Annotated in this window: 48 protein-coding genes and 10 pseudogenes (2 of these 58 running past the window's edge); 22 read left to right on the top strand and 36 right to left on the bottom strand. The window is 55.4% G+C overall.

The genetic code is table 11. The features are described 5' to 3' along the window. The 19 genes and pseudogenes from N7E02_RS00825 to N7E02_RS00740 all read right to left on the bottom strand — a co-directional run. Positions 1-74, bottom strand: the 5' portion of a protein-coding gene (locus tag N7E02_RS00825; protein WP_286578228.1) for an NAD-dependent epimerase/dehydratase family protein. It extends 727 nt beyond the left edge of the window; only the first 74 of its 801 coding nucleotides appear in the window; it begins with the start codon at positions 72-74; the stop codon falls past the left edge of the window. A gap of 170 nt (positions 75-244) precedes the next feature. Next, positions 245-937, bottom strand: coding sequence for a helix-turn-helix domain-containing protein (locus tag N7E02_RS00820; protein ID WP_286578227.1), 693 nt, complete (start codon positions 935-937; stop codon positions 245-247). A 151-nt stretch (positions 938-1088) separates the two neighbouring features. After that, a complete protein-coding gene (locus N7E02_RS00815) occupies positions 1089-1460 on the bottom strand; it encodes a hypothetical protein (protein WP_286578226.1) in 372 nt (123 codons plus the stop codon). 349 nt (positions 1461-1809) lie between these two features. Beyond that, the gene (locus N7E02_RS00810) at positions 1810-2217 is read right to left on the bottom strand and encodes an MreC domain-containing protein (protein WP_286578225.1); all 408 of its coding nucleotides are present in this window, start codon (positions 2215-2217) and stop codon (positions 1810-1812) included. Positions 2218-2443: 226 nt separating this feature from the next. Next, a complete protein-coding gene (locus N7E02_RS00805) occupies positions 2444-3139 on the bottom strand; it encodes a class I SAM-dependent methyltransferase (RefSeq protein WP_286578224.1) in 696 nt (231 codons plus the stop codon). A 136-nt stretch (positions 3140-3275) separates the two neighbouring features. Next, entirely contained in the window at positions 3276-3560 is a 285-nt protein-coding gene (locus N7E02_RS29320; protein WP_353622766.1) for a winged helix-turn-helix domain-containing protein, read from the bottom strand. Between the two features lie 100 nt (positions 3561-3660). Beyond that, positions 3661-4026 (bottom strand): response regulator, encoded by a 366-nt coding sequence (locus N7E02_RS29315; protein WP_353622765.1) that lies wholly within the window; start codon positions 4024-4026, stop codon positions 3661-3663. Positions 4027-4399: 373 nt separating this feature from the next. Beyond that, on the bottom strand, positions 4400-4627 hold the full coding sequence (locus tag N7E02_RS00795) for a hypothetical protein (RefSeq protein ID WP_286578223.1): 228 nt from the start codon (positions 4625-4627) through the stop codon (positions 4400-4402). A gap of 382 nt (positions 4628-5009) precedes the next feature. Continuing rightward, positions 5010-5402 (bottom strand): GlcG/HbpS family heme-binding protein, encoded by a 393-nt coding sequence (locus N7E02_RS00790; protein WP_286578222.1) that lies wholly within the window; start codon positions 5400-5402, stop codon positions 5010-5012. 189 nt (positions 5403-5591) lie between these two features. Next, complete coding sequence (locus tag N7E02_RS00785; RefSeq protein WP_286578221.1) at positions 5592-6173, bottom strand: response regulator transcription factor; 582 nt, start codon at positions 6171-6173, stop codon at positions 5592-5594. After that, positions 6170-7681: a sensor histidine kinase gene (locus N7E02_RS00780; RefSeq protein WP_286578220.1), complete on the bottom strand. Its 1512-nt coding sequence runs from the start codon at positions 7679-7681 to the stop codon at positions 6170-6172. The genes N7E02_RS00785 and N7E02_RS00780 overlap by 4 nt, the downstream gene beginning before the upstream one ends. Before the next feature lie 202 nt (positions 7682-7883). Beyond that, positions 7884-8675, bottom strand: a complete 792-nt coding sequence (locus N7E02_RS00775) for a c-type cytochrome (protein ID WP_286578219.1) — start codon at positions 8673-8675, stop codon at positions 7884-7886. After that, positions 8672-10296, bottom strand: a pseudogene (locus N7E02_RS00770) (b(o/a)3-type cytochrome-c oxidase subunit 1). The gene N7E02_RS00775 and the pseudogene N7E02_RS00770 overlap by 4 nt, the downstream one beginning before the upstream one ends. Continuing rightward, positions 10286-10849: a cupredoxin domain-containing protein gene (locus N7E02_RS00765; protein ID WP_286578218.1), complete on the bottom strand. Its 564-nt coding sequence runs from the start codon at positions 10847-10849 to the stop codon at positions 10286-10288. Before N7E02_RS00765 ends, N7E02_RS00770 begins: the two are co-directional and overlap by 11 nt. Positions 10850-11034: 185 nt before the next feature. Then, a complete protein-coding gene (locus N7E02_RS00760; protein ID WP_286578217.1) occupies positions 11035-12303 on the bottom strand; it encodes a cytochrome c in 1269 nt (422 codons plus the stop codon). Beyond that, positions 12300-13015, bottom strand: a pseudogene (locus N7E02_RS00755) (c-type cytochrome). The gene N7E02_RS00760 and the pseudogene N7E02_RS00755 overlap by 4 nt, the downstream one beginning before the upstream one ends. A gap of 309 nt (positions 13016-13324) precedes the next feature. Beyond that, positions 13325-15282: pseudogene (fhuB, locus tag N7E02_RS00750) on the bottom strand (Fe(3+)-hydroxamate ABC transporter permease FhuB). Continuing rightward, a pseudogene (locus tag N7E02_RS00745) lies at positions 15279-16051 on the bottom strand (iron-siderophore ABC transporter substrate-binding protein). Before N7E02_RS00745 ends, fhuB begins: the two co-directional pseudogenes overlap by 4 nt. A 127-nt stretch (positions 16052-16178) precedes the next feature. Next, entirely contained in the window at positions 16179-18299 is a 2121-nt protein-coding gene (locus tag N7E02_RS00740; RefSeq protein WP_286578216.1) for a TonB-dependent siderophore receptor, read from the bottom strand. Positions 18300-18442: 143 nt separating this feature from the next. Here N7E02_RS00740 and N7E02_RS00735 point away from each other — a divergent pair, with 143 nt between their 5' ends. The 3 genes from N7E02_RS00735 to N7E02_RS29310 all read left to right on the top strand — a co-directional run bounded on the left by N7E02_RS00735 (position 18443) and on the right by N7E02_RS29310 (position 22075). Further along, the gene (locus tag N7E02_RS00735) at positions 18443-19399 is read left to right on the top strand and encodes a LysR family transcriptional regulator (protein WP_286578215.1); all 957 of its coding nucleotides are present in this window, start codon (positions 18443-18445) and stop codon (positions 19397-19399) included. Between the two features lie 413 nt (positions 19400-19812). Further along, positions 19813-21405 (top strand): MFS transporter, encoded by a 1593-nt coding sequence (locus N7E02_RS00730; RefSeq protein WP_286578214.1) that lies wholly within the window; start codon positions 19813-19815, stop codon positions 21403-21405. A gap of 139 nt (positions 21406-21544) precedes the next feature. Then, positions 21545-22075 carry a response regulator transcription factor gene (locus N7E02_RS29310; protein WP_353622764.1) on the top strand — a complete coding sequence of 177 codons (531 nt, stop codon included), beginning with the start codon at positions 21545-21547 and terminating at the stop codon, positions 22073-22075. A gap of 354 nt (positions 22076-22429) precedes the next feature. On the opposite strand, the pseudogene N7E02_RS00725 reads toward N7E02_RS29310, so the two are convergent. The 3 genes and pseudogenes from N7E02_RS00725 to N7E02_RS00715 all read right to left on the bottom strand — a co-directional run bounded on the left by N7E02_RS00725 (position 22430) and on the right by N7E02_RS00715 (position 25510). Next, positions 22430-23460: pseudogene (locus N7E02_RS00725) on the bottom strand (alpha/beta fold hydrolase). A 58-nt stretch (positions 23461-23518) separates the two neighbouring features. Then, entirely contained in the window at positions 23519-24298 is a 780-nt protein-coding gene (locus N7E02_RS00720) for an alpha/beta fold hydrolase (RefSeq protein WP_286578213.1), read from the bottom strand. A gap of 312 nt (positions 24299-24610) precedes the next feature. Further along, positions 24611-25510, bottom strand: coding sequence for a LysR family transcriptional regulator (locus N7E02_RS00715; protein ID WP_286578212.1), 900 nt, complete (start codon positions 25508-25510; stop codon positions 24611-24613). Positions 25511-25849: 339 nt separating this feature from the next. Here N7E02_RS00715 and N7E02_RS00710 point away from each other — a divergent pair, with 339 nt between their 5' ends. Beyond that, positions 25850-26836 carry an HlyD family secretion protein gene (locus N7E02_RS00710; protein WP_374730612.1) on the top strand — a complete coding sequence of 329 codons (987 nt, stop codon included), beginning with the start codon at positions 25850-25852 and terminating at the stop codon, positions 26834-26836. A 351-nt stretch (positions 26837-27187) separates the two neighbouring features. Then, a complete protein-coding gene (locus tag N7E02_RS00705; RefSeq protein ID WP_286578211.1) occupies positions 27188-27631 on the top strand; it encodes a CBS domain-containing protein in 444 nt (147 codons plus the stop codon). On the opposite strand, the gene N7E02_RS00700 is transcribed toward N7E02_RS00705, so the two are convergent. The 6 genes from N7E02_RS00700 to N7E02_RS00675 all read right to left on the bottom strand — a co-directional run bounded on the left by N7E02_RS00700 (position 27597) and on the right by N7E02_RS00675 (position 35955). Continuing rightward, complete coding sequence (locus tag N7E02_RS00700) at positions 27597-28298, bottom strand: response regulator transcription factor (RefSeq protein WP_286578210.1); 702 nt, start codon at positions 28296-28298, stop codon at positions 27597-27599. The genes N7E02_RS00705 and N7E02_RS00700 overlap by 35 nt on opposite strands. A 28-nt stretch (positions 28299-28326) precedes the next feature. After that, positions 28327-29679 (bottom strand): sensor histidine kinase, encoded by a 1353-nt coding sequence (locus tag N7E02_RS00695; RefSeq protein WP_286578209.1) that lies wholly within the window; start codon positions 29677-29679, stop codon positions 28327-28329. 575 nt (positions 29680-30254) lie between these two features. Then, positions 30255-31409, bottom strand: coding sequence for an HlyD family secretion protein (locus N7E02_RS00690; protein WP_374730611.1), 1155 nt, complete (start codon positions 31407-31409; stop codon positions 30255-30257). A 122-nt stretch (positions 31410-31531) separates the two neighbouring features. Next, positions 31532-31915, bottom strand: coding sequence for a response regulator transcription factor (locus N7E02_RS00685; RefSeq protein ID WP_286578208.1), 384 nt, complete (start codon positions 31913-31915; stop codon positions 31532-31534). A gap of 594 nt (positions 31916-32509) precedes the next feature. Next, a complete protein-coding gene (locus tag N7E02_RS00680) occupies positions 32510-35170 on the bottom strand; it encodes a PAS domain-containing sensor histidine kinase (protein WP_286578207.1) in 2661 nt (886 codons plus the stop codon). A 134-nt stretch (positions 35171-35304) separates the two neighbouring features. Continuing rightward, positions 35305-35955 carry a response regulator transcription factor gene (locus N7E02_RS00675; protein ID WP_286578206.1) on the bottom strand — a complete coding sequence of 217 codons (651 nt, stop codon included), beginning with the start codon at positions 35953-35955 and terminating at the stop codon, positions 35305-35307. Between the two features lie 294 nt (positions 35956-36249). Between N7E02_RS00675 and N7E02_RS00670 the strand changes: the two genes are divergently transcribed. The 7 genes from N7E02_RS00670 to N7E02_RS29300 all read left to right on the top strand — a co-directional run bounded on the left by N7E02_RS00670 (position 36250) and on the right by N7E02_RS29300 (position 41841). Next, positions 36250-37368, top strand: coding sequence for an ABC transporter substrate-binding protein (locus N7E02_RS00670; protein WP_286578205.1), 1119 nt, complete (start codon positions 36250-36252; stop codon positions 37366-37368). Further along, entirely contained in the window at positions 37362-37787 is a 426-nt protein-coding gene (locus N7E02_RS00665; RefSeq protein WP_286578204.1) for a periplasmic substrate-binding domain-containing protein, read from the top strand. The genes N7E02_RS00670 and N7E02_RS00665 overlap by 7 nt, the downstream gene beginning before the upstream one ends. Next, on the top strand, positions 37784-39226 hold the full coding sequence (locus N7E02_RS00660) for an ABC transporter ATP-binding protein (protein ID WP_286578203.1): 1443 nt from the start codon (positions 37784-37786) through the stop codon (positions 39224-39226). The genes N7E02_RS00665 and N7E02_RS00660 overlap by 4 nt, the downstream gene beginning before the upstream one ends. Beyond that, a complete protein-coding gene (locus N7E02_RS29305) occupies positions 39127-39405 on the top strand; it encodes a P-loop NTPase family protein (protein WP_353622774.1) in 279 nt (92 codons plus the stop codon). The genes N7E02_RS00660 and N7E02_RS29305 overlap by 100 nt, the downstream gene beginning before the upstream one ends. After that, positions 39399-40262 (top strand): ABC transporter permease, encoded by an 864-nt coding sequence (locus N7E02_RS00655; protein WP_286578202.1) that lies wholly within the window; start codon positions 39399-39401, stop codon positions 40260-40262. The genes N7E02_RS29305 and N7E02_RS00655 overlap by 7 nt, the downstream gene beginning before the upstream one ends. A gap of 4 nt (positions 40263-40266) precedes the next feature. Further along, entirely contained in the window at positions 40267-41256 is a 990-nt protein-coding gene (locus N7E02_RS00650) for an ABC transporter permease (RefSeq protein WP_286578201.1), read from the top strand. Positions 41257-41391: 135 nt separating this feature from the next. After that, a complete protein-coding gene (locus N7E02_RS29300) occupies positions 41392-41841 on the top strand; it encodes a helix-turn-helix domain-containing protein (RefSeq protein ID WP_353622763.1) in 450 nt (149 codons plus the stop codon). On the opposite strand, the gene N7E02_RS00645 is transcribed toward N7E02_RS29300, so the two are convergent. Beyond that, the gene (locus tag N7E02_RS00645; RefSeq protein WP_286578200.1) at positions 41838-42497 is read right to left on the bottom strand and encodes a response regulator transcription factor; all 660 of its coding nucleotides are present in this window, start codon (positions 42495-42497) and stop codon (positions 41838-41840) included. The genes N7E02_RS29300 and N7E02_RS00645 overlap by 4 nt on opposite strands. Positions 42498-43125: 628 nt before the next feature. On the opposite strand from N7E02_RS00645, the gene N7E02_RS00640 reads away from it, so the two are divergent. Then, complete coding sequence (locus N7E02_RS00640; protein ID WP_286578199.1) at positions 43126-43593, top strand: carboxymuconolactone decarboxylase family protein; 468 nt, start codon at positions 43126-43128, stop codon at positions 43591-43593. A 267-nt stretch (positions 43594-43860) separates the two neighbouring features. Here the strand turns inward: N7E02_RS00640 and N7E02_RS00635 are convergent. After that, positions 43861-44612 (bottom strand): annotated as a pseudogene (locus N7E02_RS00635) (SDR family oxidoreductase). A 317-nt stretch (positions 44613-44929) separates the two neighbouring features. After that, positions 44930-45738, bottom strand: a pseudogene (locus tag N7E02_RS00630) (cysteine hydrolase family protein). Between the two features lie 328 nt (positions 45739-46066). Between N7E02_RS00630 and N7E02_RS00625 the strand changes: the two are divergent. The 5 genes from N7E02_RS00625 (at position 46067) to N7E02_RS00605 (ending at position 48070) form a co-directional block, all read left to right on the top strand. Then, positions 46067-46471, top strand: a complete 405-nt coding sequence (locus N7E02_RS00625) for a YybH family protein (RefSeq protein ID WP_286578198.1) — start codon at positions 46067-46069, stop codon at positions 46469-46471. After that, a complete protein-coding gene (locus tag N7E02_RS00620; RefSeq protein WP_286578196.1) occupies positions 46471-46665 on the top strand; it encodes an Ada metal-binding domain-containing protein in 195 nt (64 codons plus the stop codon). Before N7E02_RS00625 ends, N7E02_RS00620 begins: the two co-directional genes overlap by 1 nt. Beyond that, positions 46571-46945, top strand: coding sequence for a helix-turn-helix domain-containing protein (locus N7E02_RS00615; protein WP_286578195.1), 375 nt, complete (start codon positions 46571-46573; stop codon positions 46943-46945). The genes N7E02_RS00620 and N7E02_RS00615 overlap by 95 nt, the downstream gene beginning before the upstream one ends. Further along, complete coding sequence (locus N7E02_RS00610; protein ID WP_286578194.1) at positions 46942-47520, top strand: methylated-DNA--[protein]-cysteine S-methyltransferase; 579 nt, start codon at positions 46942-46944, stop codon at positions 47518-47520. Before N7E02_RS00615 ends, N7E02_RS00610 begins: the two co-directional genes overlap by 4 nt. Before the next feature lie 100 nt (positions 47521-47620). Beyond that, positions 47621-48070 carry a carboxymuconolactone decarboxylase family protein gene (locus N7E02_RS00605; protein WP_286578193.1) on the top strand — a complete coding sequence of 150 codons (450 nt, stop codon included), beginning with the start codon at positions 47621-47623 and terminating at the stop codon, positions 48068-48070. Between the two features lie 130 nt (positions 48071-48200). Here the strand turns inward: N7E02_RS00605 and N7E02_RS00600 are convergent, their stop codons facing one another. The 3 genes and pseudogenes from N7E02_RS00600 to N7E02_RS00590 all read right to left on the bottom strand — a co-directional run bounded on the left by N7E02_RS00600 (position 48201) and on the right by N7E02_RS00590 (position 51916). Further along, entirely contained in the window at positions 48201-50141 is a 1941-nt protein-coding gene (locus N7E02_RS00600) for a PAS domain-containing protein (protein ID WP_286578192.1), read from the bottom strand. Between the two features lie 298 nt (positions 50142-50439). Beyond that, positions 50440-50824: pseudogene (locus N7E02_RS00595) on the bottom strand (cupin domain-containing protein). Between the two features lie 162 nt (positions 50825-50986). Then, the gene (locus tag N7E02_RS00590; RefSeq protein WP_286578191.1) at positions 50987-51916 is read right to left on the bottom strand and encodes a LysR family transcriptional regulator; all 930 of its coding nucleotides are present in this window, start codon (positions 51914-51916) and stop codon (positions 50987-50989) included. Between the two features lie 61 nt (positions 51917-51977). On the opposite strand from N7E02_RS00590, the gene N7E02_RS00585 reads away from it, so the two are divergent. Next, a complete protein-coding gene (locus N7E02_RS00585) occupies positions 51978-52901 on the top strand; it encodes an SDR family NAD(P)-dependent oxidoreductase (RefSeq protein ID WP_286578190.1) in 924 nt (307 codons plus the stop codon). Between the two features lie 218 nt (positions 52902-53119). On the opposite strand, the pseudogene N7E02_RS00580 reads toward N7E02_RS00585, so the two are convergent. Further along, a pseudogene (locus N7E02_RS00580) lies at positions 53120-53868 on the bottom strand (SDR family NAD(P)-dependent oxidoreductase). 95 nt (positions 53869-53963) lie between these two features. Between N7E02_RS00580 and N7E02_RS00575 the strand changes: the two are divergent. Beyond that, complete coding sequence (locus N7E02_RS00575) at positions 53964-54851, top strand: LysR family transcriptional regulator (RefSeq protein WP_286578189.1); 888 nt, start codon at positions 53964-53966, stop codon at positions 54849-54851. Positions 54852-55078: 227 nt separating this feature from the next. On the opposite strand, the pseudogene N7E02_RS00570 reads toward N7E02_RS00575, so the two are convergent. After that, positions 55079-56043: pseudogene (locus tag N7E02_RS00570) on the bottom strand (oxidoreductase). Between N7E02_RS00570 and N7E02_RS00565 the strand changes: the two are divergent. Beyond that, positions 56038-57102 carry an AraC family transcriptional regulator gene (locus tag N7E02_RS00565; protein WP_353622773.1) on the top strand — a complete coding sequence of 355 codons (1065 nt, stop codon included), beginning with the start codon at positions 56038-56040 and terminating at the stop codon, positions 57100-57102. The pseudogene N7E02_RS00570 and the gene N7E02_RS00565 overlap by 6 nt on opposite strands. A 298-nt stretch (positions 57103-57400) precedes the next feature. Next, a protein-coding gene (locus tag N7E02_RS00560) for an Rrf2 family transcriptional regulator (RefSeq protein WP_286578187.1) crosses the window boundary here: on the top strand, positions 57401-57671 show its 5' portion. It continues 188 nt past the right edge of the window; the window shows 271 of its 459 coding nt (coding positions 1-271); the start codon lies at positions 57401-57403; its stop codon lies beyond the right edge, outside the window.

The following is a 57671-nucleotide window of genomic DNA, read 5'->3' as shown; positions in this document are numbered from 1 at the left end:
AGCTGAGACAGCAACGGACGTATGCTTCGACCAACACCGCCCGCAGCGCCTGTCAGCAGCAGTTTCTTCAGCATGAACCCTCCCAGGATCGGCAATCGTAAGCGTCGCCAAAATGTTGTCATACATGATGACCAAGGAGATACTACAAGTGACGCCGAATAGGTCAACAAGTTTGTTCGGGTGTCGAATTGATGCGCGGATGATCTCTGTGCAATCAAGCGCGCGCAGGCATAGGTAATTCGATTCAGCGGCACCTATCGGAGCGGGAGACCTTAAGGCCACCTTCCCGCCTCAACGCGCAAGGGGTAACGCTCCACTCTCGCTTCAATACTTTGTTCAAATGGGATTGATCTGCCATGCCACATTCCAGCGCAATAAACTTTATAGGCAAATCCGTCTTTACCAACATCTGACGTGCCAATTCCAAGCGGAGTTTTGTGACATAGCGATGTGGGGAACAATTAAAGCTGCTTTGGAATGCCCGCTGAAAGTGGCTTACGCTCAGCCCGCAGACCGTCGCCATGTCTTCCCCGGAAATACTGGAGGAAAGGTTCTCCAGTATGAAAGCCTGCACCCTTTTGATCTTCCACTCGGGTAAGCCCCCTTTCAAGCAATCGCTTGAGCTCGGAATTCGAGATAACGGCAAGGCCTTTGCCATCGACGCAGCTATCGATGGCATTTCCTTCGACCGTTTAACGGAGAATGCGGTTTGTGCGTCAGGGGTTACGTAGCCGAACTGCTTAACGCCGCTTTCTGCAGACGATCGAATTCGTTCAGAGATACCGTGCATGATAAAAACCCCGTTATTTTCAACGGGATTCAGATTAGCTGGAAAGCTGGATTCGCTAAGATATACGGTGGTCTGCCTTAGGCACTTGAAAGCGAGGTGAACACTATAAGTCGAAGAAAAAGTTCCTAGCCATCTGTCGACGATCACCCATTTGCTTTTCCAGCGGACTTCCTCTGCTAGGCGCCTTCCGGACCTGATCGGCTCAAGCCGCCTCGGATAAGGACGCTATCTACCTTCCCGCGTCGCCGCGGCTCCATTGGCTGAATAGCACAAAGTTTGCTGGCGGCTCGTCGGCGAGCTAAATCCTATCGAACCGCTGCACCATTTTCCGCAGCTGTTCATTCTGCGCGATCAGCTTCTCGCTGAGCTGCTTTCTCAAGCTAGAAATTTCGGCGTCCAACTCGGCCATTTCATCGAAGAGTGTTTTCGCTCCTGAGGCGGCTTCCAGCGCCTCGTTCTCGGCAGTCTCGGCAGCCTGCTCTACAGCAATATGTGGAGATCTTGCCTTCCTGGGCGTCACCGGCAGCTTTCGTTCCGAAACTTTGCCAGGGCTGCTCAGTTCGGCCGGGTTCCCTGTCAGCTCATCGGAGTTCGATGCCTCCGCAACACTTACCCGTTCTGCGCGGCTACCGATTGGCCCTTCCACCGCGGCCCCTTGATCATCACTCATAGCGATGTCCTGTTCAGCGGTCCGTCCACTCTTACCGTCATCTGCATTTACCGGGAGGATCTCGGCAGTGCCGTGGTCGGTTCCCGCCTCGATCGCTCCGGGTTCAAGATCTACAGATCGATCGGAGGACGGCAGCTTTTGGGCTCCTCGACCTTCTCTTCATTCGAATGTTCATCGACATGACCTGCCGTCGGCTTTCTCGTGACCAGGTCAGACAGAAATCTCCACGGCGTTCTCATATTTCATACCTTTCGCATGGGACGGCGGTTAAGCCGGATTCCAAGTGCCGGACCAAGCTGCAGGTCCGGCACTTCCAACAGACGACTACGTCAGCTGATGATTGTCGCAATCACTTCTGTCCCAGGCGCTTGCGCAGGTCGGCGTTTTCGGCGCGCAGCTTGTCAGAGAGCTGCTTGCGAAGGTTTTTGTTCTCTTCTTCGAGCTTTAGAAGTGCGGCGATGTCGTCGATCGGTTCAGCAGCACGAGCCGCAGGCGTCGCACCCTTACGGGCGACCGTTGTCTTCGTCGTGGTCTTGCGAGCAACAGCCTTCGGCGTCTTTACCTCGGCGACTTTGCTTCCACGCTTGGCGCGTGTCTTCTTGACCGGTGCTTCAGAGGCCACGACATCGGTGGTCGCGGCAACTTCAGCAGGAGCTTTCGGCGCGCGTGGCTTGCGGGTTTTCTTGACTGCGGGTGCGGCAACGGGTGCATTTGTGGCAGCGGTCGTCGCGGCCTCTACGTTGGTATCATCAGCCATCAGTTAACTCCTATTTGGCGGGACATGTTCGTAATTGAATCAGAACATCTAGGAGTCAATGTCCACAGGGCTTCCGCAGCCTCCTTTGCTTACCAAATCATGGATTTCTCTATTAGATCAGTTGCCATCACGTCTTGTTTGCTGCGCTCGGCAACAAATCTAGCCTACAGATTGTAAGCACAACGGAAATGAAGAGGCGTCCGATACGATATCCAAAGTCACGACATCATCCTTGTTTCTCGGCGATGAAATAAGCTGCTGAGATATCGTTGCGATATCTCTTAAGCGTGCTGCGGATCGCGACCAATCGACTTCTCGCCTTGGGATCTCTCGCGACATTGCGCGCAAAACGAAACGCGCCGAAAATTCCTTCGTCGGCAACGATCCTGAGCGGATTCAAAAGCGCCATTCTGCCGAAGCCGGACCGCTTGACCTTAAATCCATAGAGGCCGAGCAAGTCCGACCATTCCGATATAGTATAGGGTCGTGCGGCGACGTGCAGAACTTCCGAGAGGTGGCGGGCAATCTCTCGCCTTTCTGCCTGCGGCATCTCGTCGGGCACCAGACAAAGCTCGTGGATCCCATAGCGTCCACCGGGTCGAAGAAGCCTCGATGCCTCGGCGACGATCTCGTGCTTGCGTGCATCCGGGTTCAGGGTCAGCATAGCTTCGCCGACGACGACGCTCGCCGAGCCGCTGTCCAATCCGGTTGCGTGGGCCTGCCCTACCCTGACCGAAGCTTGAGTGAACCACGTCATGCTTTCGGCGGCGATGCGTGCACAATCGCGATCGCGTTCCACCCCCACATAGCTCTTCGGATGTTCTGCAAGAAGCCGTAACGCTGTTCCTCCAAGCCCCGGAGCGAACTCAACAACGTCATCCAGCTCGGTTACAGAAAGTCCAGAAACGAGGTCATGCGTCATATGACGCCCACCAGGCCTGAGAACCCTCTTACCGAGACGTGCGAAAAGCAGATATGCTGGCATACGATCCACATTGAGTTCAGTACCAGGCACCGCGTTCTGATTGTCAGCAACTCTATTGCTCACAGCCGGCTCCTTATCGATAAGATGTCTTCCTGGCATCACGCTGTAGTTTCGGGGTCTCATGAAGCTCAACATGGGCCTCGAGAAGATAACCCAAACCACGCTTCGTCTTGATGAGTTTGGGAGCTGCCGGCTCAACCTCCAGCTTTCGCCGGAGACGCAAAACCGTGACGTCTATGCTCCGATCGAAGATCGCGTCGTTGTTCAGACGACACGCAGCAATCAACTGTTCGCGTGACAGGATTTGCCGAGGTGCGCGCAAAAACGCTACGAGCAGGTTGAATTCGGCCGCCGTCAATCTCTTGTCTCGACCGGCTGTTGGTTGAAGAACTCGTTGCTTTGCGTGGAGCGTCCATCCCTCGAAGGAGTAGGCTTTCGTTTCTCGTTGAACGGTAGCGTCACTTCTCCTTCGCGCGAGCGAGCGGATTCTGGGCGAGCAGCTCTCTATTCCCAAACGGCTTCGTAAGATAATCGCTTGCCCCTAGCTCGAGGCCGACGACCTTGTCAGCTTCCTCGACGCGGTTCCCACTGATGATGATCATCGGCGCATCTGAAAGTGATGCCAAAATACGAACGATGTCCAAGCCATTCTCTTGACGCATGTCGAGGTCGACAACGACGACGTCGACGACTTCTGCCAGGATAACTTTCTTGATCTGCTGACTGTCACGGGCAGAGGTGACGCGGAAGCCAAAACGAGAGAGGTAAGCCGCCGTCAGCTCGATCGCATTAGACCCATCATCTACCAGTAGAATATGTTTCATGGCGGCCGTTGCTTCCTGCTTTAATATCCCATGGGCTAACGTGGCCCACGTTATGCCGCTCCTATCCCGGCTCACAGGTATCTAGGCGTATAAACATTCATTTTAAATGCATCTTTTTATAGATACGGCGTTATGTCGCAGGGCTTGGAGCCTTCTATCTTCCTAAAGGCGAGACGCTTGGGAGATATGCAAACACGCCAAACTTAGAATGGACGCAGGTTGACAACGTCCGCATGTTTCCAGAGACGCCGACAGCTTTCCCTGGCGTGGCGGAGCGACATGAACCGCGCCGACGAACCGCTAATCGGGAATCAAGATTACGAAGCGGCGGGCGAAGCGAGGCCTTGGAGCGGGTAGATTAGTCGCGATGCGATCATGGTAAGCTCAGATCCAAACCGAGCATTCCGCTAAGCTCGAACGCAACGAAACCGACGCCGAGCAAAGCCAGTAGGAAGACAAGGGCCATCGTACTGCCGGTACGCAACAGCGCTCGTGTGTCCCCCTTCCCTCCCTGATCATAGTGCCATTTGATGGCGAAGAACATGGCAATGCCCAGCGCGAGAGCCTTGAACGTGACGAAGACGATAGGGACCCAATCCATTTAAAGACTTTCATGTGCAACAGCGACGCGCCTTATGATCTCATCTTACGGAGACGCATGCTTCATATGTGCAGCGCTGATATGTGATAGCAGCTGGTGGCCTACTGAACCGTTGTGTTGAGTACGGGAATAGCGATTTAGACCAAAGAGCTTTTTCGGTCTTGTATTATTCCACCTCCTCGGCCCGCTGATGTTTTTCTACCGGAAACCGACTGAAAGACCGCGCACAACCAAGGGCGCCTTTGAAATCCGAGTTGCTCGCTGAAAACTGATAATCAAGGTGACACCGCATACGAGATGCGGTGTCACCATAGCCTTCAATGCCCGCGTCTCGATCAAGACGACGCCCAAGAAGGTGGCCTTGGGCGATCGATGATCGCCGCTACTTCAGGCGATCGGCATACTTCTCGATAGCCTTGTTTGCGCAAGCCTCGTCCAGATTGCCGCCAGGAGCACCTGCTACGCCGATTGCGCCGATCGTTTCCTTGCCCGACTTGACCGGGACGCCACCCGCCAAAACCAGAAAGCCCGGAATATCGACCAAGCCGGCGGCTACGGGATTGTTTTTAACCGCATCAGCCATAGCGCTGGTTGGATTGCGTGACGAGGACGAGGTGAACGCTTTAGCCGTCGCGGCACCGGCGGTATGGGTGCCGGCAGCCTCAGCACGGACCAGAGCCAGCGGGACGCCGGCGCGATCCACTACCGAAGCGGTTACGTTGTAACCCTCCGCGGAGCAGGCAGCAACGGCCGACTGGGCGATTTCGACTGCCAACCCGGTGCCTATGCTTTTCTGGCTTACGGTATCCTGAGCAAATGTAGGGACAGCTAGGACGGCAACGAACGCGGTTGAAAGAAGGACGTGTTTCATTTTTTCTCCAGGGTGTCGAGTTTCCTCTTGGAGAACTTAAACCGTCATAGGTCTTGTAAAAATTGGGGCTTTCACGGAGCCGCATCCGTATAATTACGGATACCCGGCCAGCCAGAGACGCGTTTGCTCTGCCACAGCGTGTGTGCCCAATTTGACGGCCACGCTTGCGCGATGGCTATCAACGGTTCTTGCTGAGATCTCCAAAGCAGTTGCGATTTCCTTGGTGCCGAGGCCTTTCGATACGAGTTCCACAACCTCACGCTCGCGAGCTGTAAGCTGATCTAAAAGTGAGCGAACTTCGCCACGTCCAATGATCTCAGCCAGCTGATTTTCGCACTGCGTTATGGCATCCATAAGCACGTGTTCATCGACAGGCTTCGCGAAGAAATCCGTCACGCCAGCTTTGAAAGCGCGACGACAGGCTTCGACATCTCCGTGACCGGTTATCATTATCACGGGCCAATCGATCTTTAGCTCTTCAAGCTTGCTCAAAAGCTGCAAACCGCTCGTTGTCGGCATCCGGAGATCTGAAATTACGATGCCGGGCTTGGTTTTGTCGACATGCGCAAGGAAATGAATGGCATCAGGAAATCCGGCGACCTCCTTACCATATGTCGTAAGCAGGAGCGTGAGCGCCTCCCGTACCGATCCATCGTCATCGATGAGATAGATCATGCGGCACCTTCCAACGGCAGGCGGATCGTGAAGCATGCGCCGCCATTGTTACGGGCATCGATCGAACCATTCATCATTTCTATCAGGCGGGCGGATAGAGGTAAGCCTAGCCCCATCCCGTCGGCTTTCGTCGTGAAGAACGGCTCGAATATATGCTGCAGCGAAAGCGGCTCGATTCCGGGCCCATTATCGGACACCGTTATCGTGACGAGATTTCCCTCGCCCTCCACTGCGAGGGCTATCTCAGGGTCGGGGAGATGCGCTACTGCATCGGCAGCGTTGCGGATCAGGTTATGTATGACCTGTTGAAAGGCAATGACATCAATCTCAACCCAGATCGGCTTCTCCGGGAAGTTTACGTGAAGAGAAATTCCGCGCTGTTCGACATCAGACTCCACGATCCGCAGCGCGCCGCCCAACGCATCGGCAAGGCTTACCTTCTCCATTTGCGCAGCCGCGCCGGAGACATAAGCACGCATGCGGCTAAGAATATCGCCGGCTCGCTTGGCTTCACGGATGTTGGCGTCCAGCGCCTGATCGAGAATATCGGATCGGCCCATCGACATCGCCCGGCGAGCCGCCTGGCTTTGGCTCAACATTGCCGCGACCGGTTGTGCCAATTCGTGGGCTATGCCGGAAGCCAATTCGCCGAGCGCGTTGACGCGCCCGGCATGCGCAAGCTTTGCGTTCTGCTCAAGCAGCATCGCTCGTCGTTCATGCCTACGGCGCTCCCTGCTTGCCTCCAAATAGAGTACGAAAAGCCAAGCAGTTCCAGCTAATATCAGGAGGATTGGCACAACAAGTCTCGGTGGGAGCAGCTCCAAGACACCGAAGCTGCGCCCGACCTGCAGCCTCACGGGCTGATGGGCATTGTTGGATACCTGATATTTTTCCGCGGAGATGAGCGACCTTCCAACCGCCTGGTGAGAGGAGATCACCTGATCTCCCAACAGCAACGTCACGGAATATTCGGGAGGAAAGTCATCAACACCCAGCAACTCGTCGGCATCTATACGCAGTCGCAACATCCGATCCGGAGCCACGAGCTTAAAGATGTCATAGGCATTGGCGGATGCCGTGGCCCTTGTCACCACTTCTCCCACCTGCCCCAAAGTCGGCAGGCCGTCGGAATCGCGTACCAACTCGACGGCGGGCTTTTTAGCGGCTCCATACGAGACGGTGCTCACATCTTGTCCACGGATCCGTAATGTCGCGATCTCTTTGATCCGCGGGTACCGAGTGACGATGTTATCCGCTAGCCCTTGAATGTTAGACGACGGCTCGTCCGGTGACATTCTCACCATAGCCCCCAACGCTGACAGATGCGCGTCGTGTTGAGCTAATCTTTCAGCCAACAACAGATTTGTTGCACGGACCTGCTCCGAAAGCTCCGCCACTCCCCATCGATACTGATAGGTGGCGAGCAGGCATAATGCGGCGATAGCGGCAACTGCCCACGCCGCGAGAGCCTTGGGGAGAAGGTTCTTCGAGGGTAGAAAAGGTCTCATATCCGTTGCCGTCTGTAGGCCGAAGGACCCAGTTCAGAATCGGTAACTGTTCCGGATGCGCTTCAGCTGGCTGGTTAGGGCAACCATTTAGCCCAATATTCGGTCGACGTCAGCCCTCTAGCTGGCCTATCTAGATACGAACGCTGTGTCCGCGGGTAACCTTCCTCAGACTGCAAAGCGTCCCGCCATTGGATCTGAGGATCTATTGGAACGAGGCATAATAGGCAGCAGCAGCCCTGATTTCTTCCGGCGTCATAGCCCGCGCCACGTTTCTCATCTGCTGGCTGGTATCGTTTCTGCGGGCACCCGATGCGAACGCGTTCAATTGCGCCTCAATATAGGTCGCCGACTGCCCGTTGAGCCAAGGACTGCCTTCCTTCCTCTCTATTCCGCCGTGGCACGAGCCACAAGGGGCGATGCCACGCATCGGCGCGCCATTCGCGACAATCAGTGGCACTGGCGTGGAACCAGCGCCCTGTTTGGATGGAAGCCGCGGGAGGTAGGCGTAGTAGGATGCCAAATCGAGCATATCCTGCTCCGACATGTTCACCGCGAACGGGCTCATGGTCGCGTTCACCCGGGCGCCGGATTTGAAGTCGTGTAGTTGCTTGTAGATAACCGCAGCATACTGGCCAGCAAGGTTCGGAGAGTCGGCCCGGCTCACCCCTTCAGGGCCGTGACAGATCGCGCATTGCTGCGCGAGCGTTGCGCCACGCCCGATCGAAACGGCTTCCGGCGATCTGAGCCCTGCGACATCGAAGGTTGCGGAAGATACCTTGAATTCGGGCACGATAACATCTGTCGCCGACCGGCTGACCGGAAAGCCCGCAGCACTGCAGATGGCGTCCCACAAGCTTGCGAAGCGACTATCCTCATCTGCGTATGGCAGCAGGAGAAACCCGATTATGGCCGAAAGCAGAAAGATGATGACCGTTAGGGCGACACTCGTCGAAAACCAACGGTTGGCTAAACTGAAAAGGCGCTCTCCGTTCATTTTTGCACCCCAACGTAAATTGCCGGAACGGAGGTGTCACTGCGGAAGGCTAGCTGAAGGATCGGGAACCCGTAGTTGGTTGCCGTCAAACCGATCATCAGCGCGACCCACAGGCCATGACTGTTTAAGGCAACAGGCACACGTTGCGGCGGATGAACTGCGACTGCGAACTGATATTCACCTGGGTTTGCGATCGGCGATCGATGTCCACGGATCAGCACGACAAAGAACAAGATCGCTGAGACGACCAGGATTAGCCCGCCGACCGCCGAGAGGACAACCGGCATCGCTTGATCGGCAACGGCAGGATGCGAATAGTCGTAGTAGGCCATTCGCCTCGGCATCCCCAGTATCCCGACATAGTGCCAAGGAAATGTGGTGACGATCATTCCGATGAACCAAAGCCATAGCTGGAGCCGCATAAGCGAGAGATCTTGCAATTTCCGCCCGGTGAGATGGGGCCAAAGATCATAGGCAATCACGAAGTACATGATGACGATCGCGCCGCCGAAGATCAGGTGGAAATGTCCTGTGATCCACTGGGTATTATGGATCGACGCATCAAGCTGATAGCTCATGTTGATCAACCCGCCTGCGCCGCCGAACCCCAACATGATGAAGGAGAATGCGACCGCAAGCATGGTCGGATTACGCCAAGGTAGCGCCACTAGCCACCCGAATGCTCCGCGACCTCCACGCAATCTCCCGGCAATCTCGACGGAGGCGCATATCGTGAACACCGTGAGCAAGGTTGGCAGTGCAACGATTGCCGTGAAAGCTGAATGAATGAACTTGAAGCCAGCGCCGACCATCGGATCTGCGAACGTGTGATGTATGCCGATCGGCATGGCCACGACGAGGAAGAGCACGAAAGATATCCGAGCCATCGAGTCACTGTAGAGCTTCCCCCGATCGCCCTCGGAACGATCGTGTAGTAGGCGATATAGGTCGGGAACAGCCAGAAATAGACGATGGCATGCAGGGTCCAAGAGAAGAATACTCGAGCAAGGCCAGCGTCGATTGTCGAGCGAAGTCCGACTGCTACAGGAATTATTTGAAAAATAAGCTCAAGCGAGGCACCGACGGCAGTCCATCCCCACAGAAAGGATCCGGCGACATTCGCATACATCGCCAACGGGACCGGCGCTCCCGGGTTGGAGCGCTTCCATCGGGCGAGGTTGATGGGCATCAACGCCACCCAAATCCATGACCCGACCACAACGAGTACGACCCCTATATAGTAGAAGGGGTTGCCGATCATCGGCGGATAGAAGGTATACAGAACGGAAGCAAGGCCGGCAGACACAGGGATCATCGCCATTATGGCCCCGACGAGGATCATCCAGATGCCCGTCCAGGCCCAGCGGATGCCGTAGAGTGTCGTCTTCAGCGCGCTCTCAGTGATGGCATAGCCAAATCCCATCGCAATCAGCGTTGGGAAAACGTAGCCCATGATAGTTCCATGGGCTGTTACCGACCGATAGTACCACTCGGGGTTACCGATCCACGACGCCAATGGGCTACGGATGAACATTTGCCATGCGCCCAGCAACAGCGCGAAACCGAACACGCCAAAGGCAAACCAGAAATGTGCGAGGATTAGACGTCGACTATTTAACACAGCTGATCCTCTGCTTGCCTGCTGAAAGCGCCTTGAATTCTTCGCGCTCGACGACCTTCACCATCGCCCACATTCCTTCGTGTCCCACGCTGCAGAACTCCTGGCACGGCATCAGGTGATCACCGGTTTTGGGAAAACGCGCCACTTGCTCCGAGACGTATCCGGGAACAAGCATCGCATTGACGTTGGTCTGCTGGATGATGAGGCCATGGACGACATCGGCGCTCGTTCCTCTGATCGTCACTTTCGTCTCGACCGGCACGACGATGCATTGAGGGGTGAAGGAGTATTGTTGAGCTACGACCCGCAGCGTAACGGAACCGTCAGGCTCTACGGCAGACCCGAGGTTCGTTTCGACAAACTCACCGGATAAATGAATTCTCTCCGGATCGATTAGCTCGACCCGACTTTGGGGCATCGTCGCTTGATGTATGCCCGCAACGGCGGCCATAGCGGTCAGGAAAACGATGATGAGAATTGAGATTGCCGCCCACCGCCGCTCTATCTTCTCAGCGACAGCAGCGCTTTCAGATCGGTGCTCGCCAACGGTCATGGTGCGGCACCCCTTGGGAGAAATACGAGCCAGTAGAACAGGAGCCACATGGCGACAACAACGAAGGTCGCTATTCCCGCTACAACTATCGCGCCATGAGGTCCGCTCGTCACGATCGAGATCGACTCTCGCGTCATGCACACCAGGATCTCGATCTGGACCTTCTGTGTTAATCATTGTTTTCCTCACTGAAGCGGTGCTGACCGCAGCTGATTGGCTTCCGCGGCACTCACCGGTGCGCCGGCATTTCCCCATGACGTGCGGATGTAGCTGACAACTGCCGCAACCTCGTCGTCCGAGAGGCTAATCGAGAACGGCGGCATTCCGTGCGGCATCGGATTGCCGTAAGTGCCGGGCGGATAGCCACCATTGAGGACCATACGAATTGCGTTGACGGCAGAATCCATTTGGATCGACTGATTGCCCGCGAGTGGAGGATAATGGGGCGGCCTGCCCTCGCCGTTTACGCCATGGCAGCTTGCGCAGTCGCGGTCGTACACGGCCTTCCCGAGGCTCAAGAGAAGACTGCTTTCGGCATGCGGAAGCCGCGAGGTTACTGGTTTCGGACTGTCTTGAGCGATGCTCTTGAGGTAGACGGCCATAGCCTTGGTGTCGGCATCGTTCAGGTACTGAAGACTGTTGTAGACGACGTCCGCCATCGGCCCGTAAACCGCACCGCGGTGGGAAATTCCCTTCTGCAAGAGATCGGTGATCTCTTCGATACTCCATAGCCCGAGACCGGCTTCCTTGTTGGACGTCAGAGACGGCGCGTACCAATTCTGGTTCGGGATCAGGCCGCCCTTGAAGGCGTCGGACTCCGAGTTTCCGCCAAGTGCATTGATCGGCGTGTGGCACATGCCACAATGGCCCAGGCCCTCGACAAGGTAAGCGCCCCTGTTCCACTCAGCCGACATCGCCGGGTCGGGCTTGTAGGTGCCCTGGCTGAAAAAGAGTGTTCTCCAGCCCAGGATGAGAGTCCTGTTATTGTAGGGGAAGTCCAGATCGTGCTCCCTATTCTCCCTGGAGACAGGCTCAATGGAGCGCAGATACGCATAGATCGCATCACTGTCTTCACGAGTGACCTTGGTATAGGAAGCGAAGGGCATTGCCGGATAGAGAAGACCTCCATCCGGAAACCGCCCTTCATGCATGGTCCTGTAGAAGTCGTCAGCTGTCCACTTCCCGATCCCGGTTTCCGGATCAGGCGTTATGTTCGAGGTGTATATCGTACCGAACGGCGTAGGCATCGCCCGTCCCCCGGCGAAAACCTTTCCCTCGGGAGCGGTGTGGCAAGCGATACAATCGCCTGCGCGTGCCAGATACTCACCCTTCTCGATGATATTAGACGGGTTGCGGTCTTCCGCCTTTGCCTCGGTTCCCAGACAGATGCCGAGGAGAGCAGCTACAGCAGACCGGAAAACCAGCTCAGAAGTTCGTGCCAGGGAGCGTTTCATTGCTGCACCTCCGATGGCTGGCTGCCGCATGCGAGAGGTAGCGAGAAGCTCCCGACAGCTGCGGGCACAGGGTTTTCGGGTGCAGGTAAGGACGCCAGCCAGGCGGCTAGCGCGCGAACATCGTTCTCCGTCAGGTGTCCCGCGACAATCTGCATACAGTCAGGTGACAAAGCCGTGCGTGTTCCATAGCGCCAGCCACCGAGTTGAGCGCTCAGATAGCTGGCCCTCAGCCCTAAGAGACCGGGAATGCCGGGCTCCTGCCCTGTGAGTGAAGAGCCATGGCAAGCCACGCAGGCAGGAATACCACGATCAATGTCGCCAGCTGTAGCGAGCATACGACCGTGATCCTTGACGGCGTCGCTCACCACGATCGGGTCCGGCGGGGGCTGTGGCGGACGTTGTTCCGCAAAATATTCGGCAATCTGTTTCAGGTAAGGATCCGGCAGAAACTGCAGGAGATAATTCATCGGCGGGTACTTTCGCCGACCGTTCCTGAAGGCAACGAGTTGGTTATAGAGGTAGCCGGAAGGCTTCCTGCCAATCTGGGGAAGTAAGGATCGTTCGTGCCCTTACCCTGCGCTCCGTGGCACGGCGTGCAAGCCTGTACCCGCTCCGCCATGCCTTGAGTATCCGCGGTCTGCGCTTCCACCGTCGCAATGCTGGTGAGAAGCGTGATGGAACAGAGACCTATGAATAGGATCTGGGTCTTCATGGCACACCGATGCTGCAGGCAAACGAGCGCCTCCACTGAAACGTGGCGACAACCTGTGCCTTTCGAAGAACGTGCCTCACCAAAGACGCTGGTGTCAGGCGCTGGAAATCACTGAAACAATCAATACAACACGTAACACATGATCATATTACTACGACACATATACGAATGTATACGTGCATTCGCCCGAGACCTTGCCCGTATTAGACCTATTCGACAGCGGTAGCGGTCTCCTCCTCACTCACAGGTGAATAGATGCTCGGCTGCGCCAAGGCCTTCAGCCTCAATGACGACGATCGCGATGAATGTTCATCTTCGACTAACTAGCCAGATGAGGTACGGAGCCCCGACCATCGCGGCGAAGAGCCCTAGCGGCAACTCGTAGGGGAATGTGACTGTCCTTGCCCCGAAATCGGCAAAAGCCATGATCAATGCCCCCAAAACGAAAGATGATACCAGATGGTCTCGTGCGGACACGAACCCAGCCCGCATCACAATATGGGGCGCGATAAGCCCCACGAAACTTAAAGGTCCGACGAGCACCGACGCTGCGCCGGTTGAGAGGCCACACAACGCAAGTATGGTCACCCTGCTGCTCACGATCGGGATACCGAGACTGTGCGCAGTGGCTTGACCTAGCGGGAGGACAGTCAGCCAACGGACAAGCGTAATCGTACCGAGCATGACCAGAATCGACAGGGTCGCGAGGAGGATCGCAGTGGCAGGGGTTGCGGCGGAGGCTGAACCACCGATCCAAGCGAGAATCTGCCATGCTCGTTGATCTCCCGCAGCCATGAGGACCGCCAACATCGATGAGCTCAAGGAACTGACCGCAATCCCCGCCAGAAGCAGCTTTTCCGGAGGGAGATTGTGGCTGCGAGCAAAAGCCAACACGACCGACATAGCCGCCAGCCCTCCCAGCGCCGCTCCAATGACGAGGCTGTAAGGGCCGCCCGCGGGAACGAGAGTCAGCGAGGCCGCAAACCCGAGCCCCGCACCACCACTCACCCCAATTACTTCTGGGCTGGCCATTGGGTTTCCGGTCATCCGCTGTAGGATTGCCCCCGTCAGCGCCAAAAGGCCTCCTGCTCCCGCGGCGGCCAATAAGCGGGGCCAGCGCAACTGAAGAAGTTCTCCCGCTTCAGTATAGGACAGGACGCGCCAGATCTGTCCATCGTTGCCGACAAAAAACGCCAGGGCCAGAATGATCGGGAGGAAGGCTAGGAATCCGGCCATACCGCTTGCAAATTGGAGACGTCGCGTGTTGCCATGAGATGGGGCCGTTGCCGGCAGCGTTCGCACTTTAGGCAACAGCCATAGTAATACAGGACCGCCTATCAGTGCGGTGACGGAACCGGTAGGGAAAGTCTCGCCGGTCGCGCCAGATACCGCCTGCACCGCTCCATCACATAGCCAGAGGAACAAACCGCCTGCCAAGGGGAAAGTGCGAGTACGGCTGACGGCCTGCGTATGCCACATCCGCGCACGATTGCGGAGGCGGCCAATCCGACAAAACTGACCAAGCCGACGTTTGCGGCAACCAAGCCAGCTAAAACCGTAGCAACGATCGCGGCCGCCAATCTTATACCGCGCAGGCTGACACCGAGGGACGTGGCGCTGGCGTCACCAAGTCCCAACAGCAATAAGGGTCGGACAAGCAGCAGCGCAAAAGCCATGCCAATCACAAGCTCGATTGACAGCGCATTGAATGCAGACCAGTCCTGCTGGCTCAACGAGCCACCGTTCCACGTTATAAGCGACATCAAATACTCGCCCTGAGCGAGAGTGAGCGCAGATGACAAGGCAACAGCCGTGACACCGACCAGCATGCCGGACACGACCATGGTGACTGGCTCGAAGGCGGATCTCCAACCGAGCGCAAAGACGATCGTTGCGGCAGCACCAGCACCCGACAGGGCGACCAGAGTGCGACTGCCATCCAGGAACTCCGGGAAGAAAAGCGTCGCTACCACGATCGTGAGCTGTGCGCCGGCAGATATGCCGAGCGTTGATGGATCCGCAATTGGGTTGCGCAATAACTGCTGAAGCAGTGCTCCCGATAGCCCCAATGCGGCACCGGCGACTACCGCAACCCCGGCTCTCGGGAAAATTCCATAGAGAAGTATGATCTCGTCGAGTGTTGATGGTCCATAACCGAAAAGGGCATCGGGCCAATCCGATATCCTCAAATGCTGGCTCGCAGTTAGCAAGAAGAGAACCAACGCACTGAGAAGTGCGGTTCCGCCAACGATGACCGCCTGTCTCATTGCTCTTGCCCGCCCTCGGCCAACAGTGCCTCACTGAGGAGGCGGGCAAACCGCATCCCCGCAATCACGCCGCCGTAGGGATTGATGTTATCGAGCATCAAGATCCTGTGCTCCTTAACCGGAACTAGAGAGTTCCAGATCATGCTGGTCTTCAAGCCACTTCGCGCTTCGACAGGTATCTCGGAAACGATGACAATGCGCGCATCTTCTCGGGCGGCCAGTTGTTCGATTGGTACAGGAGCCGCGAAAGTATAGCGGGACCTATCTGTCCATGCGTTCTGCAGACCCATTCTGGAAAGAACATTGCCGAACATGCTATCCGACCCGAATACGCGAACATGCCGGGCATCGCCTACATTGACGAGATAGAACGGCCTGCCAGCAAATTGCGCGAGACTTTCGCGATACTCCTTCAACTGGGCCTCAATGCCTGCAAGCACCTTTGATGCTTCATCCTGCCTGTGCAGTCGCTCTGAGAGACGTTGGATGGCCGAAACAGCTTTTTCAAATGGCGGCTCGCCTCGTATGTAGAAAGGCAACGAGATGATCGGCGCGATCCGCTCCAAAGCGGCCTGATGCCGTGTGTAGAATGGAGAAAGCAGGATCAAATCGGGCTTTAAGAGCTGAAGAAGCTCGAAGTTGGGGTGCCCCGCAGACCGAGATCTATCACGGTCTGAGGGATTTCCGGCTCAATGGCATCCTTGCGGAACTGAATAAGTTCAGTCGCAGCCACGGGCATCACGCCCAGGGATATCGCGGTTTCGAGCATCGCCCAGTCGATTGCGGCAAGTCGCGGCTCGCCTACGGCCAAGGCCCTGCCACCGACCAAAGAAGCAGCGACGCCGAGAACGAATTCTCGACGCCCCAAATGCACCGGTGATTTAAGATCCAAGGGTTTACCAGGTATAGCTGAGCTTCCCTATGACAGTGCGACCATCACCGTAGTAGCAGCCGAACGTGCTGCAGCTCGCAACATATTTTTCATCGCCAAGGTTTTGGAAATTAAGCGATCCCTTGATGTTATCCTTGCGATAGGTCAGCGCGGCATCGAACAAGGTCACACCATCCAGGTCGAAAGTGTTGGCACTGTTTCCAAAACGCTGCCCCACGTAGCGAACGCCGCCACCAATACCAAACCCGTTGAGGGCAGTATCTTCCTGGAAGGTATAATTTACCCACAAGCTTGCGGCGTTACGTGGAACGTTCTCGACGCGATTGCCGTCATCAGCGCCCGCGCCGATTTCAGCATCGGTGTAAGTATATGCGGCCCGCAGGTCGAGACCTTGAGACAGGCTAATCACGCCCTCAAGCTCGACGCCTTTGACACGCACTTCACCGATCTGCTGTGTAACACCTTCAACGGTACGGAGCACATTGGTCTGCTTAAGGTCATATACGGCAGCTGAGAAGAAGCCGTTCCAGCCGTCGGGCTGGTACTTGATCCCCGCTTCCCACTGCTCCCCTTCACTCGGCTTGAAATCCGCGCCTGCCGAGCTCGCGACCGGATCAAAAGACGTCGCGTAGCTAATGTAGGGGGCGATTCCGCCGTCGAACAGATAACTCAGGCCTGCGCGACCGGTCAGCTTGTGGTCGTCCTGATCAAGCGAGCGAGAAACGCCGGTGAGCCCGTTCGTCGTGGAACCGCGCGTCGACGCCCAGTCCTGGCGAAGGCCAAGAGTAGCGCGCCAGTTATCATAGGCCAACTCATCCTGAACATAGATGCCGACCTGTGACAGGTCACTTTTGACCTTGGTATCGAGTGTCGGCGCCAGAAGCGAGATCGGTCCACCGTAGCTCGGATCCAGCACATCGAGCGGTGTCGCGCGGAAGAAACGGGTCCGTACATTGTTGTCGAAGTAGCGATAGTCGAGGCCGAGAAGAACCTTGTGATCGACTGCAGCCGTCGAAAACTCCGCCGTCAAGTTGTTGTCGACGTTAAACGTATTCAGGTTTTCGTCTTGGAAGGTCGCTGTTCGCGCCAGCGTGCGGCCGTCAGCTCCAAGTCCTGCGGACGCCATTCCGAGCGCTTGATAATTCCAGTCGAAATTCGTGTAGCGAAGGTTTTGCCGAAACGTCCATATCTCGCTGAAGCGATGCTCGAACTCATATCCGAAATTGGTCAACGTCCTGCTGGAATCGTCAAAGCTTTCATCGCCGACGAAAAAGTCGCGCGGAAGTTTGAAATCCGAGTTTCCCAGAACGTATTGCGGCGGAAGGCCGGAAGGGCTGCTCGGGTTGTCGTGCTGAACGCTGGCGAGAATGGTGAGCGATGTATCTTCATCCGGCTTCCACGTCAGCGCGGGGGCGATGAAGTATCGGTCATTGTCCAGGTTATCCGTCTGTGCGCCGGCAGTCTTCGCGAGACCTGTCAAACGGTAGGCGAACGCCTCGTGGTTGGGGATCACGCCGCCGAAATCAAAGAAAGCACCGTAATTATCGTAGCTGCCGACCTGCGTTCCGACCTCACCGAAGTTCTCGAACTGCGGACGTTTACTGACCTGATTGATGATGCCGCCCGGATTTCCTTGACCATACATGACGGAGGCAGGACCACGAAGGACATCGACCCGTTCGAGACCGTAGACTTCAACGGTCGGCGCGCCCGCCGTGCGCATCAGCTTGAGGCCATTCAGATATTGCAACTGCCTGCCATCGAAGCCGCGGACGATCGGGGAATCGAAGCGGGGATCGGCCCCAAACGGCTGGCCGACGACGCCTGCACTGTAGTTCAAGGCCTCACCAAGGGTCTGAGCCGCCTGTGCTTCGATCTGATCCCGCGTCACCACAGAAATCGACTGCTGCGTTTCGAGAATAGGCGTTCCCGTCTTGGATGCCGTGGCGCTGGTCTTTGCGACGTATCCGTCAACGGGGCCGCGCGGGTCGCCTTCGCCTTGTCCCTGGATCACGATCGGCGCGAGCGTCGTATCCTGCTGCTCCTGTGCTATCGCTATCCCAGCGCCGGAAACGGCGAACGCGACAGCTGTCGTGACAAGAAGATGGTTTCGAAAAAGCTGCATGCCGCCCCCGCGCGCAAAATCTGGACAAAATCGATCATCTTTCTATCGACAGCGGGGCATCAAATCCAATAAACGAAACCATCTTTTTTCAGAAGCAGCGCTTCTATTAGGTATACCTTGACGATTATAAACGCGGGTTTTCGATGAAAACAACGGGCAGACAGCGTGCGACAAACTTCGAGCTGAGGCACCTGAGATATTTCATCGCTATCGTAGAAGAGCGGAATTTCGAACGCGCCGCCGCAAAGCTCGGCATCGCGCAACCCGGTCTCAGCCAACAGATAATTGCTCTTGAGGCTATTATCGGCCTTCCGTTGCTTGACCGGTCGAAGAGGTCAGTGAACCTTACACCAACCGGGCAAGCTCTCTATGAAGACGCGATGAAGATCGTCGCACAAGCAGATGCTACGCTTGCTCAGCTCAAAAGGGTCGGACGCGGAGAGTCGGGGAGGATCACCGTCGGCTACGTCGCTTCGGCAGCATATTCGGGAATCCTTACAGAATCCATTTCCTCATTTCGACGCGGTTTGCCGGATATCGAACTCCAGCTCGTTGAGATGGAGATGAGACAGCAGCTAGAGCGGATCAAAGATGGGGAGGTCGATTTTGGCTACATCCGCCCTCCTGCTCCAATTTCATCGGAGTTGAGCTCCATGATCGTGTTAAAAGAGCCGTTGGTCATAGCACTGCCTAGCGCACACAGATTGGCGGCCAAGACCGCAATTAGCCTTCCGGACCTCCACTCGGATACATTCATCACCCCGCGCCAACCCTCGGATATCGGTTTCCACGCGAATACTCTGGATGCCTGCGGTGAGGCTGGATTCAAGCCCAAAATCAACGCGACAGGGCGCGACTTCACCACCATTGCCAGCATGATAGCTGTTGGTATCGGGATAGCCTTGGTGCCCAAGAGTTTGGATTGCCTACGGCTACCTGGCGTCCGCTACCTGCCGCTGTTGGACAACGACGTTAAGACCGAACTTGCAGTCGTCTACCGAAAGAATGAAAGCAATCCCGCTGTTAAGGCCTTTATAGCCCACCACCGAGCTGTTCGGGAGGGGGCGCGCCCGTCACCTCGGGCGCAGCGGGAAAATTAGCACACCTTTGTATAACTGCCGGCCCCACCGGCGTTCGAGTTATCTTACACTCGTCGCCAAGTCCTCCCAGCCCCACCGCGGCGACGTGCTCGGGTAAGTCCCCCTCTCGTGACCTGAGCAGCGGACTTTGGTCCGCTTTGCCGCCCCGTGACAGGGGCGGCTTTTTCATGACCAACTTCCTGCAGCTACGATCAAAGCGGCCCAGCGCGACAAGCGGGTAAACCTAAGCTCATCTATCTTCCGTGCTGCAGAGGCTATCTGATCGCACTGTGACACGGTCACTTTAAACTCTCGTTTGAGGCTCTATCCAAAAATCAGGAGATTATCGGAGAGCCTGCAGAAGGGCATTGTTGGCTTCTATCCTGCACCAATTTTCCAGAACATGGGCGGTGCTTCCGTTGGAGAAAGTTTCCATGGCAAACGGCTCGAACTCAGCGACCGCTGTCGCGGTGCCATCAATTGGTGCTGGCGCAATATTATTGCTGTTGGGCGCAATGACAGTCGTCTTGACTGATGCAATCGCCGGAACTGCACTTTCGATGGCTCGTCTGGACATCATGGGCAGCACCCATGCCTCTGCGGACGAATTCGCCAAGCTTGACTATGGTTATACAGCCGCAAAGCTTATCGCTTTCGTCCTAACGCCGTGGCTCGCGGGCGTATTCAACCTCTATCGAAGCGTGCTGTTCGCAGCCGTCATCATGACTGCCGCGTGCTATGGAGCCGCCTACACTGAACACCTCGATCTGATGTTTGCGCTACGACTTGCGCAGGGCCTGAGCGGCGGCGTTTTGCTTGTCGGTGCTCAAGCGCTTCTTTTCCGCGTATTCCCACTGCGGCAACAGCCTGTTGTCCAGAGTTTCTACGCGATCGGTTCGGTGGTCGCCCCTGCGACGCTTGCGCCATACATGCAGGGATGGCTAATCGATCAGATCGATTGGTCCTTTATTTTCCTCTGCTCCGTTCCGTTCGGCATTGCAGGGCTCCTTATGCTTGCGCTGGCTCCACAAGCCGAAGAGGTGGACAGTGCGAAGGTAGAACTCGATCCGTTGGGGCTGGCACTGTTTGCGGTAGCTGCATTTACTCTAACCTTCGTACTCAACCAGGGTAACAGGTGGGATTGGTTCAACGACCGAACAATTATCGTCGCGACAGCAGTTGGACTAACCGCATTAGCGGTTCAGATTCTTCGACAGATATACACTCCCTCCTCTGCGACGCTGTTCAACTTCAAGATTTTCCGGAACGGCAATTTCGACTTCGGTGTAGCCGCCAGTCTCGCCGCGGGTTTCGCGCTGCTCGGTAGCAGCTATGCGATCCCGTCGTTCGCGGTATCTGTCCTCAAGATGACGCCGACTGCGGCCGGCAGCCTGCTGCTTCCGAGCACCCTTTTCTTCATCGGATCGCTATTTCTTACAGCCTTCATCATCCAAAAGCTGAAGCTACCTGGCATCGTCACGGTGCCCTTCGGCATTCTCGGTTTGATGCTGGCGATGTGGCTCTTGTCCGGCTCCAGTAGCGGAAGCGGGATACCCGACATGACGCCGGCAATACTGATCAGAGGCGCAGCTCTCGGCTTCCTGTTTTTGAGCATCACGCTGGTCACAATGATGAGCCTGGACAAGTCGGTTCTTATATTCGGGATTGCTCTATTCAATGTCGGTCGCCAGATGGGTGGCCTCGCCGGGATTTCTTTTCTCCAGACCTTCATCGAAGATCAGACTGCCTACAACCGAGCGATACTCGCTGCCCACATCATGCCGGGACGCCAGGAGGTTATCGACCGGATCGGTTCTCTGGCTCACGTACTCACCGCTCGCGGCATGGAGTCCGGGCTTGCCGTGAAGTCGGCGGCTTCCCTCATCGGAAAGCAGGTGGCTCTCCAGTCGACAACCATAGCCTTCGACACAGCGTTTTTCGCAATCACGCTATTCTTTTTCGGAGCTGCGCCATGCCTTGTCTTATGGAAGATCGCGCTTGGACGCATCCTTCCGCCTAAACAGTGAAATGGCCTTTGATTGGGATATGGTATCTTCCTGTATAGTGTCTGCGTCGATAGGCGATGATTAGATTGGCTGCATCACCAACGAGATGACGCAGCGATGAATCTTAACGGCAAGATAGCATCTTACCAGCAACCATCAGATGCTACAGTTGTTATTGCTGATCCCTTTTTTGAGAAAAGCTGCTTCTTTGGCCTCAAGATTGGCGGAGCATAGCTGTCATGTGGTTGCTTGTTCGACGATCTGTGATGCGGTGGCTGCCTTTCGGGAGACTAAGCCGGCTTTCGTTTTGACGGAGCTGAGGTTTCCGGACGGTCCGGGCTTGAACCTCATTCGTTGGATATCCGCTCAGCTACCGGGAACAAGAACAATCGTGCATACCTGGTTTGCGGACATCCCAACTGCAGTCTCTGCGGTTAAGGCGGGAGCACAAGACTTGGTACCGAAACCCACAGACGAGGAATTCCTGCTCAGTATTCTTTTGCACGGATCCGCCAATATCCCTCCGGATTGCAGGATCGAACAGCCTGATCGTCTAAGACGAGAATATATCGAGCATGTCGTCAATGTCAGCCGGTCGAATGTATCGTTAGCCGCTCGTCAGCTTCAGCTCGACCGACGTTCGCTTCAAAGATTGCTGAGCCGTAGCGGTATCAACCCATCGCCACGATGACATCGGAACGGGATCTATCACCTGAAGTGCAGATCATTTGGTCAGGCTCGGCGTCATTCGCTCCCGCATGAAGCTCATAATTCCTCTTCAGAGCTTCCGCGGCGCTTATCGACGGGCACTCTGATGTCCTCTGTCGCAACGTATCTTAGCTGATCCGTACCATCGGTGACCGCATCATATATCACTTGCGCGACATGCTCACTTGTAGCCCGCCCGCTTGACCATGTCCAAGCGTGGCGCAGAGCGGGCAGGCAGTTCGTGGATCGGCACTACGACGTCCCGACACAAACAGTCTGCCCGGATAAGTCGCAGCCGTTTAACACGTGTTTTGACTGCAATGTCCGTTGCAGCGCTTCACCTTAGGGTGGCAACTTCCATAACGGCCTCTGCGAAGGCCTGTGGTGCCTCCTGGGGCAGGTTATGCCCAACACCCTTCACCACATGATGAAGCCTCCTCGCCGAGAATTTGGCCGCGCTCGACTTCCCGTCAGTCGCGGGAACAACTCCGTCGGAATCGCCATCAAGCGTTACTGTCGGTACGGTGATGACCGGCTGTGCTGCCAGTCGGGCTTCAAGTTCGCCATATTGTGGATAGCCTGCCGCCCCACCTAGTCGGTGACGATAGGAATGGATCACGACATCGACGTAATCGGGATTGTCGAACGATGGCGCAGAACGCTCAAATATCTCCTTGCTGAACTGCCATGTCGGCGAATTATCACGCCACATGAGTTCAGCAATGTCCCGACGGTGAGCACTCAGCCCCGCCCTGCCCCGTTCGGTTTGAAAATAGAACTGGTACCAGAAGCCTCGCTCCACCCTTGCCGGGGCAGGCAGATGCGCCTTGGCAATGTCCTGAATAAGATACCCGTTTACCGATACAAGCCCGATGCAACGTTCTGGCCAAAGTGCGGCGGCGACACAACCAGCTCTACCACCCCAGTCGTATCCGGCGAAAATCGCCTTCTCGATGTGAAGGGCGTCCAAAAACTCCACTAGATCCTGACCGATTGCCGCTTGCTGGCCGGACCGCGGCGTCGTCGCATCAAGGAATGTGGTGGCACCGTGACCCCGAAGATGAGGTACAATTGCACGGAACCCCTTTGCCGCCAAAGGGGCGCGACGTCGACATAGCTCTGTATGTCGTATGGGAAGCCGTGCAGCAGGATGACCGGTTGCCCGTCAGCAGGCCCCAACTCATAATACCCTACATTCAGCACACCCGCCCTGATCGTTTTGAGAGTTCCAAAAGAACCTTGGCTCATAGCGTCACCTTCTGCTGCAGTCGCCGCTTTAGAGGATGCAATCTGGAACGAAACGGAGGCGACACCAGCTGAGCCCGCGATCAGAAGGTTGCGCCGGCTCAGTGCGTATTTGTTGAACATTCAATCTCTCCATTGGCCTGGGCTACGATGGCGAAGTCCCGCTGATACAAGCGCAGCCCTACTTGGATGTCGCAGCATCTTCGATAACCTTGGCGACGACCGCCGGGTGAGAGACCATGACGACATGAGACCCACCCTTCACGACCACCGTCTCCTTGGAGTGCGCTCGTTCAGCCATCCATGAAAGGACTTTCGGCGGAATGTTCTTGTCCGCATCGCCGTATACGAACCAGGACGGGATGTTCTTCCAGGAGGCTTTCGCCGATGGTTCGCCCAACGCGGCCTCGGTCACCGGGCGCTGCGTTGCCGCCATAATCCTCGCCTCGTCCTTGGAGACATCTGCTGCGAACTGATCGTGAAACTTGTCCTGGTCAATGTAGAGGTCTTTCTGACCACCTTCGAGTTCGACGGCGTTGCCAAGGGTACCTGCCAATGTGCTCCCGGGGAATTTTCCAGAAAGCTGGGCCGCGCTCTCTCCTTCCTCCGGCGCAAAGGCTGCGACAAAAACCAGGGCTTTCACATTGCCTTCTGTCGGCACAGCGTCGTTGATTACGGAGCCGCCGTAAGAATGGCCAACGAGCACAACGGGGCCGCTGACGCCGGCCACTACGCGTCTGACGTAGTCTGCGTCAGATTTGACGCCTCGCAGCGGGTTTGCCACCGCGATGACGGGGAAGCCCTCGTCCTCCAGTCTGGTGATCACCCCACCCCAGCTCGATGCGTCCGCAAAGGCGCCGTGGACGAGCACAACCGTTGGCTTGGGGTCGGCCGCATAGCCAGGCAACGCAGCCGCTGTGAGAAAGGCGGCGATATATGTCGTTCTGAAAGGCTTCAACATTTCAACTCCTTAAGTTGTGAGGGGAACGCAGCCGCCGACACGGAGAAAATCGCTTGACCGAAGTGATGAGCGACGGTAGCCGCGCCATCGCCTAAACCTCCCCAATGCATTGGATGTGGGGCAGGTCATGCTGAATCTAGTCAATCCAAGCAATCGAGTAAGCTATACAGAGGTGTGCCAGCTCAGCATCGCTCGTCTGAGCGTGTTAGCTCCAGGACGGAGCAGACCGGACGCGTATATGCGGTCAAACCCGTGTTGCATCGGCGCGCCAAGAGGGAACGCGCGAGAGCAATTCCCGAACCTCCAGGTAGTTCAGGTCGGGAATTGCGGCAAAGTGGCGAAACGTTCAACAAGTAGATCGATAAACAACCTGACCTTGTTTGGCAGGTGATTGCGATTGGGGAAAATGGCACTCACGGTGAATTCGACGCCGCTGTACTCTGTCATCAATCCCACGAGCCTTCCCGCGGCGATGTCTTCGCTGACTACCGGACCTGGAGCCAGGAAAATCCCATGCCCCCTCACGGCAAGGTCGCGCAGGAGATCCGCACTGCTTGAGACAACATTGCCTTTAATCCGAGTTTCTATGATCGAACCTGCGCTATCCACAAAGCGCCAAAGGTCTCCATAGGCATAGAGTGCATAGCGCAGACAGTTATGATTTATCAGATCCCCCGGTACGGTCGGCGCTCCGTGCTGTACGATGTAGTCCGGTGAACAGACCGCAACATGCTTCCACGTCGCAAGCTTGCGGGCAATGAGATTGGAATCCGGTGTGGTCATTCGGATCGCCAGATCATATCCCTCGTCGACCATGTCGACCATGCGCTCACCAATATCGGCGCTTACCGTGACTCCCGAATGCTGGTGGATGAATTCCGAAACAATCGGTGCAAGGATCTGGATCATGGAAGCATTCGTGTAGATCCTCAGTTGCCCACGAGGCGTAGAGCTAAGGGCGCCTGCAGCGGCATTAGCCTCTTCTAGATCCATCAATATGGCGGATGACCGCTCGTAATATAGTCGCCCGGTCTCGGTGAGACTAACCTTCCTCGTCGTCCGTTGCAGAAGGAGAACACCGAGGCTTTCTTCCAAGGCCTTGATATGGTTGGCCACCATTGTCGTGGACATGTTCAGCTTGCGGGCAGCGGCTGAAAACCCACCCGTTTCAACCACGCGGCCAAAAACCTCGAGACTCGTCAGTCTGTCCATAACAAATCCAACTATAAACCTATGCTTGATAATCCTTTCATATCTTCGCCGATTATCACAGGCTGATTTTCTCTCCATTTAGTCGTTCGGACGGGCATCGTTGCCCGCCTCATGTACGGTCAGGAGACGGAAGATGGTTGAACTGCCCCGCCTAGAAACATTCGGCGGATCCCAGAATGGGCTGCGCGTGGTTGCGAAAGCTGATGCTCCTCTTCCCCCAAGCAACACCGCCGTGGAAACCGTTGTAGCCCCCGGAAACGCAAGACCTTCAGACTTATAGTCCTATCTTCGGCCCTACTCGCGGGGACTGTATTTGTTACGCAGACGGTCTACCAAAACATGGTCATCGATCGTTTTATCGAGGAAACTGACAACGCTTACGTTAAAGCGGATGCTACCGCTGTCGCGCCCAAAGTTTCCGGGTATATCAGGGAGGTTCTGGTTAACGACAATGAAGTAGTTGTTGCCGGACAGCTCCTGGCAAACATCGATGACAGGGATTTCCAGATCGCGCTATTGCAGGCCAAAGCCGACTTGGAGGCCGCCGATGCTGCAATCAGGAACGTGGAGACGCAGATAACGCTCCAACATTCTCTAGTCGATCAAGCAGAGGCCGCACTGAAATCATCGAAGGCCGCCCTCGCTTTCGCGCGAACTGAGGCGGAGCGGTCGGAAAAGTTGATCACCAATGGAGCTGGAACGCTATCACGCGCAGAACAGACAGCCTCGGCACGGGACCAAGCCGATGCGGCCGTGGCACGCGATGCGGCAAATGTGGTCGCTACAAGAAATCGAATTCCAGTACTTGAAACGCAAAAGAATCAAGCGGTAGCACAGCGCCATAGAATCGAAGCGCAGGTGGCGCAGGCTGAACTCAACCTATCCTACACCCGGATAATCGCACCTGTGGGCGGCACAGTCGGAGCAAGAACGCTCCGCGTAGGTCAACTGGTGAACGCCGGGACGCAATTGATGGCAGTCGTGCCGCTACACTCGATATACGTCGTTGCAAACTTTAAGGAAACACAACTGACTGACGTGAAGGCCGGGCAACCCGTCAGCATGCGCATCGACAGCTTTCCAGGTGTCGAGGTTCGCGGCCATGTAGAGAGCTTGTCACCAGGCAGCGGGTCCGAATTCTCTCTCCTTCCTACAGATAACGCTACGGGCAATTTCACGAAGATCGTTCAGCGCATCCCGGTGAAAATATCTGTCGACGAAGGCGTTCTCTCTGGCAAGTTGCGGTCGGGCATGTCCGTCATTTCACGGATCGATACCTCCAATGGCAGGTCCGCTACCGCCGGCCTCTGGTCAAACAATCGATAGGTATACGTCGGTCTAGATAGATCTGCCGGCACAACCCGGTATCATTGTAAGCGCATATCGCGATCCTGCAGACCGCCTCTACAGGAATGGACCCCAAAGCCCCCACCCGCCAGGGTCCCAGCGATTGGCATGAAGTAGCGGGGTCGTCTATCCGCCAGGACGGCCCCGTTGTCTATTTTATCTCATCGCGAGAAAGGACAACGGATTGCCCTCGCGATGGCAAACTGCCGTATAGCTCCACCACCAATCCGCTCGACGCTAGTCTGGTTCATCGGACAGCATAGCACGAGAGCCGTCCGCTCTCGGAATGTCCAAGCCTTCAACGGTCATATGGATACGGGAGAGGAAACTATGGCATTCGTGAAGCAGATCATCGACAAGGCGAAGGCCCGGCTCATAAAAATATCGCCAGACGCGCCGGCACTCGATGCCGCAGCGCTTTTCAGGGACGGCGCAGAAATGATTCTGGCCTGCCGGGAGGACGAAAGGCTGGCAGGCATTGTAACCAAAAGCGATCTCATGCGCAGCTTCGTGAAATTGGGGAGACTAGATCCGGCAATCCCGATCGCATCTGTGATGCAGAAAGAGATCGTCAGCTGCGACCTTGAGGACACCCTCGAGAAAGTCTGGCGAACTCTAAGCCAAAATAGCTTTCGCCATCTACCGGTGGAAGACCGGGAAGGGCGCGCAGTCGGTGTCCTCAACGCTCGCGACGTACTCGGGGGACTTTTGAAGGAGACCGAGAGCGAAGAGGAACTGCTTAGAGAATACGTGATGGGTATCGGGTATCGCTGAGGAATTGCGAGTGAGTTTCTTGGCTCGACGCATTTTCAGCCATTATCAGGAGATCATAACGACGTACCAGCTCACTTAGAGTACGGCACTCCATCTTCTTCATCATGCGACCTCGGTGGAGCTTCACCATAATCTCACTGATACCCATTTCCCACGCGATTTGCTTGTTCAGCAGGCCGTCTGTCACAAATCTCAGGACTTCGCGTTCACGTGGAGTGAGTTTTTCGTAGCACCGCTGGGCGCCTCCGAGCAGCACCCGCTCGCTTCTGCGTTCACCATCGAGATCTATTGCCCGCAGCGCAGCAGCAACCACTTGCGCGCTATCGAAGGGCTTGAGGAAAAAATCCGTGGCTCCCGCTTTCATCGCATCTATTGAGATTTTCACATCCTCAAAACCGGTTATGAACACAACCGGTTGACTGCAGCCCATATCGGAAAGCCTCCTTTGAAGCTCCAACCCGCTGCAATCGGGCATATTGATATCAAGCACCAAGCAGCCGGGGCGTTCAGGATTAAATCCCGCAAGGAATTCACTGGCACCATCAAAGGCTATCGCGGGCAAATCGAAAGACACAAACAGATCGACCAATGACCTACGAACGATATCCTCGTCATCCACTATTGTGATCAACGGTGCGGCGTCTCGGAATGCCGCTTGATGTAACATGGCGTTTCCTCCTTCTCCACAAACTCCATCAACTGCCGGCTACGCGGGATGCATGAGAATCCACTTCATTGGGCAAAACGACAGGCAGCCAGGCTTCGAATGACGCTCCGCCGGTCGGAACGTCACGCGCCGAAATCTCACCGCCATGGCTTCGGACGATGGAGCGGCATATGGACAGTCCCATACCCATTCCTTCCTTCCGGGTCGTGAAAAAGCTTTCGAAAATCTCGGTACCGAGGCCTTCGGGAATTCCGGGTCCGGTATCGGTCACTTCGATAAACACCCGCCAATCTTCGCTTCTCGTCAAAACCTGAATACGCCCTGGTTGAGAGCCCGACCTCTCGATTGCCTGCATCGCATTGATGACGAGATTGACGACAATCTGCTGGATTTGGACCGGGTCCGCCTCAACGGTTGAAGGGGAAGCGGCCAATTTACTCGTGATCGTTACCGACCTCCGCGTAGCCTCCTTCCGTACGAAAGCCAGCGCGCCGGCCACCAGGTGGTTGACATCGCAGAGGTGCCTTTCAGACATGGTCTTGCTTGCCATTTCCTGGACGCGCCTGATCACATCGTGCGCACGGCCGACACTCTCTTCGATCCTCTCGACAAGCTCGCGGATCTTCGGGACGTTAGGATCGTTCCGTGACAGCCACCGCAGTGCGGTGGCAGCATCATTGGCAACGACGGATAACGGCTGTTTGACCTCATGCACAATCGCTCCGGAAAACTCGCCCAAAATGGAAAGCTTCGAGAAATGAGCGAACTCGGACTCCATCTTTTTGAGTTCCTTTTCGATGCGCACCTGCTCCGTCATGTCGATGATCATCAGCACCGATGTATCGAAGCTCGAGGTTGATTGTGGAAATGAGACCATCAGGGCAGCGTCGATAATACGTCCGTCGAATGCATTTATTTTGAGCTTCTGGTAATGATTGGGACGTCCGCGAAAATGAGCGGACATGACATTGCTCGAAGCCTCAGGTGTTCCGGCGAAGATATATGCTACAGGGGCGAGAAGTTGCGAGACGTCGGTCGCCCCGAACAACTTGAGAGCCCCCTCATTCACCTCTCTCACAATTACAGAATTGTTAGCAATATCAACAAGATGCGGATTATCGAGCAGATACGCATCAATATCAGCCACTCCGCTACGTTTGAGGTTGACGAAAATGTCTTCGACGTCGCTAGCGTCCACTTGCAAGACGGCGGCCGGCACGTTGTTGAAGAGCGTTCGATAACGAATTTCGCTAGCTTCAAGTTCATCCAGTCTACGGCTCAACTCCTGCAAAGCGCCGGGAATAATGCTTTCATTTGGGATCGTGGTTACATTCATCTCGTTCATCCCCCGGCATTTCCCCGAAATGAAATCGGCGTTCATGTCCGAAATCTATCGAGAAGCCAGATGCCAAAATTGTCGTCAGCTATGTGTTCGACTGCGACCACACGCCTAATCAGCCACGCCCGCTGATTGAGATTGCTTGCCTGCTATTTCACAATACATTGGTATGATTTCTTACTGTTACTTCGGGCTGAGCCTAAGCCCGCCAACTAAAAAACGACTGGCGGCCAGAAATGACTTTTGGCCTGTAAAATCCGCCGATGACAAACTTTCGAGCAGATAATCGCGCTCTTGCACTGAGACTATATCAGCATATGACGCGGGCTCACCCTCGCCTACCTAGCTGGTAGGTTAGGTTGGCACGACGAGAAGCACAGAGCCGCTGAACGCCTCGGTTTTCTCGCCTCAAGGAAAGCTACTTATGGTAGCAATTCAGGTAACTTGAGAACCCCTTCTAGCGCGTCGGGGCGAGCATTGACGTCACATCCCAAACAACGGAGCCCCAGTTCGATCTCGTCAGGAGAGCCACCGGAGCCCCAGGTAAAACATGACGGAGCTTCTCCAAGCCCAACTGGGATGGTGCCTGCCCTCGTTCAACTCCCCTAAATCAATAGCTAGGGTGCGGTTCTGGTATCGATGCTCGGCACCACGGACATCCCCGATCGAAGCCGGCCGCCATACTCACCATCGTCAATCAAGATCTTTACGGGAATGCGTTGTACAATCTTCGTGAAGTTGCCCGTCGCGTTGTCAGCTGGAAGTAATGAGAACTCTAGGCCACTAGCCGGCGATACGCTGTCGACGTGACCGACAATCCGCGCATCTGGGAATGTATCGACCCTCACTGATACCTTCTGCCCTGGCGCAACCCCTGTCAGCTGCGTTTCTTTGAAGTTTCCTACGACGTAAATGGCATTCAAAGGGACCACCGCCATAAGCTGTGTGCCCGCGCTGACGAGTTGGCCGAGGCGGATGGTACGGGCACCGATAGTCCCATCGATCGCCGACACGATGCTTGTATAAGAAAGATTAAGCTCGGCCTGCCCGACCGCCGCTCTCGATCGATCCCTTTGCGCAATCGCCTGGTTGCGCTGTGTCTCCAACACAGGAACCTTGTTCTCAGCGGCGACTACCGCCGACTTGTTGCTATCCACGGCGGCCCTCGCCTGCTCTAACACCGACTGTGCCTGCTCCGCGCGCGAAAGTGTTCCCGATCCGCTCGAGACGAGATGCTCAGATCTTCTTGCGTCAGAAAGGGCGAACTCGAGATTAGCCTTGGAAGAGGCAAGTACGGCCTTCGCTTGATCGATGAGAGCGTTTTGGAGCACGATCTGCGCATTGATGTTCTCGATTGCTGCTTCGGTTGCAGCCAAGTCGCCACGCGCCTGCGCCAGCGCCGATCGGAAATCACGATCATCAATCCGGGCTACAACTTGGCCAGCTTTTACTTGTTCGTTGTCTGCGACAAGAACTTCGCTGATGTAACCGGAGACTTTTGGAGCAACCGCGGTAAAGTCCGTCTTCAGGTAGGCATCATCTGTCGTCATGATAAAACGGCCGACAGTGTAATGCTGATATCCCTGATATGCCCCATAGATGACCACGGCGGAGAGAGCACTTCCTAGCAAAACGCTACGGGAGATGGGTAATCTACGTGCAGCAACGGCTGTCGGGCTGGTCGGCTCGTTGGATGACGGAGTTCCTGGCTCTCTATTCACGCCTGGAAGTGTGAGAACTTCGGGCGTCCCCTTAAAAAACGAATTTACCATCGAAACTGCTCCTCAGCGAAATAACCGCGAGGGCATTTTTGAACGAAGTGGGGCAGATCGACAGCTATACGATAGAGTACCGGGAGGCGTCTGTGATCTCGCGGTTCTACCGGCATCACCCACTAGAGTTGGGGACTTTCGATGACTTCTTGGATTATCCGCAAGAGCAAAGTGGTATCAATCGGCTTGGGAAGGAACCCGGAAGCGCCCTGCTTCAACGCCGTCGCATGCATTTGCTGGTCGCCATAGGACGTCATGATGAGGACCGGAGGACAATCGCCCTGGGATTTGAGCCATCTAAGCATCTCGATACCGGAAGTGCCCGGCATTCTAACATCCGCCAAGATGCACCCGACCGAACGGTAACGCTGACTGTCCAGGAATTCGTCCGCCGAGCCGAAAAGTTCGCTGGAGTACCCCGCGGTATCCAAAAGGTCTTTTATCGAGTTGCGAAGATGAATGTCGTCCTCAATGATTGCGACATCCGCTACCCACGAACCTGCCATTTGAAACTCGTCACTTTTCGCAAGGGGATTTCGGAAACGCGAGCGCTCAAGTTCTCGTTTTGGCAACGCTCGCCAGTTTATAGGTTCCTGCTTAAGGACACAATTGACATCCCGTGCCGTGGGGACAGCACCACCCAGGTCTTTCCCATATCATGCTATGCGGACATTGAAACATATATATCACCGCTTCCATTCGGTAGGTATGCGCGTAAAATAGCGGTGGCCCACGTGACAGACGCAGCGTTCTCAGGTCGGCTCCGCGTTGCCAGTGAATTTTCCGACCGCAGGACAGGGTGGTTCAGGCATCCATTGGCCGACTTGCTTCCACGTGTCGCCTGCAAAAAAGCGCTGAAGTGATCGCCACGTCAGAAGAGCAGATAAAGATCACCTAGAACGGTCAGCTCTCAATGCGCCTGGAAAAAGCTCCTTTAGGCAGGCAACTCACCAACGGATACTAGGTATCGGCCGGAGCACCGAGCCCACATCATCCCGCCGGACCTTTCTCTTAAGCTGGGAAATCGAGCCAGCGCTCCAGTAATTGATTGAGAGGCAGGGACACGGTCAATTTTTCCGGCTTTCTACGCAGAGCCGAGCCTATTGCAGATCGCTTTTCTCCGACGCCATTCCAACGTGAGCGCTTGCCATCGCGTTCTCCAGCTTTTCTCTCCGCGGCAATGTGAAACTCAACACTGCCCCTCCCTTACTTCGATTGGTTGCGCTAAGTTGCCCTCCATGAGCTTCGATCACCGAGCGGCAGATTGCCAGCCCTATGCCGAGGCCGTCGCTTTTCGTCGTATAGAACGCTTCGAAAACCTTGCTGAGATCTTCAATACCTGCGCCGTTATCGCTGACTGAAACCTCCAAGTTCTCCAAGTCGCGCGAGCGCGCGCGAACCGCAATTATCCGTCCGCGAGGCCGAACACCTTCGAATGCCTCGATACTGTTCTTCAGGATGTTCAGAACGACCTGCTCTATCTGCACGCGATCTGCAAATGGTTCTGGAAGATCCGCGTCGAAGTCGAGATTGACCTTGATCTTGCTAGCGATCAGCTTATCGGCAAGCGAACCCTTCACGTCCTCTATAACCGCTTTCAGAGAAATTGGCTCCCGCCGGTGCTCAGTCTGCGAAAATATCGTTCGAATACGGCTGACGACGTCGGCAGCGGCCTCCGCATCACGTATGATCCACTCCGCAGTGCGGGTCGCCCGCTCATAATTGGGCGGCGTCGCTTTCAGCCAATTCTTGAATGCGGTAACGTTCGAGACGACCCCCTGCAAAGGCTGATTGAGATCATGCGCTATCGAGATCGAAAGTTCCGAGAGGCTTACGGTCCTTGAAGTCCGCGCGAGCCGTTCGTCTGCAACCCGCAACGCTTCTTGCGCCTTGACCTCATCATCAATGTCCAGGTTCACTCCGTACCACTGAAGCACCCTGCCATCGTCGTCTAAAAATGGTTCGCTCCGGTCCTCAACCCAGCGATAAGCTCCGTCCGCTCTAAGCTGCCTATAACGCATCGCATAGGGTTTCCCTTTCGTACGGGCTGTAGCCCAACGGCTCTCGACTGCTTCCCTGTCGTCGGGATGAACGAGATCCGCCAACGTGGGATTTATATCGATCTGCCCGCTTTTTTCCCTGCGCGAAACGCCGAGGCCATTGTAGTCGATAAGCCGCTTATTCATGTACACTGGACGACCAGCGTTATCAGACAGGACGATCCCGACAGGCACGGTATCGATCATATGTTGAAGATACCCCTCGCTCTCTTGCAACGCAGTCTGGGCTCGTACCTCCTCTTCAATATCGATCGAAACGCCGTACCATCTGATGATGGCTCCCGTGTCGTCGCGCAATGGCTCTACTCGCGAGTCAAGCCAGCGGAATTGGCCGTCTTTCCTGAGCAACCGACCCTTTGTATGTAGAGCGCTGCCGGTTTCAAATGCCGTCTTGAACTCTCTTGCGATTCGTTCGCTATCGTCCGGGTGTATCAATTCCGAATACGTCGGCCGCCCAGCCGGGGACTTGGTCAAATGCTGTTGGAGTTTTATTCCCGTCCAATCGACCATCCGTTCGTTAAAGTAGTACACATAGCCATCGCCGGACATCAACCAGATCAAGGTCGGGACGGTATCGACGATGAGACGGGTTTCAGTTTCGCTGCGTTGTAGCGCGTTTAATGCCTCAATCTCATCGTTGATATCGAGGAATACTCCATACCACTGCACGATCGAACCTTCCGGGTCCATGAGCGGCTGGACTCTAGCATTGATCCACCGATATGACCCGTCAGAGCGTCTCTGGCGGTATTTCAGACAGAATGGCTTGCGCGCGGCAAAATGCAGCCTCACCGCATTTTGCACATCGTGCCGCTCATCTGGATGGACGGCATTCATCAGCACGTCGTCCAGCCCTCCGGTTTCGACATCATTTGTCGATAACCCAAACCATTCGATCAGTTGGTTATTTACATAGGCGGTCTTTCCATCCGGACTTGCACGCCAAATCAGTGCCGGAACCGTGTCGATAAGTTCGCGAAGCTGTTGCTCGCTCGCTTTCAATGCTGACTCGGCATTTTTCTGATCAGTAATGTCAACCGTAGATCCGTACCAAGCAGTGATATTCCCGTTCTCGTCACGGGACGCGATAGCAGTGTCTCGAAACCATCTGTAAGTTCCGTCGAAGCGACGAACACGTTGTTCGTCGATCAGCGGCTCGCCTGTTTTGAGGCTGTGACGCCAAAGCTCCATGCTTCTTGCCTGGTCATCCGGATGAATGAAAGGCGTCCACCATGCTGTGTCGGTCCCCTCCATCCGCTTCTTCATTTCTTCCGGTGTGATACCGACAAATTCCGTAGCAGCAGGGTTGATGAACCGCATGCGTCCATCTGGATACGCTGACCACCCGAGACCCGGTATATCCTCAAGTGTGGGCCGCACAGTCTTGTAGACTTGATCATAGAAGGAGATCGTTCTGTAAGCTGAAATCACGGCCCATATACCGAAGGCGCTAATCGCGTAGGCGGCCCAACTGCCTGCATTCATGCTGGCCAGGTTGCCCTCTGCCCAAACAAGAGCAGCAGCCACCGCACTTATAGTAACCGCGGTCGCAATACCCCATCTCCAGCCGAAGCAAATCGTGGCAAAGGCCACGGCTATCAGCAGGCCGACAGGCTCGTTCAAGATAACTGAAGCAACTGCACCAACCGCACTCGCCGAGAAAGCAAACCAGCGACGCTGCTGTGATGTCTGGAAATCCATCACGTCTTCCAAGGATGATGAGGACGCGCCGGGCTACGGTAGCGGATCACTTAATGACCAAGCTCAAGCTATACCGAGGATATAAGCATCGAAACCTATCTCGTAGGACAGGTTCGTTGCCGGGGGTATCGCGCCTATTCCTCGTTTTCTCGGATATTCAAGGGAAGTGCCTGCCACGCATTGAAAAGACTATTGAATGTCGTTGCCTGCATCTTCTTCATCATATTGCTTCGATGCAGTTTTACCGTGACTTCTGAAATGCCGAGTTCGAAACCGATCTGTTTGTTCAGACTGCCCTCAACGACCAGGCGGAAAACTTGCCGTTCACGGGCAGTGAGACTTTCGTAAAGTGTCACGTGCTTGCGCGAGCTGTATTCTACCTCGCGCCTTGCCAAATCTGCGTTTATTGCTCGCGAGACGGCGTCAAGAAAGGTCTGATCCCGCACGGGCTTTGTGAGAAAGTCGCGCGCACCGGCCTTCATCGCCTCCACACTCATGGCAATATCCCCATGCGCTGTGAGGAATATGATCGGCGTATGGTTTCCTTGCTTGAGTAGATGGCCTTGTAGATCGAGACCGCTCAAGCCCGGCATACGGACGTCCAAAACGAAGCAACCCGGCCGATCCGGCAAGGTCGCCTCGATCACCTCCCGGGCGGAAGCAAAAGAAATCGTGTCAATGCCGACAGAGCAGAGAAGGTTCTCCATCGCTTCGCGTACGTGAGCATCATCGTCGACCAGCGTTACGATCGGCAGTTCCGACGGCCGCGCGGCAGCCACCTCCATGATCAGTCCCCCAACAACAGCTCGCGGCGCGAACTCACCCGGCTGAAATGTTTATCAAGCAAAACCGGGCTTTGGAACCCAGCACATCTCCGACGTCGCTCAGCTCGGAGCCATTTTGCCAGATAGCAAGTCAATTCCCCCTGTAAATGCCGGTCAGTTTTCGTGGCTGCAGCAGAATATTTGGCGCGAGATGTTCAAGCCCAATCGCGACCTGGAACTGGTTCATGACCGATCCTGGATGTTAGAAATCCCACCAAATGTGTTTTCCACACGCCCCAAGGAGATTTATAGAGCATGGGAATCATGGCCCTCAACCGGTTGGATTTATTCAATGCTCGCATAATCGCCTACACGCTGGCAGCTTCGCTTCTGGCTCATCCAGTCATGTCAAAGGAGGCGCTTCGGGTTCCCGCCTTCAACGATATCGCCACTTTCGACCCCGATAACGGCTTCGAAATCGGGGCGATGAGCGCAATAAACAATGTCTATGAAGGCCTTGTGGAATATGCGCCTGGGACAGTGACGATCATCGGCCGGCTGGCCAAAGAATGGCGGATCTCCGACGACGGCAAGGAGTACGAATTCGATTTGGTGAAAGGCGTAAAATTCCACGATGGTACCGAGATGACTGCCAGAGATGTTTCTGCTTCCTTCCTTCGAAGACGGGATAGCGGCCTCGCTCTTTCCTACTTTTTCGCGAATGTCGAAAAGATAGAAGCCATTGACGACCTTACGCTGAAGATAGTGCTTAAACACGCGCAACCATCATTCCTGGATAGCCTTGCTAGTCCGTGGGGTCCCAAGGTTATCAGCCCAACAGCGCTTGCTCAACACGACCAGACGGACAACGCCACAGGTTGGTTGAATGAACATGCCGACGGAACCGGCCCTTACACGCTTGAAGAGTTCAATCGCGGCGACGGTTACGTTCTCAAAAAGAACAATGCCTATTGGGGTCGCAAACCCTATTTTGACGAGATTCAGATACCGATCGTTCCAGACATTAGTCAGCAAATGCTCCAGTTGCGAACCGGAGACATTGACGTCGTTCCAACAGGATATCCCTTCGCCCAGCTTCGGGGACTGCCTGAGGGACTGAGTGTATCTTCGTCTGCCAGTGTAAGCCTTTACACATTGTTCGCAAAACCTGGATCTCCGCTCGATGACCCCGAAATCAGAGAGGCGATACTTACGGCCGTGAACCCTGCGAGTTGGGCAGCCGATGCTTTCGGCGAGTATGCGTCGGCCGCCAAGTCGGTTTATCCCGTTGTCGTTCTGGATCCCAAAAACCGATCGTCTTTCCGAAGGACTTCGATCGCGCCAAGGATATCATCACGCGTCGCGGCCCTGTCAGCTTGGTCATTGGTCAGCACAGTGCTTCACCGGGCTACCAGCGGATCTCAAGCTTGTTGATAGCCCAACTGGCCTCTTTAGGGATCAAAGCCACCGCCTATTCCTTGCCACCAGGTGCTGCTTTCAGTCTAAAGAACTCCAGCGCGCCTCCCGATCTGCTTTTAACAATCGCGGGACCGGACGCTGCTCATCCGGAGAACCAAGCCAAGGCGTTCTTCACCAAAGACGCCCCGGTCAATTTTTTCGGTCGGCATATAGATGAGGCCGATCGCCTCATCGAAGAGGCGGGGGCATTGACCGATGTCGAGAAGCGAAACGTTCTCTACGAACGGGCCGGGCAGATGATCTTCGATGCCGGAATTGCAATCCCGTTGGTCGAAGTCAAGGATGTCGTCGTGCACGCAGATGACATCCATGAGCTTGGCCTGAGGCCGGTGTATCCTCCCGGAAATATAGATTTCGGAAGTATTCGGCGATGAACGATCTCGCGCGAGCGGAGAGTAAGGCACCCGCGCCATCTCCTGCCACGCTTGAGATCCGAAGCTTGTATGTCTCAATGTCCCGAGGTCGCCGGCGCCAGACGGTTCTTAGCGGGCTGAATTTTTGCGCGTATTCCGGCGAGATTACTGCCATCGTCGGGCCAAGCGGTTCCGGTAAATCAACACTAGCACACGCCGTCCAGGGGCTTCTTCCTGAGGCCAGCATTCCTGCTGTGACGGGCTCAATCCGTATCATGGGCAAAGAAATCGTTGGCGTGGGCGAGGCCGAGCTGAGAATCGCTCGAAAATCACTGGTTAGGGTTATATCTCAAGACCCGCTGGACGCTCTCAACCCTGCCATGACCGTCCGTAAGCAGATGACAGAAACCTGTGGGGATCAGCTCGCAGTCGATCGCTTGCGATGGGCGGGGATCGGCAATGTGGATCGCGTCATGCGCAGCTTCCCGCATCAGCTTTCCGGAGGAGAACGGCAACGCGTGCTGATCGCTATGGCAACCGCTGTGCCGGCCCCGTTGATCGTAGCAGATGAACCAACGACCGGATTAGATCCCGACAACAAGGCGAAAGTGATCTCTCTTCTTCGGGCGCTCGCGAAAGATGGCGCGGCCGTCGTAATCAATACTCATGACCTAAGTGTCGCCGAGGCCTCGGACAAGATAGCGATCATGGAGGCTGGAAGAGTTGTAGAACACGGGCGAACGGCGGATGTGTTTGTAGGTCCAACCCACCCTTGCACCATTGGGCTTCTGACCATCAGATACGACAAGATGACAGCCCGGTCTGCACCTCTATCAATGAATCAAAGTCGCAGCGAAGGGCTTTCGAGTAAATCCAGCCCGTCTCTGGGCGAATTCGATGCGGTAAGGCCGCAGCTCTCGACGAATGATATAGTCCTCGAGATGAATGCCGTTTCGAAGGGCTTCAGGAGCAGGGAGCGCTTCCGATCGAGACATCAAACGATTCTGAGTTCAGTCGACATGACGGTGAGATCGGGCGAGTGCGTTGTGCTGGTGGGAGAAAGTGGCATCGGCAAATCGACCTTCCTCAAGATCGCGGCAGGACTGCTTTCTCATGAAACAGGAACTGTAAACTGGCACGCAGAGGTGAAGCCACAGTTTGTCTTTCAAGACCCTAAATCTTTTCTCACCCCTTGGCTTCCCATTGGTGAGCAGATCGTGGAGGGATTGAAGTCTCGAAAAGTCGATAAGGCGGCCCAACGTCGGCGCTTGATCGAGACGCTCAACTTCGTCGGCCTCGAAACATCGCTAATGGATGCGCTTCCTCCGAGCTCTCCGTTGGACAGTGCCAGCGTGCGGCAATCGCACGGGCACTTGCCGTATATCCACGCTTACTTCTCTGCGACGAACCCATCAGCGCACAAGATACGACGCTGGCATTGTCAATGCTCAATCTTTTGAGACGTATCCGCCGCGAATACGGCACCGCTATCATTCTTGCGACTCACGATCACGCAGCCGCACGAATTGTCGCAGATAGAATCTACGAGCTTTGCGACGGACAGCTCAAGCGTTGGACAGATGAATACGCGCAATGGCCGGACAGCTCCCCGGCTGAATGGACCGCCGGCCAATGCTGAGCACCTTCAGACGCGGGAAACTCCACGATCATTCCTCACTTCACAATGAAGGCTCTCGCCGGGTGCCCGATGTGCTTGGGATAATCGGCGCTTGCGGACTTCTGTTGTTTACTTTTGTAGCGCTCTTCCCCCAGTTATTCATGCCGTTTGATCCACAACTGCGAGTCGGCGATGCTTTTCTCTCGCCTTCTTCAGTTCATTTATTTGGGACGGATGAGATAGGTCGCGACCTCTTTTCACGTATCGTTCTCGGCATCAGATTTACGTGGCTCCCTGGCTTGGCGATCATCATAGCGAGTTTTGCCTTCGGCACGGCGATAGGATTGATCTCGGCATTCATGGGTGGATGGGTCGATACGGTCCTACAACGCGTGACCGACGTATTCCTGATGGTGCCATCAATGCTTTTCGCCATCGCATTCGCGGCGGCGCTAGGGCCTGGCATTGAGCACTCGGTCATGGCAATCGTAATCTGCTGGTGGCCTTGGTATGCGTGGATTGCACGCGACGAGCTAAGGCGGGTCAAAGCTTCGCCGCACTACCTTGGTGCGATTGTTTCAGGTGCTACTCGATCAAGGCTTTTATTCAAGTACGGACTTCCAAGCGTCCTTCCAGCGCTGATTGTGGCAGCGGGCGTGGATATTTCTAATGTCGTGATGGCGTTATCACTGATGTCATTTCTCGGCCTGGGTCAGCCGGATCCCGCTCCTGAACTAGGGGCGTTGGTTTCGCGATCGCTCGACAGCCTGACGATGTTCTGGTGGCGACCGATCCTGCCTGCGGTCATGATCTTCTGCATTTGTTTGTTCGCGAACCTTCTGAGCGACGGCATTCGCCGGACGCTCAAGGGGCGTTAGGCGTATGGGATTTCTAACGCGCAAGCTCGGAAGTGGCATCATTACACTTTTGCTGATGACGTTTGTCGTGTTTTGTCTGCAGAGCGTTGTCCCTTCAGATCCGGCTCGGCTGATTGCAGGGCCAGCCGCGCCGGCAGCCACCATTGAGGCTTTGCGGACGCAAATGGGTTTGGATGATGACATCGTCACCCGATACGGTCGCTTTCTAGCTGACTTGATGAAGGGGGATCTAGGAACGTCTATCAGAACCAGGCAGCCTGTTCTGAGCGATATCGCGAAGTATGCACCAGCGACCTTGGAGTTGGCGGTCGTGGCAATGGTGATCGGCATTCTAGCTGCGGCAGCATTGGCAGTCCTCCAAGCAACATATCCCGCCTTGCGCATACTTCGCCTGTCCTTCGCCGGCATCGGATCGGCGCCGGTATTCCTTACCAGCCTGTTATTTGTATACCTGTTCTGGTTCCATCTCGGGTGGCTTCCCGGATCCGGGCGTCTGGATGTCCGAGGTTTTTCGGGGCCTACAGGACTTCTAATTGTCGATACGCTCGCTTCAGGTGACCTTCCCCTTTTCGGCGATGCCCTCGCACATCTCGTGCTGCCCGCTTGTGTCCTGGCGGCACCGATTGCTGTAGCGATTGGACAGGTTCTAACAAGTTCCCTGCTAGACGTCATGCGGCAGGGCTACATCAGGACGGCACGAGGTAAGGGTCTTCGGCTCATCACCGTCGTCATGCGGCACGGACTGCGAAATGCAGCCAACAGCGCGCTGACTATGAGCGGCCTCCAGGTTCGGCTCCTCTTCGGTAATATACTCGTTGTCGAACGGATCTTCGGTTGGCCCGGACTCGGAATGTACACCGTGCAGGCGCTTTCCTATTCCGACTTCACCGCGATCCTCGGCGTAGCGCTAATCCTTGGTGCGATTTACATCACGGTCGGAACACTGGTGGAAATGGCTCAACGGATCGCTGATCCGAGGATCACGTTCGACTAGCATCCCAAGAAGCAACCTATACTGCGGGATAGGGCCTAGCGACGTTTGAATACATTTTCAAAGCGGCAGGGAGATAGCATTTTCAGAGGCCAATCGGTGCTGTCCCGAGCGCGAAGCAGAATAGGGCTGAAAAAGATGACCTTACACCTCCCCTACGCCCGCGACCTAGAAAGCAGCCAAGCATTGAGAAATCCTCGCCCGATGGGAAATCTACTAAGGGGAAGAAGCGGGTTGACGGATTGGCAATGCCGCCGTGTACGAGCGTATGTGGCTGAAAATGTCGGTAACCCAATCAAAGTCAGTGACCTCGCCATGGAGGCAAGGCTCAGTGCAGGGCACTTCACGCGTGCTTTCATGATAGCCTTCGGCGTTTCACCCTATTCTTTCGTAATGGCAGCGCGGGTGGCAAAAGCAAAAATGCTCATGACGAGCTCTAGCTGCCCGCTGGCGTCCATCGCTGAGCAATGCGGCCTGTCGGATCACGCACATTTCTGTCGCCTATTCCGTCGTCTCGAAGGTCTTTCACCCAGCGAATGGCGTCGCCAGAGTTCGCAAAAGCGAGCAGGTGCTCGCGCTTTGGTCTAAGAGTGTAGTGTTGTTGATTGGCGATCAACAGCAGTAATCTTGTCGAACATACGCACGATGTCGACGACCGACTTTGCATCCATCTTTTTCATCATCCGGCCGCGGTGTAGTTTCACCATGATCTCACTGATGCTCATCTCGAATGCAATCTGCTTGTTCATGAGCCCCTGAGAGACATATTCCCAAACTTCCGTTTCACGTGGCGTCAATCTGCAAAATCGCTCCCTTATGCTGTCCTCCTCCGTTTTTCTCATGCGGGCCAACTTGTCGAACTCCATTGCTCTACTAATCGATGCGGTAACGGCCTGCGAATTGAAGGGCTTCAGCAAAAAGTCGAAGGCGCCGGCCTTCATTGCAGAAACGCTGATGGATACGCTTGCATTTCCGGTGATGAAAATGATTGGCATGGGATTGTTGCGCTGCAGGAGTTCCGCCTGAAGCTCAAGTCCTGTCATGCCGGGCATCTGGATGTCTAGGAGAATGCAACCAGAACTGCCCTCTTCCGCTTCGGCCAAAAATTCCTCAGCACTGCTGAAACCGACAGCTTCGATTTGCACCGATTCAAAAAAATTAAGCAAAGAGGCCCGTAGGTTAGCCTCGTCATCAATGATATAGACCTTTTGCCGACTGACGTCATCGTCGATCTCTTCTGACACGGTAAAGCTCCTTACTTTGAAGACGAGATGTAGGTCCTTGTAGCCGCTGAACCCGATACGTGAACTGTTGGAATTGCGATCGGAATGCATGTCCCATTGTGACTTGAGAAATGCGGTAGCGTCCTGCGAAACGTAGAAGCAGAGCCATCCAGTCCGCGACTATGACGGAAAGCGGCTGACGGGTATCCAGAATAAAGGAGCTGGTCATTCGTCCTAAAAGTGCGAGACTTGATAGGTGGCCACCGCTATCCTCGACGAATTGGAGTTTTTGCTTTCGCTGCCCTTTGTCGAACATCTGGTCGGAGGTAACAGCGAGATCCACGATGACTACCCGTCTCCAGTTCCGTTGAAATAAGCGGCGCTGGCGCGCCGCGAGCCTTTCATTGTGGTACTGCCGAATGTGATACATAGGCTACGTCGATTGCTTGCGGCTTTCTACCGCGCCGATGGCCGTGGTTTACCTATCCGAGCGGATAGGTAAACCACGACGAGCATCTTGAGGTCTGCACGGTTGCAGGCTGGAGACAGCTTGATAGCGAACGTATAGCTTTCTTATCTCCAACCCAAAAATTAGCGTTCGATCGCCGGCGGAGTCACGCGTGGCGTAAAACAGATTGGGAGTAATGGGATGCAACCTCGTTTTGATATTAATGCCGTTGAACCCGACAGTTTCAAAGCCATCATGGGCCTTGAGATGTACGTCCAGAAATCCGGGATAGAGAAGCGCTATCTTAGTCTTGTGAAGATCAGGACGTCGCAGATCAACGGCTGCGCTTACTGCGTAGACATGCATACCAAGGAAGCCGAGAAGGCTCGCTTTTCCAATCAGTGGATCGCGCTTATCGCTGTTTGGAAGGAATCGGCTCTTTTCGACGAAAAAGAGAGGGCAGTACTGAATTGGGCGGAGAGCATGACCAACGTCTCCCAGACAGGCATCCCCGATTCGGACTTCGACAAAATGAGAAAGCATTTCAGCAACGCTGAGATTGCCAAGCTATCGACCGCAATAGCCACGATCAACGTGTGGAACCGCATGGCCTTGGCCATACGCCTCCAGCATCCCATTGACCATGAGACCACACCCGCCGCAGCTTGACCGCCTTCGGTACTAAATTATGGAGATCCGAAGCTTCTGCCAGCTTCGGATTTCCTCCACGCCGCCGAGCATTGAACTGCAATTGCCGCCTTACAGAGACGAATGCATGATCGACGCTCAACGGACAAAATATAACGTCAAAGCCCAGGCATGATCGGTGTGTCCTGCGGATCTCTTTCTGATAGAATTCAGGAGCTATTCAGGACTACAGAGGCTGGGCGCCTTGCTCGCTGAGCGGGCATGGCGACCAGCTTAAGATACCTGGCGTCAGGCGGCTTTCCCCCGCTGCGCCCACGTCGCAATATTCGTGGAGCCAATGCGAGCCTCCCCGAGCGGCACCAGGGAGTTCTCCTCCAGCGCGCAGCCGAAATAGCCGGCACTCGCATCGGGGATAACCTTGCGCGGATCACCGACGGCTTCAAGGTATTGAGCGATGATGTCGCACATGCGACCACGGTCTGGCCCTGCAACGTCGATCGAACCGTTCAAGGGAGAACCGATAATTGCGTCAACGAGGAATTCGGCCAGATCATCTACGGCAATCGGTTGGAAGTTGCTGGTAGAGAGCCGTGTCTCGCCCCCGAGGTACCTGCATCGGCAATTGTTCCCATGAATTCCATGAACTGCGTTGCGCGTATAATGGAAAACGGGACGCCCGACTTTTCCAGCAAAGCCTCTTGGGCGGCCTTGGCTACAAAGTAGCCATTGCCCGGCAGACCATCCGTGCCGACAATCGAGAGGACCACATGGTGCCCCACTCCTGCCTTCTTCTCCGCCGCTAGAAGGTTGGTTGTCGAGACATTGAAGAATTTCATGACTTCAGCGGCGTCGAAGGACGGCGCGTTCGTGACGTCCACGACGACATCAGCCCCTTGCAACGCGGCATCCAGACCTTCCCCGGTGATGCTATTGATCCCGGTGCTTGGTGACGCGACAACGACTTCAAGATGGCGCGCGGACAGCAAACCCGCGACCTTGCTTCCGACGAGACCGGTGCCACCTACTACGACGATTTTCATGACATTCTCCTTGGGTTTAGATCAGTTGGGAGGCTGGCTATTGATCTGGTTAGTTCGCCTCAATCCCTGGAGAGTCGCCGCATTGAGCCACACCGGCAAGATATACCTCGGGATGTCGCGCCGATCAGGTGGCAGCGGAAGAGGGAATTAAAGTTTCATTCCGCAGCGAATACCCAACCCGTCCGGGTCGGAGTTGAGCGATAGCGTCATACCGCAAGCGACCGATGACTTGCCTTGAATGCGCCTGCCATCTTCCGCCCCAGACGCCCAGTCGATCAAGGTCGCCGGTAGGCAGAAAAAGTATATCCTCCCCTGGATCAGACTTTCGCCATCTCCTTCACCGATCTATCGGTTGTCCAAAGGGCATTGGCAATAAAGCGGAAATTGATAAGCGCGGCCATATAGCCGTCCCCTCCGGCAGCTTGGCTGCAGCGATTGCATCGCGAACCACGGCAACCTCAAACCCGTTCTCGAGAAGATGCCGCAAATGAGATTCGACGCAAAGATTTGCAGCCATGCCTGCCAATACCACTTGGTTGACCCGCTGCTTACCCAACTGAAGCACTAAGTCATTCGCTTGAGGGCCGTATAGCTTGTGCGGAGAACATACGATAGTCTTACCGTCCTCAATGTAATCTTTGAATTCAGGCATCCACTCCGCGCCCGATCCGGCAAAGCCGTCGAGAGTCAAAGGCCCCTTCCGGTCGAACATCCCGAGCTTATGTTGGAGCATCTCCAGCGGCCCCTCAACCTTCCAACGGTGATCGTGGGGGTAGTAATAGTGCGGAGAGATGATCACAGGCATGTTTGACGATTTCGCGGCACGAAATAGTTTGACGAGGTTGGGAACCACGTTGTGCTCCGTCACGCTCTCCCCTACTACTGGCCATGCCGGACTTCTGGGGCTCATGAAGTCGACTTGGGGGTCAATCACCACAAGGGCCGCTCGCTCTATGTCGAGCGTCATACCGGGGTCTTGAAGAGCGCCTTTTGGTGGGTCGGCGTACGGGTCGTCCGCAACGCCCTGGCTCCTAGCAGAGGTCGCCGCAGCGACGCTTCCTACGGCTGCGACTCCGAGGCCCGAGAGGAAGTTCCTACGTGTGGAAGCATTGCAATCATCGCACATATCGCACCTTTAGCTTGTTTGAAAAATTTGGCGCCGCGCACCTGGGTGATTGGCCTAGACGCGTCACCGTTGAAATGTAGCTATGCGTACCATCGCTGCGGATCAGCGAAAGATATACGCACGTATGCGATACTTTCTCACAAATTAAGGTAGCGTCCGTTTGGGCTAATGTCTGCCGCTCTCTTCGGGGTGGCCAGTCTGGAGCCGGCGGCAAACACTGAATCAGAATGAATCTGAGATCAGAAAGTGGAGTTTTTACTCTCCAGATTCGTGTCATCACGATCCGGCCCCACCTGCAGTAGGGCTACATGACGAGAGGAAAAGTCAGATGAACCAGAACTATGCCTTGGCAACCACACCGGAAGGTATTGTCCCGGCCTTGCTCGCCCACCTCAACTCACTTGATGTCGAAACAATGCTCGGTTTCTACCATTCGGACGGTATGATCATCGACGCGTCCGGGCATGGACATAAGGGGCGAGAAGCAATCGGAACGGAACTTGAAAGGTATTTTTCTCTCGGCCTCCAGATGTCGATCAACCAACGCCAAATCCATGTCGCAGCGGATACGGCGCTGCTCATCCTCGATTGGTCCTATATCGGCACCGCCCGCGATGGCACCGAGGTCAACATGATCGCGACAGCAACAGATATCGCGCGCCGAGGTGACGACGGCTTTTGGCGCTACCTGATCGACAATCCATTTGGCGCACAAAGCCGAGACCAGCTCTGATGACTGGCGTAGCGCTTAACGTCAATCCGAGTGCAGATGTCCGCTTCGGAGGCACGTGGCGTGGCGTGATTACTACCGGAATATACTGCCGGCTATCTTGTGGTTCCCGCGTGCCTCGCCCAGAAAATCTTCGTTTCCGCAAAGGACGCCGAGCGTGCGGGTTTCCGCCCTTGCCGCCGCTGCCGGCCGAATGAAGGAAGTATTCGTCAACAAAATTGCGAAACTATCGCTGAAGCTTGTCGGTTGATCGAAGCCGCAGACACCCCAGCTTCAGTGGCTGCGTTAGCCCATTCAATCGGCATAAGTGAAGGGCATTTTCATCGGCTTTTCCGAAAATATACTGGGCTAACGCCTCGGGCATACCAGGAACAGAAGCTGGCGGCAGACGTAAGGGAGAGACTTCTGCGTGGGCGCCCCGTAACCGAGTCATTCTATGACGCGGGCTATAGCTCAAGTGGAGATTTTACGCCGTGACCAACAAATCCCTTGGCATGACGCCACGCCATTTCAGAGATGGTGGGAAACAGGAGACGTTACGGTTCGCCGTAGGACAAACATCACTTGGGGCTATTGTCGTTGCCTCGAGTGCGAAGGGAATTGCTGCGATCCTTATGGGTGACTCGCCGGAGATTTTACTTCAGGATTTGCAGGATCGCTTTCCGAAGGCCAATTTTGTTGGAGGCGATGCCAACTATGAACTCATTGTTGCTCAGGTCGTCGGCCTTATCGAAGCACCGGACCTGTCACATGACCTGCCGCTCGATATCCGGGGAACAGTTTTTCAGAGACGTGTATGGCGGGCACTGCAAAGCATTCCCGCTGGGCAGACGGCTTCCTACACTGAGATTGCCAGAAAAATCGGGCATGCTCGATCCATAAATGCCGTCGCCAGCGCCTGTGCCTCCAACGCTCTGGCAGTCGCCATTCCGTGTCACCGGGTCGTTAAGAGCGACGGCACCTTCTTCGGTTACACTTGGGGGCTGGATAAAAAAACGACCCTGCTTGAGCGGGAATACACGGCGACGAAAAAGTTGCACAAACCGTCATAGAGCTCAAATCCGGGTGCATCCAACCGGCCTTGCACGACGATTCCAGACGGCATCCGGTGGGTAACGAAATACTCTCGCCCAAACACCGAAAGGCAGCAAAATGTCCCGCATGAATTGGCACGAGATTGCACCGGAAGGTGCAAAAACGCTACTTGGCGTCTATCATTATGTAATGCAAAATACTGACCTTCCCGAGGCTTTGATCCATCTTGTGTTCCTTCGGGTATCTCAAATCAACGGTTGTGCCCATTGTATCGACATGCATAGCCGTGACCTGCGTAAAACCATGCCCATCGACAAGATCCTTCTGGTAACCGTGTGGGCCGAGGTCCCGCATCTGTTCAGCGATCAGCAACGCGCAGCTCTGGCTTGGGCCGAGGAAGTGACACGTATCAGCGAGACACATGCCTCGGATGAGGCGTATGCGGCAGCATCGGCAGCATTTTCGCCGAAGGAACTTGTCGATCTGACCATCACAATTGCGGCGATGAATGCTTTCAATCGTCTGGGCGCCCCGTTCCGCCTTCCTGTCGCAGCCAGGTCTGCCTGATCAGGGCGGTCGGACGAGGCGTACCTCGGGTCGCCAGCGGATCGTACCCTGCCTGTCTCTACTGCTTGTTCTGTGGTGGAAGGGGGCCGTTATATATCGTTTCGCGGCGAGCTAAGTGACTACAAGAGCTTCATCTGGCTCTTTCGGCAGTATTGATGGGCTCTCCGAAACTTCCCCTAACCGTAAAGCTTACGCGAGCGCCTTGGTCGACGTTCTCTGCCCAAATTTTACCTCCGTGAGAGGTGATGATGGATTCACATATGGAGAGTCCCATCCCCATGCCGCTTTCCCTAGTCGTAAAGAACGGCATAAATGCGCGATCTACATCTTGGAACCCGTTGCCTGCGTCGGTGATCTCGACGACCGGTCCAAGTTCTGAGGGGAACGTTTTTACGGTTATCAGTCTTTCGCGGCCTGGGGTTCCCACCATCGCCTCAACGCCATTGTGCACGAGGTTCACCAGGACCTGCTGTATCTGAATACTGTCAACGGAAACCATTTCCAGCGATTTCGCCAATTTCAGATCCAGGCGAATCCCGTGCGATATCAGTTCCTCCGACAACAGTTTCTTGACGCTCAGAATCAGCAGGTTGATGTCGACGTTCTCTCGACCCTCAGACTTATGCTGGAAAAGTGCTCTGATCCTCTTGACCACTTCTGAGGCAATATTAGCATCCCTTACGACGGAATCCGCGCTATGTGCCGCGCGGTCGGTATTTGGCGGCGACATGTCAAGCCACCGTTTGCAGGCATCCGCACTCATTATAACCGCCGCCAACGGCTGGCTCAGTTCGTGAGCGATCGATGCAGAAAGCTCGGCCATCCCAGCGAACCGTGAGGCACGAGCAAGCTTGTCTTGAGAAATCCGCAATGACTCTTGGGCCAAGAATTCATTCTCAATGTCGACTTGCAGACCATACCACTGAACGATTTTGCCATTCTCATCTCTGAGTGGCTCCATTCGTGCTTCGAGCCAACGCCATGTCCCATCGAAGCGTCGCTGCCGAAACCTCCTAAACCAGGGCTCTCCGGACTTGAAGCTCTTGCGTATAGTTGTCTCGACCTCTTCCTGGTGGTCTGGATGGATGGTCGCCTCAATAATTCCCTTGAGCACATCGACTTCGCTGTGAGTGATCTTGTCGACAGTGAGGCCGGACCACTGCTCCAGCTGACGGCTGAAGTATGTCGGCTGCCCATCGGGCGAGGATACCCACAATAGCCCCGGCATTGTTTCGATTATTAATGCAAGCCTGGCTTCACGCTCTGAAATAGCAGCCTGGGCTGAAACCTCGTCGTCGATATCCTGGGCGACCCCCAGCCAACGCATGACGACGCCTTTGTCATCGCGCAAGGCGTTGACCTCGCCATTCGTCCAACGAAAACCCCCATCGGCACGCACTTGCCTATATTTCTGCTTGAAGCGCTCGCCGCCGGCAAACGTCGCCTTGAGCGCACTGGACACCCTCGATAAGTCGTCCGGATGTATCACGCGGGACAAGACCTCATCGAGGGTGAACTTCTGGATCGTGTTCGTATCCGAAATGCCAACCTGAGCTTTGAGCGCTTGATTGAAATAAGTTGGGTTCCCGGAGCAATCAGCCGACCATATCGGAACGGGGACAGCGTCGATGAAGTTCTGCAAAACCCTCTCGCGTTCTCTCGAAGCTTCCACCTCCGATATCGCTTCGTGGATGTCTACACATGTTCCAAGCCAGAATACGATCTTGCCGGTAGCATCGGTCTGAGCGCGTGCAGTGGTTCGAAGCCATCGGAAGCTTCCATTTGCGGTGCGGACGCGATGAGCGACGTCGAATGTCCCAACGCTCTGCACAGCAGCCAACCATGCCTGTTCAAGGCGGCTATAGTCATTCACATGAAGCAATTCACTCCAGGCAAATTCGCCGCTTAGTGCGTCACGCTCCACAAACTTGGAGCTCGGGAAGCCAGTGTAGGCCTCCATGGATACGCTTTGACATATGAACTCGCCATTGGGCCACGCGGCCCAGCCGAGTCCCGGTAAGGCATCCACCAACGCTTTGATCTCTTCGATCGAGATCGTCGACGCAATCACCCCGTATCCCTCCAGCATTAAAATGCAGAAATACAGGAGGACACCATCTCCTGCATGTCAAGGCTGGAGGATGCAGGAGTTAATTGCATTCGAAACGCTACGAGATCAACTTCGGTTGACTAGCTGCTTGCCTCAATCCGGCCCTGTATAGATCGGCAGAGAAACTTTGGCGCGCGCCGCTATCTATGTTCTCCGCCGAGATCCGCCCAACATCGATATGCTACTCTCCAAGCGTCACCGTCGCTCAAATTCGGATTGACCGGGGCTAGTCGCCCCGGCTGTAATTTCGCTCCAGCAGCTATTTCTTGTCGGGGATCGTCAGCTCCGTCTCATCGGTATTGACGACAAAGACCGCCAATAGTTTCGCGGGCTTCGTCTCGCTGCCATTGGCGCTTACGCCGTGATGGTCACCCGGGTTTTCGATGAAGTTCTCTCCGGCTTTGAAGATCTTTTCAGGGCCGTTACCGACCTTGCTCTTGATCTCGCCTTCCAGGACCGTTGCATAGATGAATGCACTTTCAGCATGCGTGTGTGCGGGGAATAGCCTCCGGGACCGTATTCAACCAGCACACCTCGCATGCTCTTGCCGGGAACGTTAGGGAGAACATGGTCGAACACGAGTGTGACTTTTGCATTCTTCGAAGCGTCATGCGCGCTTAGCGGGGTTCCCCAATGAGCGCGATAACCGCAGCAGCTGCAAGTTTCTTATACACGGATGTCTCCTTCGGATCTCAGGTTTGCCATTGTCGGCTGCCGAGATGAACCTACAGGATCTCGAAACGGCATATCAGATATACGAAAGGCAACGTCGATTGGTCATGCGTCGCGCATAGCGGGATATCCGCCTAGTGTGCATCTCTGAGAAACGCCAGGAAGGCACGCATCCCGGCACTAAGGTGGCGGTGCCGCGGATAATAAAGGCACAGGCCTGGATAGGGCGGGGTCCAGTCTTGAAGTACCTGCCTCAGGGAACCGTTCCGAAGGCTTTCACAAGCCATCCATCGTGTGACGTAAGCAAGACCATATCCTTCATGCGCTGCAGCAAGAAGAAGCCTCGAATGATCGACGACCAGATTGCCAGAGGTCTCGATAGCGAATGCTTCGCCACGTTTCTGGAATTCCCACCGATAGAGCGAGCCGCCGGACATGCGCAACTGAACACACCTGTGGAGCGCGATATCCGACGGCTGGAGGAGTTTCGGGGCTTTGTCGAGATAGCCTGGCGAAGCAACGACGATGTGCTGCTGGTCGGGACCGATGGGTATCGCGACCATGTCGTCGGGCACCAGTTCGGTGAGTCTGATGCCACAGTCAAACCCGCCCTCCGCGATGTCCACCAGTCGCGTTTCGGATACGATCTCGAACCTCATGGCGGGTTGGGTTTCCATGAATTTGGTCAACAGAGGCACGAGAACCTGCTCAGCCGCGTTGGCGTCACAGTTGATGCGCAGAAGTCCCGCTGGAACAGCATTCAAGTCCGTAAGCTCCTCCACAGCCGACCCGATCTCGCTGATCGCTGGAACAAGTCTCGCGACAAACCTCCGCCCGGATTCAGTCAACGATACATTTCGGGTCGATCGGTGAAGCAGCTTGACCTTGAGGCGCCTTTCGAGGCCCGCCACGGCATGGCTCAGTGCGGAAGCGCTCTGGTCGAGGGTCCGCGCTGCAGCCCGGAATCCTCCGTGTTCCGCGACAGCGAGAAATGCTGCCAGTTCACCCGGCGGGAGCGAACTTACCGTACGAAATATCTCATCAATACGTATATCTTTGGCCATCTAGTTCACGAATGCCACGGGTGTATCTCTACGACAAGCAATCATTTGAGGGAGAATAACTGTGAGCATAGACATCCCGTTCGGATTTACCTCAACCGCCAAAGAAGTGCTGGAGGGCGTAGATCTCTCCGGAAAGAACATCATCGTCACAGGAGGTGCAGGCGGTATCGGTCTTGAGACCACCAAGGCTCTCGCAGCTGCGGGCGCCTGCGTGACGATCGCGGCTCGCCGTCCTGACGATGCACAGGTCGTTGCAGACAAGATCTCTTCGGAAATCACTAAAGGAGCCGTACGCGTTCGCCGGCTTGATATCGCGGACTTGTCATCCGTTCAGGCGTTTGTGCGTGGCTGGGACGAAAAGCTTGACGTCCTGATCAATAATGCTGGTGTTATGGCTATCCCGGAACTGCAGCGCACGCCGGAAGGCCGCGAGATGCAGTTCGCGACCAACTATCTCGGACACTTTGCGCTGACACTCGGCCTCCACCCTTATCTTGCCAAAGCTGACAGAGCCCGGGTGGTCTCGGTTGCGTCGGTTGGAAGCCTGTTCGCCCCGGTATTCTGGGATGACCCGGACTTCCATTTCATTCCGTATGAGCCGCTTCTCGGCTACGGCCAGTCGAAATCGGCCTGCATCCTGATGTCCGTGGGTATCACCCAGAAATGGGCAAGTGACGGGATCACGTCGAACGCTCTGAACCCCGGAGCGATCGCGACCAATTTGCAGAAGCACACCGGCGGCCTTCGCACACCGGAACATTTGCGAAAGACAGCCGAACAAGGTGCCTCAACGACTGTGCTGCTCGCTGGTTCACCGCTCGTGGAAGGTCGATCCGGCGAATACTATGACGATTGCCAACGAGCGCCGATCGTCGATCAACGCGGCAACGGCCCATTCAAAGGCGTCGCGCGCTATGCCATCGATGAAGACAATGCCCAACGCCTCTGGCGCATGGCAGAAGCCATGCTTGGTATGCAAGGATGACCCGCCAACCGAATGTCGACTTCATCGGCACGGCGGTCGGCCCTCTGGTTGAGCAGGCGGGTGACAACTGACGGCTCCTGGAAGCGCTCCATTGTCTCGGTGCTTTTATGACAAGAGGCATTGCCGCAAATTGCAACTTGCCTGTGCGACCAAGTTTTTTGAGGCAATGCAGCTTCTGTCTATAACAGCGCTCGGGATCATCGCTTGGTGATATAGCCTCAAGCGATGCTCATGCCTCCATCGACGTGTAGTTCGACACCGTTGATGAAGCTCGCTTCGGGAGAGACCAGGAAAAGTGCCGAGTTGGCGATCTCCACCGGCTGGCCGAGGCGTCCAGCAGGAATCATATTGGCCATCGCTCCCAAAAATGCGGGTCGGTCCTGTTCGCCGACACCCAGCTTCGTCAGGATTTCGGTGTCGACCGGTCCGGGGCTAATCACGTTAACGCGGATCCTCCTGGATCTGAATTCCTTCACCCAGTTCCTTGCGAAGGCTGCCATTGCGGCCTTTGTGCCGGCGTAGACCGCATGGTTGTCCAAGACCTTCGTCGCCGCCAATGAACTGGTTAGAAGGATATTGCCGCCGTCATGCATGACCGGCGCGATGGTTTGGACCCCGAAAAAACACCACGCGTGTTGATTGAAAAATGGCGATCGAACTCTTCAGGCGTAACTTCAATAGACGGCTTCAGATCAATCACCGCGGCATTCGCGACATAAATATCCACTCCGCCAAAGCGCCGCTTGGCTTCGGCGGCAACCAGTTTGTGATGTTCCAGGTCGGCAACATCCCCTGGTATACCTATCGCGCCGTAGCCAATTTCTTGTACTGCAGTATCGAGCGCGTCTTGCCTCCGCGCTGTTACGATCACCTGCGCCCCATTTACCGCAAAGAGTTTTGCTGTCTCCCTGCCAATACCGCTGTTCCCACCAGTGATGATGGCGACCTTGCCTTCAAGCTGTTTCATTTCATAGCGCTCCTTTTCTGAAGCTCGAAATAGCAACTCGACATCTCGTTCAGTAGGCATACGTCGGGCACATCATTTTTGCTTTGGAGTTCGCAATGCGAGACCTGCTTGACGAGACACCTGGTCTACTAGCCTTCGTGAAAAGCGCCGAGAGTGGCTCCTTCACAGCTGCGGCGAAACTGCTCGGCACCACGCCGTCCGCAACGTCGCGGAGTATCTCCCGGCTCGAGAAGCATATCGGCGCGCGGCTATTTTTGCGGTCGACACGCGCTCTAACTCTCACTCCCGACGGCCAATTGTTTTTGGAGCGCGTCGCGCCGCTTTTGAAAGAGTTGGCCAACGCTAGCGACGTACTTTCCAGAGGTCTTTCGGGGAGGCTCAAGATGAGTGTCCCTGGTGAGCTCGCTGTGATGATAATCGACCCAATTTTGCAGAAATTTGCCAAGCCGAATCCTGATCTTCGTCTAGAGATCGGCATCTCGGACCGGTTCGTCGACGTAATCCGTGAAGACTACGACGTCGCGTTTCGTATCGGACGACTGCCGTCCAGCGAACTATCCGCTCGGAAGATAGCGGACATGGAGATGGTTATTGTCGCTTCTCCGGAACTACTCGCCTTTCACGGTCAACCAAAGACCGCTGATGAGCTTTCTGTCTTCCCATTCGCGAGATACATCTCGGGCGCAAGTGCGTTCCAAATCGCCTTCGAGGACGGATCAATAGTTGTGCCGCCTAGCGTGATAGGCTGCGACACAGGATTTGGTCTTCATCGCGCAGCGCTACACGGAATAGGAGCCGCATATCTAATGCGTCGTATTGTATCGCAAGACATCGCAAGTGGCAGATTGGTGGTGATCGAAATAGGGGCCCATCTTCCTGCCCTTCCGTTGAACGCAGTGCATGCTTTCGGGCTCCACCCTCCTCGAAAAGTGGCGTTGTTGTGCGAACTGATCGCAGATGAAGTTCGTGACGATCTACGATGATCGCGATGGCATCGGGCTGGGCCTAGATAGCATCAACGAAGCTACCACACCGACCAAAAGTCTATATTGCTCAAGACTTGGAACCAGTTCCGAATTCCGTTGCTCGAGCCGACGCGATTTCGAACGCAACCGCCGTAGCATACCAGGAGACATCGAGCCCACGGTCGGGCTCCTTATCTGTGGTCGGGCATAAAATGCAGGCTTTCGAAGGTCCAGACCAGCAAGCCCTAGCTGATGTCCGCACCCGTTAAGTCGGCGCTCACTGTCCACAGCCGATCCGCAATTTCCGGATCAACGGCATAGGGTCTCACCCCTTTCGCTCGCTCTCCTCAAGGGTCGCGATGTCGCTGTTCTCGCAGTAAACACCTCCTACGCCATCAAGTAGCGGTGAGGTCGTACACCAGACGGTGGTCGCCGCGCCCTGGGCAAAGTTCTTCATGTCCGCAACGGGGTCGATGATGGGCTGGCCATTCTTATCTACCGCACCGAATGAATCGATCTCCTCAGCCGTCAGGTGGCGAGCCAGTGGTCCAACGACAGAACCGGGATGGACTGCAAACGCCCTGATTCCGTCGCGCTTGCCTCTCGCATCAGCGGCGACGGAGAAAAGCACATTAGCCGTCTTAGACTGTCCATAGGCTTGCCATTTATCGTACGGCCGCTCTTCGAACCGAAGGTCATCGAAATGGACACCGTCTATGAGATGCCCACGGGAGGAGAGAGCAACAATCCTCGCCCCCTGCGCAGCTTTGAGAGCTGGCCATAGAAGCGCTGCTAGCCTGAAATGCCCCAGGTGATTGGTCGCAAACTGGCCTTCGTTGCCGTCCTCGTCGCGAAAGAGCGGCGTCGCCATGACGCCCGCATTCAGTATCAGCCGATCAACGGGGCGTCCGGTGTCCAGAAATCGCTTCGCGAACCGCTCTACGGATGCGCTATCCGTGAGCTCCATCTCACAAACTTCCGTGCCGGGAATATCCTTGAGTGCGCTTTCAGCATCCGCGACGCGCCTTGCAGGCACAATGACCTCTGCCCCATGGGTTGACAGTATCCGCGTTGTTTCAAGGCCTAACCCTGACGCGCCACCTGTAACGATGACGACCTTGCCCTTCAGGTCTATGCCATCAGCGACATTCTCCGCTGTGGCAGTCGGGCCCCAATTGGTGCCAAGGGGTATTTGCCCATTTTTATGCATGAGTGCCTCGCTTTCATTTTCCAAAAGATATGGCAAAGGAAAACAAGACGAACTATATTTCAGTGTCGCATATTTTGTAGCGAAAGTCCGGAAATGTCCCCTGACCCTCTTTCAGATATCCTGCGGTTGACCCGAGCAAAAGGCGTGCTGTCTACGGGACTCCGCGCCAGAGGGAGATTTTCTGTCTCTGTCAAAATGCATGAGGGAATGAAATTCAACGCGATCATGGAGGGCAGCTGCTTTCTCGACGTAGGCGGCAATAGTCATCAACTCAATGCCGGCGATTGCTTCCTGCTCACAAAGGGGACCGAGTTTACTGTTGGAAATAGCCGTGCCTGCGAGGTCTTGCCAGCAGAGCAAGTCTTCGCGCATGCCACTTCCGGCTACGCAGTGCTCGACAATGGCGACGGACCATCGGTCACATTCGTTGGCGGCAAGATGACTTCGGACAGAGGCATGGAATTGCTCACTTCTTGCCTACCCCCAGTCATTCTCCTGAGGGGCGGAACGGCGGCCGCACAATGGATCAGTGCACTTCTGCGAAGTTTGGAGACAGAGCTGACCGAAGGACGTCCCGGCTCGGACGTCATGTCGGAACAAATCATGCATATGATCTTCATAGAGATCATCAGGACTTACTCCAAGGATGAGATGTCGATAGGCTGGCTTGCCGCCCTTTTTGATCCTCAGATTGCCAAAGCTCTCTCTGCTATGCACGCCGCTCCGGGAAAAAACTGGCGTGTCGGTGAACTGGCTTCGGTGAGCGGCCTGTCGCGCTCGCAATTCGCCGCCCGGTTTGCGCGCGTTGTCGGGGAGTCTCCGCTAGAATATCTCACCCGTTGGAGAATGATGTTGGCGCGCGAAGCACTTCTAGAGCGGGCAACGACGATCGCGCAGGTCGCCAACGATGTCGGTTATGGGTCGGAAGCGGCGTTTGGGGCGGCGTTCAGGAGGGTCTACGGCACCTCCCCAAGACGATCCGTCGAAAACGAACGTGCGGCCAGACAGGGGCGCGATGTTCATCAGTCGCTTAGCGGCTCGCTCGTGCATCCTGACTAGTCGCCCCGTGCCTATCGAACGATTTGGCGCTCCATTTCCACCCTAGCGGTCGCGTACCGGTTACCGCCGAGCGCAGTGCGCCTTGTGATGGCAACCGACCGAATGATCAGAGGATTAGCTTGAGATCGGAGCAACATTCGTCAACGGCTTTCCACGGCGTCAGTAGAGAGCTGAACGGAGAAGCTCAAACGCGAGAAGGTTTTGCGCAGGACGGCGCCCGATTGCGCTCCCCTATACATAGCTGCACCTTGAAAAACATATAGATTAAGTGCATCTTAAGCGAAATAGGGTGATAAGAATGCGTCTGACGCAGTATTCGGATTTTGCACTTCGAGTGCTGATGTATGCGGCCGCCAAGCCGGAAAAGCTTTTGACGATTGAAGAGACGGCCAGAGCCTATGGGATTTCTCGCGCCCATCTTATGAAAGTAGTAAACCAACTCATTCGTGAAGGATTTCTGAGTTCCGTGAGGGGCCGTTCCGGGGGCTTCAGGCTGGGTCGGGATCCCAAAGATATTCGCATCGGTGAAGTTATACGAGCGACGGAGCCGGACTTCGCTATCGTCGAAT

It is taken from the genome of Terrirhizobium terrae (assembly GCF_030323265.1).
Classification (GTDB): Bacteria; Pseudomonadota; Alphaproteobacteria; order Rhizobiales; family Rhizobiaceae; genus Neorhizobium.
The sequence above is the reverse complement of the archived record's forward strand: the minus strand, read 5'-3'. Positions and strand labels throughout refer to the sequence as shown.

Coding starts and splice junctions, on each gene's coding strand:
- N7E02_RS00565 (WP_353622773.1), top strand. CDS start 56,038: ATGCATGAGTGCCTCGCTTTCATTTTCCAAAAGATATGGCAAAGGAAA.
- N7E02_RS29310 (WP_353622764.1), top strand. CDS start 21,545: ATGCTACAGTTGTTATTGCTGATCCCTTTTTTGAGAAAAGCTGCTTCT.
- N7E02_RS00670 (WP_286578205.1), top strand. CDS start 36,250: ATGGGAATCATGGCCCTCAACCGGTTGGATTTATTCAATGCTCGCATA.
- N7E02_RS00785 (WP_286578221.1), bottom strand. CDS start 6,173: ATGATCTATCTCATCGATGACGATGGATCGGTACGGGAGGCGCTCACG.
- N7E02_RS29300 (WP_353622763.1), top strand. CDS start 41,392: ATGACCTTACACCTCCCCTACGCCCGCGACCTAGAAAGCAGCCAAGCA.
- N7E02_RS00660 (WP_286578203.1), top strand. CDS start 37,784: ATGAACGATCTCGCGCGAGCGGAGAGTAAGGCACCCGCGCCATCTCCT.
- N7E02_RS00700 (WP_286578210.1), bottom strand. CDS start 28,298: ATGTTACATCAAGCGGCATTCCGAGACGCCGCACCGTTGATCACAATA.
- N7E02_RS00710 (WP_374730612.1), top strand. CDS start 25,850: ATGGTCATCGATCGTTTTATCGAGGAAACTGACAACGCTTACGTTAAA.
- N7E02_RS00605 (WP_286578193.1), top strand. CDS start 47,621: ATGTCCCGCATGAATTGGCACGAGATTGCACCGGAAGGTGCAAAAACG.
- N7E02_RS00695 (WP_286578209.1), bottom strand. CDS start 29,679: ATGAACGCCGATTTCATTTCGGGGAAATGCCGGGGGATGAACGAGATG.
- N7E02_RS00780 (WP_286578220.1), bottom strand. CDS start 7,681: ATGAGACCTTTTCTACCCTCGAAGAACCTTCTCCCCAAGGCTCTCGCG.
- N7E02_RS00715 (WP_286578212.1), bottom strand. CDS start 25,510: ATGGACAGACTGACGAGTCTCGAGGTTTTTGGCCGCGTGGTTGAAACG.
- N7E02_RS00765 (WP_286578218.1), bottom strand. CDS start 10,849: ATGACCGTTGGCGAGCACCGATCTGAAAGCGCTGCTGTCGCTGAGAAG.
- N7E02_RS00650 (WP_286578201.1), top strand. CDS start 40,267: ATGGGATTTCTAACGCGCAAGCTCGGAAGTGGCATCATTACACTTTTG.
- N7E02_RS00675 (WP_286578206.1), bottom strand. CDS start 35,955: ATGGAGGTGGCTGCCGCGCGGCCGTCGGAACTGCCGATCGTAACGCTG.
- N7E02_RS00685 (WP_286578208.1), bottom strand. CDS start 31,915: ATGGCAGGTTCGTGGGTAGCGGATGTCGCAATCATTGAGGACGACATT.
- N7E02_RS00815 (WP_286578226.1), bottom strand. CDS start 1,460: ATGAGTGATGATCAAGGGGCCGCGGTGGAAGGGCCAATCGGTAGCCGC.
- N7E02_RS00655 (WP_286578202.1), top strand. CDS start 39,399: ATGCTGAGCACCTTCAGACGCGGGAAACTCCACGATCATTCCTCACTT.
- N7E02_RS00730 (WP_286578214.1), top strand. CDS start 19,813: ATGGCAAACGGCTCGAACTCAGCGACCGCTGTCGCGGTGCCATCAATT.
- N7E02_RS00625 (WP_286578198.1), top strand. CDS start 46,067: ATGAACCAGAACTATGCCTTGGCAACCACACCGGAAGGTATTGTCCCG.
- N7E02_RS00775 (WP_286578219.1), bottom strand. CDS start 8,675: ATGAACGGAGAGCGCCTTTTCAGTTTAGCCAACCGTTGGTTTTCGACG.
- N7E02_RS29315 (WP_353622765.1), bottom strand. CDS start 4,026: ATGAAACATATTCTACTGGTAGATGATGGGTCTAATGCGATCGAGCTG.
- N7E02_RS00590 (WP_286578191.1), bottom strand. CDS start 51,916: ATGGCCAAAGATATACGTATTGATGAGATATTTCGTACGGTAAGTTCG.
- N7E02_RS00705 (WP_286578211.1), top strand. CDS start 27,188: ATGGCATTCGTGAAGCAGATCATCGACAAGGCGAAGGCCCGGCTCATA.
- N7E02_RS00795 (WP_286578223.1), bottom strand. CDS start 4,627: ATGGATTGGGTCCCTATCGTCTTCGTCACGTTCAAGGCTCTCGCGCTG.
- N7E02_RS00680 (WP_286578207.1), bottom strand. CDS start 35,170: ATGGATTTCCAGACATCACAGCAGCGTCGCTGGTTTGCTTTCTCGGCG.
- N7E02_RS00735 (WP_286578215.1), top strand. CDS start 18,443: ATGAAAACAACGGGCAGACAGCGTGCGACAAACTTCGAGCTGAGGCAC.
- N7E02_RS00720 (WP_286578213.1), bottom strand. CDS start 24,298: ATGTTGAAGCCTTTCAGAACGACATATATCGCCGCCTTTCTCACAGCG.
- N7E02_RS00620 (WP_286578196.1), top strand. CDS start 46,471: ATGACTGGCGTAGCGCTTAACGTCAATCCGAGTGCAGATGTCCGCTTC.
- N7E02_RS00760 (WP_286578217.1), bottom strand. CDS start 12,303: ATGAAACGCTCCCTGGCACGAACTTCTGAGCTGGTTTTCCGGTCTGCT.
- N7E02_RS00690 (WP_374730611.1), bottom strand. CDS start 31,409: ATGGTAAATTCGTTTTTTAAGGGGACGCCCGAAGTTCTCACACTTCCA.
- N7E02_RS00810 (WP_286578225.1), bottom strand. CDS start 2,217: ATGGCTGATGATACCAACGTAGAGGCCGCGACGACCGCTGCCACAAAT.
- N7E02_RS00640 (WP_286578199.1), top strand. CDS start 43,126: ATGCAACCTCGTTTTGATATTAATGCCGTTGAACCCGACAGTTTCAAA.
- N7E02_RS00805 (WP_286578224.1), bottom strand. CDS start 3,139: ATGACGCATGACCTCGTTTCTGGACTTTCTGTAACCGAGCTGGATGAC.
- N7E02_RS00740 (WP_286578216.1), bottom strand. CDS start 18,299: ATGCAGCTTTTTCGAAACCATCTTCTTGTCACGACAGCTGTCGCGTTC.
- N7E02_RS00575 (WP_286578189.1), top strand. CDS start 53,964: ATGCGAGACCTGCTTGACGAGACACCTGGTCTACTAGCCTTCGTGAAA.